Below are 44,680 nucleotides of genomic sequence, written 5' to 3' on the forward strand. Positions count from 1 at the left end.
TGGACTTGATGGCCTTAAAATGGACATGCAGTATTTTACTGATAAAAGGCCAAGCTATTACTGCTTTTCAAATCAAACACAAGAAATGACAGCAGCAGAAATTATGGCGTATTTTGCTAAAGAGTGAGCTTGGCAATGGCGACTAAAGCTTGTATTTTTGCATTATGGGCCAATATCCAGCGCGTTGTTATTTAGGGCTCGTAGACGTGTCTCAATGAATTTGTGAGCTTGGCAGTAAGATTGCGGTTATGATAGCTGGTACTGCTAATTTTAGGTTTTTTATCAGGGTAATAAGGAGAGTTATGAAAAAGTTATTGCTATCAAGTGTGTTGTTATTGACTGCCTGTGGTCCTACACCACCTCATCACCCAGCGCAGCAGCGGCAAATTACGGTAACTGGCGTGGGCAGCGCGGTGAGTGTGCCAGACCAGTTCAACTTCACTGTGGTCATTGAAGAACGAGGTGAAACAGCTAGCGACCTAAATCGCATAGTTAATGAAAAAACCAATCAAGTCATCGAGCAGTTAAAAAAGCTAGATGTAAAAGAAAAAAATATTCAAAGCTTACAGGTGCAGTTTAATCCTTGGGTAGAATATAATGGCCAAACCCAAGAGCAAAAGGGCTTTATACTCAGTCGTCGTATTGATATCACCCTAGATAAATTGTCTTTGTACGACAAAGCCATTGATAGTGTATTGAAACTTAATATTACGCGTATTGAAGGCTTTAGCTACTCAAACAGCAAAGCTTACGAACATTATCAGAGTGCGATAGAGCAGGCGTTGCAAGACGCGCAGCAACGTGCTGAACACATGGCTGAGGTGTTAGATTTAGAATTAGGAAGCGCCATAACCGTGTCTGAGCAATCACAAGGTCAGGCGATGCAAGCCAAAAACACCATGAGACTGCGCTCCATGGCAGAATCTAGCTCATTACCGGGCGAGATGAATACCACGGCGCAAGTGTCAGTGGTTTTTGAATTAGTTGATTAGTGACATTAATGAGAGAGTGAATGAGTCAAACCAAACAACAACAGTATGCTGAACTTGCCCAACAGGCAGCATCTTTAGTGGCCGATGAGCCTGATATGATTGCTAATATGGCTAATATTAGCGCTTTATTATATTGGGCCTTGGATGACGTTAATTGGGCGGGTTTTTATCTAATGAAAGACGAGCAATTAGTGCTTGGCCCTTTTCATGGTAAACCTGCTTGTATTCGCATTCCCATTGGTAAAGGCGTATGCGGCACGGCTGTGTCTGAGAAAAAAGTGCAGTTAGTGCATGATGTACATGAGTTTTCAGGGCATATTGCCTGCGATGCGGCTTCAAACTCAGAAGTTGTGTTGCCAGTTTATAGAAACGGGGCTGTGGTTGCAGTGCTTGATATTGATAGCCCCTTAATTGGTCGCTTTGATCTGGCCGACGTAGAAGGTTTACAGCGAATTGTAAACAGTTTAGAAGCGAGTATGTTGTGAAGCACTTTGTTGATATCCATGTTGCATTAGCTACCGTTGAGGACATGGATTATTGGGAAGAGCAGGCTGAAGAAGCCACTGACAAGCTTAATTCTATGTTACATTTGCTGTATGATCATGCCGATGAAGACATTGATTCAGAGTCTTTAGAGAATATGATCCAATATATTTGGGAAAATTGGCGACAAGATAGCCATTTACTTGATATAGATGAAGATGATTTGCACGACTGGGTTGACCAACTATTGGCAACTTGGGATGATGAGCTACAAGAACCTCGATAACTTACACACTAGAAGAATTAATGGATACTCCACAGAAATTTTCAAATAGCAAAGAAGTGCTCGCTTTTTTAGCTGAGACATTCCCGGCCTGTTTTAGCATTCAAGGTCAAGCAAAGCCTCTCAAAATTGGTATTTTCCAAGATTTAGCGCAAAGGCTAGATGATGAAGAAAGAGTCAGTAAAACATTGTTGCGTTCTTCATTACGCCATTACACCAATAGCTGGCGTTATTTGCAGTCAATTGTTGAAGGGCAACAACGGGTCGATTTAGACGGTAATGACGTTGCCGTTATTGAAAAAGATCACGCTGAACATGCCAAAAAGCAATTAGACGAAAGCCGCGCATTGGTTGCTGAAAAACGCAAAGAACAACAAGCCAAAAAGCCGCCTGCAAAGAAAAGTTACAAAAATAAAGAGCAAGCCAAGCCTAAATCGGTAGAAAAACCGGTGAAAAAGCCTGAACCTGCTATTAAGTTGCCCCCCGCAGAAAAACTCAGCGCAGAACATTTAGTCGTTGGCACCTTAGTAACCGTAAAAATTGGTAAAACGCCGATGCCTGCTTCTATCACTGACGTGAACAAAGATGGTGTGCAGGTGCAACTTGATACAGGAATGGTGGTCAAAGTCCAGGTTGATAATCTTAGGTTGGCACGCGCCAAGAGGTAGTAAGTATGATGAAATCGATTCGTTTGTCTGTCATTTCCGCATTAGTGTTAATGGGGACAAATGCAGTAGCTATTGAAAACAGTGAAAGTGTTAAAGGTTTGCCACATCTTGAACAAGAGTCTCAGCACTCCGTTTCTGCAAAACGCATTTCTTCTCAGTTTTTACGGGCGCATTACAAACCAATTGATTTGGACGACTCTTTATCACAGGTCATTTTTAACCGTTATCTTCGTTCGATTGATTTTAATCGTAATGTTTTTACCGAAGCTGATATTAAAAAATTTGAAAAGTATTCAACCCAGTTTGATGATGCGATTGAAGTAGGCGATTTATCCATTGCTTATGAAATGTACCAGCTCAACATGGAAAAGCGCGAAAAACGTTTTGAATACGCTTTAACGCTGTTAGATAAAGAATTCGATTATGAAGTGGCTAATGATGCATTTTTGTTTGACCGTGAAGATGCACCGTGGCCTAAAGATGAAGCAGAGCTAAACGAATTGTGGCGTCAGCGTGTCAAATACGATGCCTTAAATCTGAAGTTAGCGGGCAAAGATTGGCCTAAAATTCAAGAATTACTAAACAAACGTTATGAAAGAGCAATAAAACGTTTAACGCAAACCAGCAGTGAAGACGTTTTTCAAATTGTGATGAATTCTTTTGCTCGTGCAATTGAAGCGCACACCAGTTACTTGTCACCTCGCAATGCCGAACGTTTTCAAATGGAAATGAATTTATCCTTTGAGGGTATTGGTGCAGTTTTACTCAGTGAAGACGATTACACCGTTATTCGTAGCGTGGTGCCGGGTGGACCTGCCGACAAATCTCAAAAAATTAAACCCGAAGATAAAATTGTGGGTGTTGCCCAAGACGACGAAGAATTTGTTGATGTGATTGGCTGGCGCTTGGATGAAGTTGTCGAGTTAATTAAAGGTCCAAAGGGCAGTGTAGTGCGCTTGCAAATTGTTAAAGGCTCAGGCGAAAACACTACCCCAGACGTTGTCGCTTTGATGCGTGACAAAATCAAATTAGAAGATAAAGCGGCTAAATCAGACGTTTATGTGCCGGAAACAGGTCCACATAAAGGCGAAAAATTAGGCGTGATTACGATCCCATCTTTTTACAATAATCTGCATGCAGATGTACAAAAAGAAATAGAAAAACTTAACGCAGAGCAGGTCAATGGCATCATTGTTGATCTTCGCGGCAACGGCGGTGGTTCGTTAACTGAAGCTACCTTACTTACGGGGCTGTTTATTGACAAAGGTCCTGTAGTCCAAATTCGCGACGGTGCGGGTCGTATCCGCATTGAAGAAGATGTAGACGGTAAGGTGTTTTATGATGGACCCTTAACTGTGCTAGTTGATAGATACAGTGCCTCAGCTTCTGAAATTTTTGCTGCTGCGCTACAAGACTATAACCGTGCGCTTATCTTAGGTGAACAAACCTACGGTAAAGGGACTGTGCAGCAGCACCGTGGTTTAGGCCGAATATACGACCTGTATGAGAATCCGCTGGGTAGTGTGCAATTCACTATTGCTAAGTTCTACCGCATTGATGGCGGTAGCACACAGCACATGGGTGTGATCCCTGATGTGTTGTTTCCTTCGCCTATTGATCCTAAAGATTGGGGTGAAAGCCAAGAAGAAACAGCCTTACCTTGGGATAGTATCGCCAGAGCAAACTATACTACGTTTGGTGAAACGAAAACCGTAGCCCAACAACTTGCGCAAAAACATGATGTGCGAGTTAAGCAAGACCCGGAGTTTGCTTATATTTTTGAAGACATCGAACGCTACAAAGTAAAAAAGTCTGACAAGACCATTTCATTGGTTGAATCCGAGCGTTTGAAAGAGAAAAATGAAGCAGAGGCGCGTAACCTGACCCGCGCAAATGAGCGTTTAAAACGACAAGGGCTTGAACCAGTCAAATCCCTTGATGATTTACCTGAAGATCTACCTGAAATCGATCCATTTCTTGACGAAGCCGCAAGTATTACTTACGACCTACTGACCACAGGAAAGTACGCAATTAATCAAAAATAATGATACTGAGCAGAAAAAGGGCTATTTCCAATAGCCCTTTTTTACTTTATTTAAAACAACAAAAAAATAATAACAATAGGTGACAGATGAGTGCACGTGGTGAATTTTCATCCAGAATTGGATTTATACTGGCGGCAGCAGGCTCGGCGGTTGGATTAGGCAATATTTGGGGTTTTCCTACCCAAGTTGCCAGTAATGGTGGCGCCGCTTTTGTTTTGGTTTATATTATTCTTGCCTTTGTACTGGCGTATCCTGTGTTAATGGCAGAACTAATAATTGGTCGTGCAACGCGGTCAAATATGGTTGATGCTCTAGGACAAATTACGGGTAGCAAAGTAGGGCGACTAGCTGGTGTATGGGGCTTTATTACCGTATCACTCATTCTTGCGTTTTATGCGCTGGTTGCTGGTGTGATGATTTCTTTTTGCCTTGCCCCCTTAGCTGAGTTATTAGGCTTAAACAGTGCAACCGCTTGGTTAACGGCTGATTTGTCTTCTGAAGATGCCATCGGGCGCAATATACTTTTTTGTGGCTTATTTTTAGCCCTAACTGCCAGCATCGTATCTGGTGGCGTTAAAGATGGAATAGAGCGTTGGTCTGTTAGACTAATGCCAGCTTTGTTCATCATCATTACTTTACTGATTGTCTATGTACTTACTCTAGACGGTGCGATGGAAGGCTTGCGTCACTATGTATTACCTGATTTTTCAAAAATACTCAGTCCTGACTTATTGATCAGCGCCATGGGGCAAGCGTTCTTCTCTATGTCTTTGGGTGTAGGGACGATGTTGGTATATGGTTCTTATATTTCAAAGCAAGAAAAATTACCTAACCTTGGTGCGGCCGTGGCATTTGTTGATATTGGCGTTGCGGTACTTGCGGGATTATTAATTATTCCAGCGATGTATGTTGCATTGCATAGCGGTGTACAAATTTTTGGTGAGAATGGGGAATACATTGCCGGACCAGGACTTATTTTTGCGGTATTACCTGCTTTTTTTGAAACCATGGGTATGATCGGCAATGTAGTGGCTTTTGCCTTTTTTGCTTTGATGATCATTGCGGCCGTGACGTCGTCTATCTCTATGTTAGAAGTGCCAGTGGCCTACGTGGTTGAAAGTAAAGGCCTAGGGCGTAAACGCTCAGTATGGTTTTTAGCCCTAGGTATTTATGCTCTCAGTTGTATTATTGCCACTAACTTTAATGCGTTATTTGGCTTAGTGATTGCGATTACAACAGAGTACAGTCAGCCTTTATTAGGTTTGGTATTGTGTATATTTACGGGTTGGGTGTGGAAGAGAGACCAAATATTAGCAGAACTTAAAGAAGGTGATCCTTCTGCTGAGCAAGGATTATTTTGGAAAATTTGGCCTTGGTATGTTCGATTTGTTTGCCCGGTGGTCATTGTAGTGATGTTTTATCGTTCGGTAATTGGTTAATAAAGGGTAGTTAGTGTTAATGGAAAATAATAATAAACATATTAAAGAAGCTTCATTACTCGATGCGATTGTGCCGATAGTTATTTTAGTGGGCTTATTGGGCACTTCAGTTTACCTTTTTGGTGAAAACTCCTCTTTTGGTCCCAATCAAATTGCGCTGTTATTGGCAATGGGTATCGCTGCCATTATCGGTATTAAAAACGGTTATAAATGGGATGATATCGAGAAAGGCATCGTTAAAGGAATTTCTCGCTCTTTGGGCGCTATTTTGATTTTGTTGGCCGTTGGATCTTTAATTGGTACCTGGATGTTATCGGGCACTGTACCGACCCTTATTTACTATGGTTTAGACTTACTTAATCCTTCTATGTTTTATGCGGCAAGTTGTTTAATTTGTGGCATTGTTGCTCTGAGTATTGGAAGTTCTTGGACTACCGCGGCAACAGTGGGTGTGGCACTGATGGGCGTGTCTATTGGTATGGACATGTCAGCACCCATTACAGCCGGGGCAATCATTTCGGGGGCGTATTTTGGTGATAAAATCTCCCCCCTGTCTGAAACCACTAATCTAGCGCCCGCTATCGCTGGTACTAATCTGTTCGAACACATTCAATACATGTTATGGACGACGGTGCCTAGTTTCATACTTGCTCTTATTCTTTTCACTGTTATTGGGTTTGGTTCAGATATACCAGAGTCATCAAGCCGAATTGAAGAAATGCAATTGTTGCTAAATCAAGAATTCAATCTTGGCTTTCATATGTTGATCCCCTTATTTGTTTTGCTAGCGATGGCAATACGTAAAGTGCCCGCTTTTCCAGCCGTCGCTATGGGGGCCATTATGGGCGGTATTTGGGCGGCATTATTTCAGCCCGAAGTTATTAGTAAATTGTCTGCAGAGGGTATGGATAATATCCAAGGTACCGTTGTTGTTGTGTGGACAGCTTTATTTGATGGCGTGCAATTTGCTACCAGCAGCGAAACACTTAACAGCTTGTTGAGCCGTGGCGGTATGTCAAGTATGTTAAATACTATTTGGTTGATTATGTGTGCCATGACGTTTGGCGCAGTACTCGAAAAAGTGGGTTTGCTTAAGCGAGCAGTGAGCGCGTTTTTAAAAGGCGCTACCACGGCCGGCGATATGGTTACCCGCACAATTTTGACGTGCATTGGCACTAATATCATTACTGCTGATCAATATATGGCGATTGTAATGCCAGGCAGAATGTACAAAGAAGAGTTTGAGAAACGCGGTTTAAATCAATTAAATTTGTCTCGTAGTTTAGAGGATGGTGGCACACTTACGTCCCCCTTAATTCCTTGGAATACCTGTGGTGTGTATATGCAAGGGGTTTTGGCAGTGAGTCCATTAGATTACATTTTCTATGCGTTTTTTAATTTGATTAACCCTGTGCTTTCTATTATTTATGCTTATTTGGGTATAAAAATTCTTCGTATTCCAGTGCCAAAAAGCGTGTCTACACAAGGCTAAATTATTTTAGAGTGAGTAACGTGTAATTCGGTACTCACTTATACCCTATTTATTATCTGAGATCCTTATGACCAATAATTTATCACCGCTCACTGCGCCTACTGTAAAAAGACGATCAGATTATTTACCGCCTGAATTTTTCATCGAACACGTTAGGCTTAATTTTGATCTCGACGCCGAGTCTACCGTCGTTTCTTGCATAACTAACATTGTACGTAATGGCCAACATAAACAAGCTTTAGTGTTAGATGGTGAAGGGTTAACTCTGCAATCGTTGCTAGTTAATGGCGAACCCTGGTTAGATTATGAAGTGGAGGAAAACGCGTTAATTATAAGGATTGAACTTGCTGAGTTTGAATTATCCATAACCACGGTTGTTCACCCTAAATTGAACACCAGTCTTGAAGGGCTGTATTTTGCTGCTGACTCTTTTTGTACTCAGTGTGAAGCAGAAGGATTTCGCAAGATAACTTACTTTTTGGATAGGCCTGATGTGCTTGCAACCTACGATGTAAGGGTCTGTGCAGATAAACAACGCTATCCATTTTTGTTGTCAAACGGAAATAAAGTGGATTCGGGTGAATTAGATAATGGCCGTCATTTTGTTAGTTGGTCGGATCCTTTTAAAAAGCCTTGTTATTTATTTGCCTTAGTAGCCGGTGACTTTGATTTATTGCAAGACAGTTATACCACCGGTTCCGGCCGTAAAGTCGCCCTTGAACTGTTTGTCGATAAGGGTAAGTTAGGCAAAGGTCAACATGCTTTAGATTCGCTTAAAAAGTCGATGCTATGGGACGAACAGGTCTTCGGCTTAGAATATGACCTTGATATTTATATGATTGTGGCCGTTGATTTTTTCAATATGGGCGCAATGGAAAACAAGGGACTGAATGTTTTTAACAGTAAGTTTGTATTGGCCAATCCCGAATCTGCTACGGATGATGATTTTTTCAATATCGAATCGGTCATTGCTCACGAGTATTTCCATAATTGGACAGGCAATCGAGTGACTTGCCGTGATTGGTTTCAATTGAGTCTAAAAGAGGGCCTCACGGTTTTCCGCGACCAACAATTTAGCGCTGATATGGGCTCTCCATTAGTTAATCGTATTAAAAACGTTAAGGTGATCCGCGAAAACCAATTTGCCGAAGATGCCAGTGCGATGTCGCATCCTATTCGCCCCGATGAAGTTATCGAGATGAATAACTTTTATACCGTAACGGTCTACGATAAAGGGGCTGAAGTGATCCGGATGATGCATACCTTGTTGGGTGCAGAAGGCTTTAGGCAAGGGATGGACTTGTATTTTGCTCGTTTTGATGGCCAAGCGGTGACGTGCGACGATTTTGTGCAAGCATTGCAAGATGCGAGCAATAAAGATTTGAGTATTTTTAAACGCTGGTACAGTCAATCTGGTACACCAACGATAAATATTACTGATTTCTATGATCGTCAAACTGGCACATATCGTTTAAATATAAGCCAGACGACTAAAGCGACGGCAGACCAAAAAGATAAGATGCCTTTGCATATTCCACTGGCCTTAAGCCTATTAGATAAAGACGGTAAGACCTTAGCGTTGGATGATAAAGGCTCGACTGAATTTGTTGCAGAGCTTAAAGAAGATAATCTACAGCTTAACTTTTTTGGTTATTCAGAAAAACCCACCCCCTCTTTGTTGCATAATTTTTCTGCGCCAGTTCGTCTTAACTATGCTTATTCTCATGAACAGTTGGCTCATGTGCTGTTGCATAGTCCTGATGACTTTGCCCGCTGGGACGCTAGCCAAAAAATTTACAGTGATTGCATACACCAAATGGCAAGCGATGAAGGGGATAAAAACAACAGTTTGCTTGATGGCTTATTAACTGCACTGGAACCTATTGCTGCTCATCAAGATTTATCCCAGGCATTTAAAGCTGAGATGCTGAGTTTGCCTAGTTTTGAAACGTTATTGCAACAACGGGATAAAATTGATATCGACAAACTCTATGCTGCACGAAAATCTCTTATGCAAACTATGGCCAAAGCCTTTTTGCCTCATTGGCAGCAAATGTATAAAGCAAGTAGCCATCAGCCTTACGCTTACGAGCAAAATCAAGTTGAACAACGCAAACTCAATAATTTAAGTTTGAAGTACTTGCAGCTAAGTGGCGAGCAGGGCGTTGAAAGCATTATTCGTCAGCAGTTTCACGATGCCAATAATATGACTGATTCGTTAGGCGCTTTAGCGGCTGCGCAATTGGGTGATCTGGGTTTATTTGATGAATTGATGTCATGTTTTGAACAGCGCTGGAGCGATGATGCATTGGTGCTAGATAAGTGGTTTGCCCTGCATGCAAATACGCCCAGGACTGATATTTTGACTCGTCTGGATATTCTTGCCGGTCATGCTCAGTACAGTATCTCAAATCCAAATCGAGTTAGATCGCTTGTGGGCAGTTTTGCTTATTATAACGTACCTGGTTTTCATGCTGTTGATGGCAGTGGCTATAAGTTTCTAGCTGACTACTTAATTAAACTCAATACGCTTAACCCGCAAATTGCTGCTCGACTTATTACTCCTTTGACTCAATGGCAAAAGGTGGATGCTAAGCGTCAAGCCTTGATGCAGCATCAATTAATGCGAATCAGTGATATTCCACAATTGAGTAAAGACTTGTTCGAAAAAATCAGTAAAAGTTTACATTTTAAATAGGAAGGTTAGGGGGCATATCGTTTAACACAATGCATACCTATTACTTTTCTATAAAAGCGAGTTATGACGAGTGCTTAAAATTGTATCAGCCTGGCAATAATGCTGTGGTGATTATTGATGAACAAGGCACCAAGATTCAAATTCCAATCAAAAACCTTCGCCCCTTTGTCAGTCCAACTGGCATACGGGGGCGTTTCAGATTACAAGTAAGTGGTGCGAATAAGCTCGTCAGTTTCGAGAAAATGGCGTAAGTTTTTACGGTCCTTGGTTAAAATATAAACACAAGTTGTTGAAATATAGTTACTATTTGTTAATCAACTGGTACGATTAGTTCTTGCTATCAGCGCAAAATGATGTAATGATTTTGTTAATTTAAAGTTCATTTGTCTAGGTCGCTAGTCTGTACTGTTTAAGTCGGCTAACTGGGGAGTAAAAATATATGATTTATGGTTCATCCATATTCAAAAAAACAACAATCGCACTTGGGATCACCAGCGTTTTAGGTGCTTGTTCTATGACGGCTAATGCCGCAAATTGGGACAGTGGCGATTGGTCAGTGAGTTTTGACTCAAACTTTTCATTTGGTACCAGTGTTCGGGTTGAAGATATTGATTTTTCAACAGTCGGCAACAGTAATCAATTAAACCTAGATTGGTCAGGTTACAACCCAGCAACTAATCCTATTTACACCTCCTCTGATGTATGGGCTTTAACAGATGCAGCCTATTCTACCAATGGTGATCTGGGTAATTTAAATTACGATAAAAATAAAGCGTTCTCGACCTTGTTCAAAGGTGTGCATGAATTAGATATTCGCTATAAAGATATGGGTATCTTTATGCGTGGTATGTATTTTTACGATTTTGAAATGAAAGATGGTTCTAGAGCGTGGACTAATCCTATTACTGGGCAAAAACAAGACCCGTGTGCTACTGGTAAATCCAGCGAAGAATTGTGTTCAGATATTCGTTTATTAGACGCATTCTTTTATGCTGACTTTAGCGTTGCTGATATGCCAATGAGTTTGCGTATTGGTCAACAAGTGATCAGTTGGGGTGAAGGTACTTTTATTCAGCACGGTATTAATACCATTAATCCAGTTGACGTTACTCGTGCTCAAGCACCGGGTGCAGAACTTAAAGAAGTATTTATACCGGTTGGTACGGTCTTCGCGTCCATTGATTTAACCGAATCTTTCAGTGTGTCTGCCTACTATCAATATGAATGGGAGCGCAGTTTGTTACCTCAGGCAGGTAGCTACTTTGCGACCAATGATTTTGCTGGCGAAGGCGGTCAAGCGCAAAACGTTCAACTGGGTTTTAGTGGTAACCCAGACATTGACTTAGACTTTTTGATGGCTGGCCTCAATCAATTAGGTAATGCGCTCAAAGCAGGTGCAGATCCTGCACAAATTGGTAGCGCGTATTTAGCCTATCCTACCAAAGTAGCGGTGCGTGGTTTTAGTGATGACGCTCATAAAGATGCCAGTGATCAAGGTCAGTATGGAATCAAACTGACTTATTTTGCGTCAGAGTTGAATGACAGTGAATTGAGCTTGTACATGATCAATTATCATTCGCAGCGTCCTTTAATTACGGGCACGACCTCTAACTTTACTGCTGCGGGTATTGGGGCTGACTTAGCCTATTTGGCGCAAAAAGTGATTACTAAGGATAACATCACTGATTTGCAGGCTTTTACCAAGATTGAATTTGAATACCCCGAAGATATTAAATTGTACGGTTTTAGCTTTAATACGAACGTAGGTGAAACGGCCTTAGCGGGTGAGATTTCTTATCGTATTGACGAACCTTTGCAAATTGACGACGTAGAGTTGTTGTATGCCGCAATGCCACAACAGCTCGCTATTGCAGGTATTCGTCCCGATTTTGAAGGGATTTCACAATTAGATGGCTACCTTGGTAGAACGGTAGGACCTGGTGAAACAGCACAAGGTTACTTAAACTCAGACACCATGCAAATCCAAGCAACAGCAACTCATATTTTTGGACCGATGTTAGGAACTGACAATTTGGTTGTGTTGGGAGAAGTGGGTTATGTGAATATTATGGATTTTCCTGATCCCAATGTTATTCGTTTAAATGGTCCTGGTTCGGTCAGAACGCCGTCATTGCAGCCTACCGCTGATGGCAATCCGCGTACTGGTTTACACATTGGATTGTCTGATGGGCCTGAGCAAAATCCATTTCCAACTAAGACCGCGTGGGGTTACCGTTTGTTAGCAAACGCCTCATATAACAACGTGTTTTCTGGCGTTAACATGCAAGCAAGATTCACCTTTGCACATGATGTTAATGGTATTACGCCTGATCCATTATTTTTATTCATTGAAGAGCGTAAGTCGGCAAGTGCTACATTAACCTTTGACTATTTAAGTAAATGGTCAGCGTCTTTAGGTTACAACAGCTACTGGGGTGGAGTCGGTACAACAAATGCCTTGTCAGACCGCGACTTTATGTCTTTTAACGTTAAGTATTCAATTTAGAGAGTCAATTTATGTTTAAAAAACTTATATTAATCAGCTCTGTTATTTCATTGTCCCTCGGTTCAAGTATGGTCAATGCAAAAGTTGCAGAAGCCGAAGCAAATAAGCTGGGAAGTGAATTAACTCCTCTTGGTGGTATTCAAGCAGGTAATGCTGATGGCAGCATTCCCGCATGGACTGGCGGTATTACCACCCCTCCAGCAGGTTACAAACCGGGCGATTTTCATCCTGACCCGTTTAAAGATGATAAAGTCTTATTCGAGATCACCGCGCAAAATTACAAGCAGTATGCTGAGTTTTTGAGTGATGGTCAGCAGAAGATGTTTGAGACCTATCCTGACACCTTCAAAATGCCTGTTTACCCGACCCAACGTTCAGCTTCGTCTCCTCAGTTTGTGTATGACGAAACTAAAAAGAATGCATTAATGGCTGAGTTAATCCAAGGTGGTAATGGTGTGAAGAATGCCGCGATTGGTATTCCTTTCCCAATCCCTCAATCAGGTATTGAAGCCATATGGAATCATATATTACGTTATCGCGGTGAAACCGTGCGTCGTTTCGGTGGTCAAGCTGCTCCAACGGCTTCAGGTGATTTTAACGTAATCGGTTTTGATGATTTGTTGTTGCAAAAGTACTCAGCTAAAGATGCTACCCGTGAAAAGCTGCTGGAAGAAAATGTTATTTCTAAATTTATGCAGGAAGTGACTTCACCAGCACGTTTAGCAGGCACAGTTTTACTTGTGCATGAGACGATGGATCAGGTTAGAGAGCCACGTAAAGCATGGACCTATAATACCGGCCAAAGAAAAGTACTTGCCGCGCCCAATATTGCTTATGATGCACCAGGCACCGCAGCTGATGGCTTACGTACCACGGATGACTTTGACATGTTTAATGGTGCACCTGACCGTTATAACTGGGAGTTAAAAGGGCGCAAAGAGATGTATGTGGCCTACAATAACTACAAGTTGCACAGTGATAAAGTGAAATACGAAGACATTCTTCAGCCTGGTCATATTAACCCTGAATTGACGCGTTTTGAAAAACACCGTGTGTGGGTAGTTGAAGCAAACTTGAAACCTGAATATCGTCATGTCTATCAAAAACGTGTGTTCTACATTGATGAGGATAGCTGGCAAGTACAGGTATCTGACATGTATGATAACCGCAATGAGTTATATCGTGTTGCTGTTGCCCATGGCGTAAACTATTATGAAGTACCAACCCAATGGTCAACGCTTGATGTTTATTATGATTTAAACTCTCGCCGTTATTTAGCTCTTGGCTTAGATAACGAAGAAAGAATGTATGAGTTTGATGTTAAATTAGACGATGGCGATTTCACTCCTCAAGCTTTGAGACGAAAAGGAAAGCGCTAAATTAGTAAAAAAATGGTTGGCGCTGCCAACCATTTTTTTAACTTCGCAATGAGTACCTTATGCTGCTAAAAAAGTTAAGTTTTACCCTCCTGTTTTTATTACCTAGTTTGGCCTCTGCTGAGGCCAATAATCAGGCCTTTATCGCGCCTCTTGCGGTTGAATCGCTTTTGTTAGATATCACGCGCAATTCCGATACCTTCATTGTGGTTGGTGAAAGGGGTCATATATTGCGTTCTGCTGATGGTGATCATTGGCAACAAGTTCAGGTGCCGACTTTATCAACTTTAACAGCGGTGCAAGCTTTAGATCAGCATGTCTGGGCGGTAGGACATGATGCGACGATTTTAAAAAGTACTGACAGCGGCCAAAATTGGACTGTGCAATATCGCAATCCTGAGCTAGAAAAGCCCTTACTAGATGTACTGTTTTTTAATGAAAAACATGGCATCGCTGTAGGCGCTTATGGTTTATTTTTACGTACCTCTGATGGGGGTGAAAATTGGGTGTCTGAGTTACACGCTGAACTGCTCAATCCCGATGACAAAGAATACATGGATGAGCTGAAACAAGAAGACGAAACTTTTTATCAAGAAGAGCTGTTGTCAATTTTACCGAATATCAACCGTGTTTCTATTGATGGCACGACGTTGTACATGGCGGGAGAAGCCGGCTTGTTAGCTTTTAGCAATGATATGGGTACCTCTTGGCAACGTATGGATATTGATTATTCTGGTTCATTTTTTGACATTAAGCGTACTCAATCTGGTCGCTTATTCGCGGCGGGCTTGCGCGGCAATGTATATGAATTCAACGAGCAAGAGTGGATCCCGTTAGCATCACCAACCACTTTTACGCTTAATTCCATCGTGTCAGTCGATAAGCGACGTTCTATCATCTTGGGTAACAATGGTGCGGTACTCACTATCGATGACAATGGTCTACGCTTTAGCCAAACAGATGAAGGGAAATCTCTGATTAACGCAGAGGTGCAAAACAACAAGCTGCTTGCAGTGTCCGAAGTCGGTATCAAGAATTGGGTTATTAAGGACTAGTGAGCATGACTAACATAATTAAATCTATTGAAAGCGTTGTTTTTCGCTACCGTTTAACGGTTGTTGGCTTGTTTTTATTGGCCACTTTATTTTTAGCTTTCCAAGCATCACAACTTAAATTAGACGCCGGTTTCACTAAAAATATTCCCCTAAATCATGAATATATGCAGAATTATATGAAGCATAGCAATGATTTTGGCGGCGCTAATAGTGTGTTAGTCGCTGTGTGCGACAAAAATCAAACGATTTATAATCAAGATTTCTTTGATACTCTAAAAAATGTCCATGACCAATTATTTTTTATTAACGGGGTAAACCGCGCGCTCGTTAAATCTATTTTTTCTTCTTCGACCCGTTTTACCGAGATAGTGGAAGGGGGCTTCGCCGGTGGTCCAGTGATACCTGCTGATTTCAATTCAGCTAATCCTGATGCACTTGAAAAAGTTGCCAGTAATATCGAAAAAGCAGGTATTGTCGGCGGTTTAGTATCTGGCGATTTTAAGTGCGCCATGGTGTCTGGACAATTACTAGAACTTGATCCTAATACCGGAGAAAAGCTCAGTACTTTAGCTTTTGCTGAAGAACTCGAAAATCAAATTCGCCAACCCTTTGAAAATGAAAATATTAGTATTCATATAATTGGTTTCTCGAAAATGATTGGTGATGTAGCTGATGGTGCAAAGGATGTTGTACTGTTTTTTGCTATCGCGATAGCCATCACTGCTATCTTAGTATTCTTCTTTTGTAAATCTGTAATGCTTACCTTGCTACCCTTGCTTTGTTCAGTTGTAGCGGTAATTTGGCAGATGGGGCTTTTGACCTTGCTTGGCTTCGGCCTTGACCCTATGTCGATATTGGTGCCGTTTTTAGTTTTTGCCATTGGGATCAGCCATGGCGTACAAATGATTAACTCCTTAGGTAAAGAAGTCGTGGCGGGCTCAAGCGTCAAGCTAGCGGCACAAAAGGCATTTCGATCTTTGTTATTGCCAGGCGGTATTGCCTTGTTGTCTGACACGATTGGCTTTATGACTCTGCTGGTTATCGACATAGGTATCATTAGAGAGCTTGCTATCACTGCGAGTATGGGTGTTGCGGTTATCATCTTAACGAACCTGATTTTGTTACCTGTCTTGATGTCATTTTTGAAGCTGGATGACAAATACAAACAGAAATTTGCTGGAAAAGAGGCGCGTTCTGATAAGTTTTGGGACACTATTGCCGCTTGTTCTAGTCCCAAGGTAGCTGCAGTCATTTTAGTTGTGACGGCAGTGCTATTTGCCTTTGGCTGGGTCGAATCTCTTAAGATGAAGATAGGGGATTTACATGCTGGTGCGCCAGCCTTACATGAAGACTCTCGATATAACCAAGATACTTTTTTAATCACCGATAAATTTGCTATAAGTGTGGATTATTTGTCTATTTTGGTTGAAACCGAAGCAGACTCTTGCTCGTCTTATGAAGTGATGTCGGCCATTGATAGCTTGCAATGGAAAGTATCCAATGTGCCAGGCGTGCAATCTGCCGTGAGTCTGGCCTCAGTGGCGAAAATTGTTAACGCTGGATATAACGAAGGTAATCCAAAATGGCGAGTACTGCCTAGAAATCAGGCGACGTTGGTGCAAGATATTTCGTTGGTACCTACCTCTTCTGGTTTGTTAAACGGTAACTGTTCAGTGATGCCGATCATCTTATTTATGCAAGATCATAAAGCAGAAACGATTACGGCAGTTGTTGATGCTATCAAAGAAGTACGCCAAGAGTATGAAACCGATACCTTGAAATTCCAATTGGCTTCGGGTCCGGTGGGTGTGATGGCGGCTCAGAACGAAGCAGTTAGTGCTGCGCAGAACCCTATGATGGCTTATGTATTTGGCGCTGTTATCATCTTGTGTTTACTTAGCTTTAAATCATTGCGTGCGACTTTAGCGGTGGTGATCCCCTTATATGTCGTTTCAGTGCTTGCTCAGGCGCTAATGACTTATTTGCAAATAGGCCTGACTGTTTCAACCTTGCCTGTTATTGCCTTAGGTGTGGGTATAGGCGTTGACTATGGTATTTATATTTTGTCGATAATGAGTGCGAAGTTAAAAGCGGGGATGGCTGTTAGACAGGCCTATTTCGAGGCGTTAAAAGAGCGGGGCAGTGCAGTACTATTTACTGGTGCGACTTTGGCGGTTGGGGTGAGTACCTGGGTATTCTCATCATTGAAGTTTCAAATGGATATGGGCATCTTACTGACCTTTATGTTTATCGTAAATATGATGGGCGCGATTATTGTGCTTCCTGCCCTAGCTGCATTGTTCTGGCGCAAGCAACGATAAAATTATTTTTGCATAGTTATTATAAAAAAAGGCCGTTTGGCCTTTTTTTATGTGTCTTAATTGCATGCTTATGTTGAATGTTAATTTTTCGTAAATTTAAAGCTTTTAATACGCATTTAATTTAGCGAAAATAGTTTATAAATTCAAAAAACTGTATATTTCTCAGTCTTTTGTCTAGTCTAAAAGAGTCAAATATAACATTCATATTTGACGAATTTACCCTACAACATGAATAGCCAGCTAACGAAAAGGTAAGCACATGACGGTTACTAATAACCAGCATTCCGTTTTACTCGAAAATGTATACAAACTTATCCAAAAAAAACTCGATGAATCCCAAGTAGAACGCGTCGTTCAATTTTCTAAAATCCTGTTTAAAAATATATCAAAAGACGATCTTGAAAATCGCAGCGATAGCGATTTGTACGGCGCCACCTTGAGCTTGTGGAATGAATTTTACGACTACGCTGCTGATAAGCCTTTTATCCGCGTTTTTAACCCCGAGATAGCAAAACACGGGTGGCAATCTACCCATACGATTATTGAAATTATTGTGCCTGATAGTCCTTTTTTAGTTGATTCTGTCAGAATGGCCTTAAACCGCATGGGCATTACGGCACACTTGTTGTTGCATACGCCCATTAAAGTCATCCGAGATAATCAGCACAAATTTGTATCCTTTGATAATGCACAAGGCAGCAAAGAAGGCTTAGTCAAACAAACGGTTTTCCTGATTGAAGTTGACCGCCAAACCAGTAAAAAAGAACTGGAAAAAGTGAACGCTGAATTATTATCTGTGGTCGATGAAGTCTCTTTAGCGGTGCACGATTGGCAGGCCATGCGTGATCGTTTAGCGGCGATAATTAGTGAGTTTCCCAGTCGTCCTTTTCCGCAAGATGACAAAGCAAAAACACAAACCATCAAGTTTTTAAACTGGTTGTACGATCATAATTTTACCTTAATGGGCTATCGTCATTACAATGCAAAACCCATTAAAGGCGACCACCGCTGGGTGGCAGATAACGATTCTAGCCTTGGGTTGATGAAAAACTCTAAGAGCGAACGTGAACGCGTATTGTCAAATATTCCAGACTCGGCTCGAACCGAAGCCTTGAGTAAAAATCCATTAATGCTAACTAAAACCAATTCACGTTCAAGGGTACACAGACCTGCATACATGGATTACATCGGTATTAAACAGTTTGATGAGCAAGGTAATGTCGTCGGTGAAGACCGTTTTATCGGTTTGTATTCGGCGGCGTTTTATAACAGTAGTGCGACTCAATTACCTGTTTTACAGGAAAAAATTAATGCTATATGCACCTTATCGGGCTTCGAGCCTGGTTCTCATGGGCAAAAAGCTTTTTTAAATATCATTGAAACCTACCCAAGAGATGAATTGATTCAGGGTACGGTTGAAGAGCTGGCACAAATTGCTTTGGGTATTTTTCAAATGCAAGAGCGAGGTATTTCTCGCTTGTTTATCCGCAAAGATCAGTTTGGTCGTTTTGTCTCGTGTATGGTGTATGTACCGCGCGAGCGATACAACACACAGCTGCGTAAAGATACCCAAGAGTTATTGAAAAAGTCATTTGGAAGCCACGAAGAGGTTGAATTTACCACGTATTTCTCTGAATCGGTTTATGCTCGTACCCACTATATTGCGCGTGTTAAAAACAATAACTCGGAGTTTAATGTGAAAGAGATTGAAAAAAATATCATTGAGCTGACGAAGAGTTGGGAAGATCGCTTACTCACCACCATTCGCAATAAACATGGTGAAGCACAAGGCAAAGCGCTAGAGAAAAAATACGTTAATGCGTTTTCAAGAAGCTATAAAGAATACAATTTACCGAGCGCAGCTTTGGTTGATATGGATAAGTTAGAGCAGTTAAACGCTGAACAAACTTTAGACATGCTATTTTATCGGCCACAAGAAGAAGGCCCCGATAGCAAAATCGTTAAGTTAAAACTCTTTCATAAAAACGAACCCATTCATCTTTCAGCAGTACTGCCGATGTTAGAAAATTTCGGTTTGCGCGTTATTGATGAAAGTCCCTTTAAAGTGGATTGCGGTAACGGTGAAATTAACTGGATCATGGATTTTTCCATGTTGCACAATACCAGTAACGACATGGATCTCGAGCAAGCACAGAGTTTGTTTCAAGATGCGTTTTCGCAAGTGTGGTATGCAAAGTTAGAAGATGATCCATTTAACCGTTTAGTGCTTGGTGCTGGCCTCACTGGCAGAAATGTGACCATTTTGCGCGCCTATGCTAAATACATGCGTCAAATCGGTAGTTCGTTTAGTCGTGATTATATTGCCAATACCTTAGCCAATTATCCTGAAATCGCTAAGCAATTGGTCAAGTTATTTGACTTGCGCTACAACCCTAAAACCAAACAATCGGCAAAAAAAGTTGATGCGTTGTTAGTGGTTTTAAAAGAACAAATTGATACGGTATCAAACCTGGATGATGACAGAATCATTCGTCGCTATTTAGATTTAATTTTGGCAACTTTGCGTACCAACTTTTACCAATATGATGAGCACGGTCAAGAAAAGTCCTATGTATCAATCAAGATGCTACCAGACCTCATTCCTGAAATGCCCTTACCGCGTCCTAAGTTTGAAATATTTGTTTATTCGCCTCGGATAGAAGGGGTGCATTTACGCGGTGGTAAAGTTGCGCGGGGTGGTTTGCGCTGGTCTGACAGACAAGAAGATTTTCGTACAGAAATACTGGGCTTAGTTAAAGCTCAGCAAGTAAAAAACACCGTTATTGTGCCTGTTGGCGCTAAAGGGGGTTTTGTATGTAAAAACCTACCTGTTAATCAAGGCCGCGCTGCATTTATTGCTGAAGGACAAGCTTGTTATAAAATTTTTATCCGCAGTTTATTAGACATCACTGACAATATCGTTGATGGAAAAGTAGTGCATCCAAAAGATGTCGTGCGTCTGGATGAAGATGACCCCTACTTAGTTGTGGCCGCCGATAAAGGCACCGCTACATTTTCAGATATCGCCAACGGCATATCGCAAGAATTTGGTTTTTGGTTAGGTGATGCGTTTGCCTCTGGTGGCAGTATTGGCTATGACCACAAAAAAATGGGTATAACTGCCAAAGGTGCATGGGAATCTGTTAAACGTCACTTCCGTGAAACTGGGGTAGATTGCCAAACTACTGAATTTAGTGCAGTTGGAATAGGTGATATGGCCGGTGACGTATTCGGTAATGGTATGTTGTTATCCAAACACACCAGACTGATATGTGCGTTTAACCATCTCCATATCTTTTTTGATCCTGAGCCTAATGTTGCGGCCAGCTATCAAGAACGCCAACGATTATTTGAAAACCCGTCTTTGAGTTGGGATGACTACGACCGTTCAATTATCTCAAAGGGCGGCGATGTGTTTTCTCGCTCAAGTAAATCAATCAAACTTAGTGTTGAAATGCGTAAATGGTTGGGCACCAAACAACTCACCATGACACCAAATGAGCTCATTCACAATGTTCTCAAAATGCCGGTGGATTTAATTTGGAATGGTGGAATTGGCACTTACGTTAAGAGCACAAAAGAAACCAGCTCGGATGTGGGAGATAGAGCAAACGACGACTTACGTGTTAACGGTAAAGATGTAAAAGCGAAGATTATCGGTGAAGGGGGTAATTTAGGTATGACCCAGTTAGGTCGTATCGAGTACGCCATGCACGGTGGGCGCGTGAATACTGACTTTATAGATAACGTGGGTGGTGTGGATTGCTCTGATAATGAAGTTAATATCAAAATTTTATTAAACGCCCTAGTTAATGCTGGCGATTTAACTCACAAGCAACGCAATAATTTACTTTACTCAATGACGGACGATGTGGGCGAATTAGTCATTCAAGACTGTTACCGCCAAACGCAATCTATTTCAATTTCACATTTGGGTGGAGTCAGTCAATTAAAAGAACAATTGCGCTTTATTCATGGCTTAGAGAGAGAAGGTTATTTAAACAGAGAGCTTGAATTTATTCCTTCTGACGATGAGATCTCTGACCGTTTAGCGAAGTCAATGGGATTAACCCGACCTGAGTTATCAGTTATGTTAGCTTATGGAAAAATGGTGTTGAAAGAGAAATTCAACATCCCGTCGATTACCGACAATCCGTATCACGGTAAGCTACTTATCGAAGCCTTCCCAAAAGTGCTACAAGAAAAATTTGCATCGCAGATGGAACAGCATCCGCTGCGTGCAGAAATCATTGCCACCAAGTTAACCAACAACATCATTAATGACATGGGGATGAATTTTGTTTTCAGAATTCAAGAAGAAACCGGTGCCAGTGTTGATGAAATAGCTAATGCTTATGTGATCGTTAAAGGCATATTTGGTTTAGATAATTTATGGAGAGACATCGAAACTCTTGATGCCAGTATTGATGCGCAAATACAGCTCACTATGCTGGAGGGAATGCGCCGGACTTTACGCCGAGCGGCTCGCTGGTATTTACGCCACGGTAATAAGTCACTCAGTATCGAAGAGGCAATTAAATGCTATGAAGCGACTTACCAAGACTTGTTTGCCAATATTCAAAATTATTTGGTGGTAGATGAATATAAACAACTGGAAAATACGCTATTAGTCTATGGCAAAGCAGGGGTTCCTGAAAAAATCGCGTATCGGGTCGCTAGCTTAAGTAATATGTTCCCTTGTTTAGATATTGCGCAGGTAGCTGAAGCAGAAAAACGCGATATTCAACTAGTGGCTAATCTGTATTTTAAATTGGGTTCAAAATTAGAAGTACATTGGTTCTTAGAGCAAATTAACAATCAGCCAGTGAACAACCATTGGCAAGCTTTAGCACGTGCTTCTTATCGTGAAGAACTAGACTGGCAACAACGGGCTTTAACCACTGTTTTGCTTAATTCTTCACCGACTAGCAGTAATGCAGAAGAAATTTTGGAAAAATGGATGGAAAATAATCAAACATTATTGGATCGTTGGTATCATATGATGTCTGAATTCAAAACCAGTAGCACCCATGAATTTGCGAAGTTTTCCGTCGCCTTACGCGAGCTAATGTTGCTCAGTATTAACGCTAACGGTTAAACTACACATAGCAAGTAAAGCCCTGGTCATGCCGGGGCTTTTTTTTACGTAAAGAGAAAGTAATGTATTCATTTATTCAAAAGGTTTTATTTACCCAAGACGCAGAATGGAGTCACGATTTCACCATTCAGTGGCTCAAGCGCAGTCAAAATACCGTATTATCAAAAGTCTATAGCCAGCAGATTCAAGATAAACCAGTTGAGCTTTTGGGTTTACATTTTAAGAATCCAGTAGGTCTTGCAGCTGGTTTAGATAAGAATGGTGAATGTATTGACGCCTTTGCCGCTATGGGTTTTGGTTATATAGAAATTGGAACGGTTACACCAAGAGCCCAAGCGGGCAACGAAAAACCTCGTATGTTTCGTTTACCAAAAGGGCAGGCCATCATTAATCGTATGGGCTTTAATAATAAAGGGGTTGATAACCTCGTGGCGAATGTGCAGGCCTCTCGTTACACCGGTGTACTGGGTATCAATATAGGTAAAAATAAAGATACGCCTGAAGAAGATGCATTAAGCGATTATGTGCATTGTTTACAAAAGGTTTATGACATCGCCAGTTATGTCACGATAAATATTTCTTCACCTAACACTCCAGGTCTGCGTAACTTGCAACATGGCAGTGCGCTAAATGATTTATTAAGCGGCTTAAAAACCGAGCAAAATAACTTAAAAGAAAAGCATAATAAGTACACCCCGATTCTGGTTAAGATCGCACCCGATCTCAGTGATGCTGAAATTGAGAATATGGCTAAGGCGCTGATCAGCGCAGGGATCGATGGCGTCATTGCCACCAATACTACTTTAGATAGAGATGAGGTTGCAGGACAAGAGCATGCTGAACAAGCAGGTGGTCTCAGTGGTGCAGTACTATGCAGTAAAAGCCAAGACGTAGCGGCTAAATTAGCCCGCGCATTAGCTGGTGCTATTCCAATGATAGGTGTGGGGGGGATTCATGATGCGAGCTCTGCGCAGGCCAGATTAGCCTGTGGATCGACTTTGATCCAACTTTATTCATCACTGATCTATCAAGGGCCCAAGGTGATCAAAGAGATCGTAGATAGCTTATAATGATCGACAAAAGATCAAATTAAAATAGACGAAATTATTATTAACAGGGATGTTATTTTAAGATGCTAGCTATGATAGCTTGAGCCATTCCTTTTCTTAAACTAAGCGAGCTTATCTCTGATGTTACAGCCCACAACTCGATGGTATTGGTACTGTGACAATCAACACTTGATGCTGTCTTTGCATAAAAACTTGCAATTTAAAACTGCGTTTAACCTGCGCTGTTTGTTGAATACACCCAATTGCAAGCAAGGCTTTAGCTTGATTGATACAGAGCGATATGTATGTCTAGCTGAGCAGTTACAAAGTAGTCATCTTAAAGTCAACGGCGCACAACTTACTCAGATATTAATAAATGCCACTGCTGCCTTGGCGTTTCATAAACCCATTACCTTACGCAGTTGGTATTTTGCACATCAGAATAACGCTGGCTCTATTCGTCAGTTAGCTAGCTTAGAAAATGACGCAGGCAAGGGAACCGTATTAATACTCGAACAAACTCTTGAGGTAGCCACTTGCATGGTGGTATCACCACATTTGATGTTGCATGCAAATAAACAACTTAGGCAATTTGAGTTAATTAAAGTCATGAAAAATAGGTTAATTCCTTATATCGAGCAAACTAAACACTTTTCCCAATCTGCGTAAGCAGTAAACCACTGTGTTTTCAAAAATAAACGATTTTTATCTACTATTAAATATGCGTTAAGCCGTCAATTACCGTATAATCTCGCCCGATTTATTTCTTAGGTAGCATTAATGTTTGAGTTTTTAATAACCGCAGCGAAAGGGCTTGATGAGCTTTTATTGGAAGAGTTGTCAGCGATTTGTCCAGACAGCCAGTTAAAATCTAAGCCAGGGCAGGTGCTTATGTTTGCGGGTATCGAAGACGCTTACAAAGTCTGTTTATGGTCGCGTTTAGCTAATCGTGTATTGCTTAAGTTGAGTGAAGGTGACGTGAAACAAGCGGACGATCTTTACCAGATAGCCGATCAAGTTAACTGGCCAACTCAATTTTCGACTAACAATACCTTTGTGGTTGACTTTAATGGTACCAATCAGCAAATCAATAATACCCAATTTGGTGCTTTAAAAATTAAAGACGCTATCGTTGATCAGTTTGCTACCTTTTTCGATGAACGTCCTTCGGTCAGTAAGATTGCACCTGATATTCGTATCCATGCACGCTTATGGCGAGATAAATTAACCGTTTATTTAGATTTATCAGGTCGCAGTTTGCACCAACGACATTACCGCAGCAAAACAGGCCTTGCCCCTGTGAAAGAGCACATTGCTTGTGCCATGCTTATCCGCAGTGGATGGACTAAAAATCAACAACTTCCGCTGATTGATCCTATGTGCGGTGCAGGCACAATCGTCATTGAAGCAGCACTAATGGCGGCTAACATCGCCCCAGGATTGAAACGAGAAGTGTGGGGTTTCACTCATTGGAAACAACACCAAGCGTCGATTTGGCAAGCATTGTTAATATCTGCAGAGCAAGCGGTAATTGCACCTGCTCATATGATTTATGCAAACGATATAGATATGGGTGTGCTGGCCTTAGCAAAAGAAAATGCTCACAATGCGCAGGTATATGATTTTATTCAATTTAGCCATCAAGACGTGAGACATTTTAAAATAACAGATGCAGCGCCAGGCTATATTGTAAGTAATCCACCTTACGGCGAGCGTTTAGGTGATACGGCACAATTGTTTCCCTTATTTCAGCAGTGGGGCGCATGGTTAAAAGCACATTTCCTGAATTGGCAAATGTCATTGCTCACTTCGAATCGTGATTTATTGCGTCAAATGAAGCTCAACGCTAAAAAAGAATACCAGTTGATGAATGGCAAATTAGAATGCCAATTAGTTAACTATGTATTAGACGAGCAGAATTGCCAAGAGCGCGAAGTTAAGTTGATTCAAAATGATTTTGTTAATCGACTAGGCAAAAACTTAGCACGGTCTAAAAAGTGGCTTAAGTCACAAAATACCAATTGTTATCGTTTATATGATGCCGACTTACCAGAATATAATGTGGCGATTGATTGCTACGCAGATTGGCTTGTGGTGCAAGAGTATGCTGCACCTAAAAATGTACCAGAACATGTGGCTAAACGCCGTTTACATGAGATCGTCGCAGCTCTACCACAGGTTACTCAAATAAAGCCTGACCATATTATGTTGAAGGTAAGAGAACAGCAAAAAGGCAAAAATCAATATCAAAAAGTCGCGCAAACTCGTCAAACCATCGATGTATATGAAAATGGCGCGCAATTTAAGGTCAACTTAAAAGATTACTTAGATACCGGATTGTTTTTAGATCACCGTATTACCCGCCAGTTGGTGCAACAAAAGTCGAAAGGCAAGGATGTACTTAATTTATTTGCTTATACGGGTAGCGTATCTGTACACGCTGCGCTGGGTGGAGCAAAGTCGGTAACTACCGTTGATATGTCTAACACTTACATTGAGTGGGCCAAAGAAAACTTTCAACTAAATAAATTAAAAGGAGCCTACCAATTTGAGCAGGCCGATTGCCTAACATGGTTGAGCCAACATAAACAAAAGTATGACCTTATTTTTATTGACCCACCTTCGTTTTCTAATTCTAAACGCATGGAAAGCACTTGGGATGTGCAACGGGATTACTTGAATTTGATTAAAGATGCGGTGACTTGTTTGAATACAAACGGTAACATTTTCTTTTCGAATAATCTGCGACAATTTAAATTGGACGAAGAGGCTGTTAGTGCGCTGGGCTTAAAAGTGAGTGATATCACTAAGCAAACGATCCCTGAAGATTTTCAACGTAATCCTAAAATCCACCATTGCTGGTTGTTTACCAAGGAAAGTTAAGCAAAGATTTATGGCAAAATTTATATTGTATTCTGGGCAGCAATGTTGCTTGTGTGACGACGCGCAGGCTTTATTAGCTCAAACGAACGTCGAAAGCAGCCAAATTAAGAAAATTGACGTTAAATCAGATCCACACATTTATCATTTGTATGGCGCAAGAATTCCGGTTTTAGTCGATACAACGACACAGCAAGAATTAGCATGGCCTTTTGAATTATCACAATTAACAGAGTTTGTATCTTGAGTTTATTACAGTTAAAAAATGCCAGTATTATTCTTGGCCATCCCCCTTTATTAAATGGTATTGAATTAGTTATTCAACCTGGTGAGCGCTTATGTTTAGTGGGCCGCAACGGCAGCGGTAAATCAACCTTACTAAAAGTCATCGCCGGTGAAGTTACATTGGATGACGGCCAGCGTATGGTTAATTCAGATGTAAAAATCTCTCGTTTGCCACAAGATCCCCCGCAAAGTGTAGAATGCAGTTTGTTTGATTATGTGGCAGAGGGCTTAGCTGAAGCAGGGGAATATTTAAAAGCGTATTTTCATCAAATTGAAGTCGTTACCGACGATCCAAGTGAAGCAAATTTAAACAAGTTAGAGCGTTTGCAACACGAGTTAGATCACCACAATGCCTGGCAACTTGAGCAGCGTATTCAACAAGTGCTAACCAGCCTTAAACTAGACCCTACAATGCAGCTAAGCAGTTTATCGGGTGGTTGGCGACGTAAGGCAGCCCTTGCTAAAGCGATGGCCTGTGATCCAGATATTTTGTTATTAGACGAACCCACTAACCATTTGGATATTACTATGATCCAATGGTTAGAAGAAGCCGTCAAAAGTTATAATGGCGCTGTGGTTTTTGTCAGTCACGATAGGGCATTTATCCGTAAAGTAGCCACTCGTATTATTGATTTAGATCGTGGCAGTTTAGTGAGTTATCCTGGTGATTATGATGCTTATCTGGTGCAAAAAGCCAATGATCTTGAAGTTGAAGAAAGCCAAAATGCGCTGTTTGATAAAAAGCTGAGTATTGAAGAAACCTGGATACGGCAAGGCGTTAAGGCCAGACGTACCCGCAACGAGGGTAGAGTAAGGGCGCTAAAGGCTCTACGTGAAGAACGTTCCCAGCGCGCTAACCGCCAGGGTAAAGCGGTTGTGAGTGTGAGCGAATCAAAAAGCTCTGGCAAAATTGTATTTGAGACTGACGAATTGTTTTATCAAATCGAAGATAAGCTTATTGTTAAGTCATTAACCACCACTGTATTACGCGGTGAAAAGTTAGCGCTTGTTGGCCCTAATGGGTGTGGTAAAAGTACCTTAATTAAGTTACTACTTGGCAGCTTGCACGCCGGTAGTGGCGAGGTGAAACGAGGGGCTAATATTGAGGTTGCTTATTTTGATCAGCACCGTGAGCAACTTGATGGCGAACAGCGTGTTATCGATGCGATTGCTGATGGTAAACGAGAAGTGACTGTAAATGGCCGCACTAAACACGTGATGAGCTATTTACAAGATTATTTATTTATTCCTGAACGGGTTAACTCACCGGTAAAGTCTTTGTCAGGTGGTGAAAAAAACCGCTTGTTATTGGCTAAATTAATGCTCAAACCCAGTAACCTGTTAATACTGGATGAGCCAACCAATGATTTAGATGTTGAGACATTGGAGTTATTGGAAGATACACTATCAAGCTATCCTGGCACGGTTATTTTAGTTAGCCACGATAGGGAATTTGTTGATAATGTTGCAACCAGTAGCCTGTTTTTCGAAGGTAATGGCGAGATAAGAGATTTTGTAGGCGGTTGCACTGACATTTATCAATGGTATGCACAGCAAGCAAGCCAAACCCAAAAGTCAGTAAAAAAAGTGGCGCAAAGTGCAACTAATAACAACAGTGATAGTCCTAAAACGACTAAAGCAAATTCTAACGGCAAAAAGCTGTCGTACAAGTTGCAACTTGAATTAGAATCTTTACCCGCAAAAATTGATTCACTTGAAAAGCAACTTGCGACCTTGCAACTAACGGTCAATGACCCCGAATTTTTTAAACAAGAAGCAGCAAGTTCAGCTCAGACCCTAGCCCAACTGACGCAAGTTGAAGATGACTTGAACCAGTGTTTTGAAAGGTGGGATGAGTTAGAGAGTATGCTCAAATAATAAAACTAGCAGTAAGCAGGATTTTAAATGAAAAAAACTAGACTGGCAGTCTTATTGTCATGCACATTGATGACTCTAGCCGCGCAAAGTGCTCAATATAAAGTGGTTGAGTTACCCACAAGTAGCTTAGGGCAAAGTACATTCCCTACTGATATTAACAACAGTGGTAATGCCACCGTTAACGTACAGAATAACTTCAATCCGGTTATTGATGTTTCTTTGATCAATTTTGAACTGCAGTCTTTGATTGATAATTTAACGGATATTGAAGCGGCAAAAGCCGGACAATTAAATGACGAAGATTATCTGCTGTTATATACCTTTGTTACAGCAAATCGTGAGAATCAAACCTTTCAACAAATAGCGCAACGTAAAAGCTATGTGAGCTCCGATAGCGAAGCAACTTTGCTACCTGCATTTGATTTAAAAACCATTTCAGATGATGAATATGATGGGGCGACAACGACTATTGTGCGTGCCATTAATGACTTTGGTTATACTGTTGGAGCAGGGCAAGGTGGTTTTTATCAATTACCCTTTACCTTTGAAGATGAGAGTGAAAGAACCTACGTACTAAATGACTTTTACAGAAGAGCATTTGCACAAGTTAACGATAATGTCGTGGCGTTGTTACCACCCGATGTCACTGCTGGAGGCTTAAGTGAAGCCTTTGACATTAACAATAACAATCAAGTTGTCGGAACAGGCACTACAGCAATCAGTTCAACAACCTTTCAAACAAGTGTCGATAATTGTTTAGACGATGATGAGCGAGGTGATATACCAGCAGAATCATGTTTGCGTGCCTTGAGTATTTCATTGTCCGCCAATCCTGGCTCTTTTGCTCAGCGTAGAGGTTTAATTTGGCAATTGGATGCACAAGGCAATGTTGTTAGTACTAAAACATTAGGTTTGTTGGATACGCCAGCAGATGATGACGTTCGCACCTTTAGTGGGAGTGCCGTAGCAATCAACGACAATGGTATTGCCGTTGGTGAAGTATCTACCGACACGGTTTTTAAGGGTAGAACCTATTTAAACCCCAAAGCTGCTTTTTATATTGATGATCAGATACTTACAATTAATAGCGACAGTGATAATTATAGTAGTACAGCCACTGGTATTAATAATGACGATATCGCTGTTGGTTTTGTGCAAAAGCAAATTAACGGCGTATTTCGTAGAAAAATGTTTGTACATGATATCAATACTGATGTGACTTCTTATCCTACTGGTTTCTTTTTAGGCTCATCAACTGTCCCTATGAGCATTAATAATAACGGGCTTGTAGTCGGTTATGGTGAGATTGAATCGTCAATTAGTTCTAGACGTAATGAAGCATTTTTATATGACACTAACAACGATACCTTCATGGATATCGGTAGTTTACTCGCCTGTGATTCAGCGTATCTAATTCAGGCTGCTAACGGTATCAACGACGATAATGAGATTGTGGCTACAGCACTTAAAAAAGGCAAGCGCACCAATATTAAAGGTGAAGTTGTGCTTGATAGCGATGGTGCTGAAATAGAAACCGATGTTGTGGTAGCCGTGAAGCTAATCCCCATTGATGGAGGCAGCGTGGAACAATGTGAAGTAGTAGACGATTTTAATAAACCAAGGCAAGGCGCAGGCTCAGCTTGGTTATTGCTATTAGGTATATTCGGTTTTGGTTTGCGTAGATTCAAATTTAAATCGTAGATTACACCACACTAGACCAAGCTTGTGTGATTAACCCTAGGCTCTCAAGACCCTAGGGTTTTTTATTGCAGTTTTATTCCAAAATAGCTCAATTAAGCTATTTTTATAAGAAATTAGTTTATGTAAAAATCCAGACTTTTTTCAAGCAGTTAATATTTGTCAATCGCTTTGAGTCTCTTTGTCCATTGAACCTGACCTCTTCTTACTCTATCAGTATACCGTGGTCTTTTCGATCACACCCTATCTAACATGAAGAGAGGAAACTCAATGAAGAGACAAAAACGCGATAAACTTTCTAGAGCGCACGCCAAAGGGTATCAAGCAGGTATTGCAGGTCGGTCTAAAGAAATATGCCCTTTTCAGGCGTCGGTAGCGCGCTCTGAGTGGTTAGGAGGATGGCGAGAGGCCATTGGTGACCGAAGTTTTGGAATGATTATTCGTTGAGTTAAGCCCCGTAAAGGGGCTTTATTTTGTGCGGTTTTACCTTAAAAATTACTGGTATCTTGGAATAAACCGACTTTTAAGTCTTTAGCTTGATATATTACGCGGCCATCAACCGCAACAGTACCATCTGCCATACCCATAAATAACTTGCGTTTAATAACACGTTTCATGTCTATACGGTACGTTACTTTTTTCGCTGTCGGTAATATTTGGCCTGTGAATTTCACTTCACCCACGCCTAGGGCACGACCTTTACCGGGGCCACCGCACCAACCTAGAAAAAATCCTACCAATTGCCACATGGCATCAAGACCTAAGCATCCAGGCATGACAGGGTCACCAGGAAAATGACAATCAAAAAACCACAAGTCTTCACTGATATCCAGTTCAGCAACGATGTAGCCTTTGTCATGCTCACCACCGGTTTCATATATCTCGGTGATACGATCCATCATTAACATATTGGGGGCGGGGAGTTGACTATTGCCAGGGCCGAATAACTCTCCACGACTACAGCTTAAAAGATCGTCACGAGTAAAACTGTTTTGTTGTATTGTCATTGTATAAACTGCCTTAATAAATTCAGCGCGTAATTTAGCGAACACTTGTAAGCTAAACAACTCTGAACAGTGATATATTTTGGATTTTTACGATAAATTAACAAGATTTTGAAAATTAAGTATTTTTAGGTTAAAAAATGAATAAAAAATTAACTGCCAATGCAGAAAAACAAAAGCGATTTCGTTTAAAACAAAAAGAATTAGGTAAAAAACAAGTACGCGGCTATGTCACCCCTTTAGCCATGGAATGTTATCAAGAAATCAGTGCAAAAACGGGCTGGACCGACAGTGAAGTGCTATCTAATGCGTTACGCATAACTTACGCAGCCTATAAGTGTGGGCAAATCAAACTGCTCAATGAATGGTTAAAAGACAATAGCAAGTAGTATGCAGAAGTTAAGCAACATCCATATTAGTGCCCCATCACAACGCAGTGTTTTTGTTGATGTATTGCGCGGAATAGCCATTATCTTGATGATAATCTTTCACTTTGCGTACGACCTGACAGTATTTGCTTATGCTAACTACAACACTAATACCGATCTCGAATGGCGCATTTTTAGAGCCCTTATTGTCAGTTGTTTTTTGTTAGCTGTGGGGATGAGCAGTTATTTAGCGTACGCAGGTGGGGTCAATGTCCGCAAGCTGTTATTGGGGTTTAGTAAATTATTGATAGTTGCATTGCTTATTTCTTTGAGCAGCTATTTTATGTATCCCAAACATTGGGTGTATTTTGGCATTATTCACTTTATTGCCTTGGCACTACCGTTTTCCATTTTGTTTCTGGGTCGTCCGGTATTGTCTGTGTTTATTGCCGTAATGATGCTAGTTGGCTATTTTTGCGATTGGCTAAGCATGCAAGTTATTTGGCAATGGAGTGTAGTACACCTTGGAATTCCAAAACATACAGTGGATTTAGTCAGTTTTACCCCGTGGTTTGCCCTAGTACTACTAGGAACAGTTGTCATGCACTTCAAGTTAGTCCCTGAGCTTAGCTTGAATGATGTCACCCGAAAAATCGCATTTTTAGGTCGCCATTCCTTGCTTATTTATGTGATTCACCAACCCCTCTTATTCGCTGGGTTTTACTTGGTGGAAATACTCAAATAGTCTCGGGCTTGGGATTACTCATCTTTTGAAGCCTTTATTTCTTGCCGAATTAGGCCGTACATTGTGTTGGCGTTGACTATTAAGAACAATGCTTCGATAACGGTACCGCCTATAGATCCTACTAAATAGTTGTGACTGACCCAACACAGTGTGCCAACAAACATAAGTGCTCTCATGCGCAAACCTTGTTCTTTAAACATCGCCCATGTACCAAGAATGTTGCCTATGATAGGCAGAACCTCTGTCACACTTCTTACAGTAGGAAGGGCAAATATTAATACCATAGCGATAAGACTCCACATCACCGCAGTGTTGCGTGAGCGCATCGATACATAGGTTCTAAACGTCCCAAGCCAAGCGGCTAGGGCACTGGCCCATAAATCCAGCATTACAAATTGAATGCCCATTAATAGGGTATAAATCGTGAGATTGCGTTTTAATAAAAAATCGCTTTTTTGCAAAAAGGCACTCAAACCAACAAACAAGGCCACCAACCCAATGGTTTGTGCCAAAGGATGACTTAAAAATAATAAATAGAGGTTTTCAAAAATAACTGTGGGGCTGTGCAATGTTTTCTCAGTATTTGTTGTACCAATGGTATTTACGTTTAATAGAAATAATCTGATGCTAAATACTACAAAAAAAGTGCCAGACGTTCTGCATCTGGCACTTTTTGTTTAGGTAATATACTAACCTAGTTTTTTACAGGGTGTAACGTGCACCTAAGAAATATTGCGTTCCTGTATGATTGTATTCACGCATTAAGTTTAAAGTACCATCTCCAGTTGTATATAAACGCTCATACTCATCGGTTAAATTAACAACTTCGAAGGTGAACGTTAAGTTGTCATTAAAGTTATAGAACGCTGATAAATCAACATGAGTTGGCCCAGTAGTGCCTTCCTCTGCATTGCCATTTCCGCCACTGTAGCTGGTGATATAGTCATCACGTTTGTTTGCAGAAATCCGTGCGCCATAGTTGTCTTTTTCATAATAAAAGGTCAAGTTGTACGAGTTTTTAGACAAGCCCGTGATTTCACCAGATGACACTCTTGTATAGTTAGCAACGGTACCAAAACCATCAAAGGGTTCAGGTAAGAAACTAAAAGGCTGTTGATATATCAATTCAAATCCGTGAACCGACGTGCCTTCACCATTGATGGGCGTATTGTGGGTATATTCAACCGTGCGAGGATCTAAGGCGATGAGAGGGTCGTATTGTGGATCAGCATCAATAAATGGCAAATAGGCAGTATCAACTAACTTTTCTTCACTGGAGGAAATAATAAAGGTTTCAATATCTTTGTAGAAAACCGTTGCTGCTACTAGAGATTCTTCATTGAAATACCATTCTAAACTGAAGTCAACGTTGTTGGCAGTAAACGGGTCAAGGAAAGGGTTACCGCTACTAACCGTACCATTTATATAAGAGAAGCTTGGATTGCCGGGGTTAAGTGAGCCTAAACTTGGACGAGTCATCGATTTTGTCACACTCAAGCGAGTGGTCAGTTCTCTAGTAACCTCTAATGCTAAATTCATTGCAGGTAAAAAGTTTTTGTATTCATTTTCAATGGTGATAGCGTCATTTTGAATAAAGCCACTGGAGGTGGTTTGCGTCTCTACGTAACGGAAACCAAAGTTCGTGCGCAGCGTCATATCGGCAAGATCATACACTGAGTTTAGCTCTAAGTAGAAAGCATCCGTTTGTTCTTCAACTTCCCAGCTTTGAGCGCCGCGCGGGGTCCATGTTTTATTCAGTAATTGAGCATCGATGGCATCAAAATCTGCAACAATAAAGCTCGAAAGAGGACCGTCAAATCCACTGCCAAAATCGTCAAAAGGCATAGGTTCACTAAAACCTACCGCAGAGCTTTGATCAGGGAAGCCATTTATTTGTTCTTCACTGTATGTCACGGTCCGATCGTTATAGGCATAACCGGTTTTTAAGGTGACTTCGTCACCCTCGTAAATAACATCGATTTTAGCGGTGTCATTTTGTCTTAGCACGTCTGTTGCTCTGAGTCGGCCATCGCTTAAATCGTAGAAACTAGCATCATTTACGTCGTAGCCATAATTGACTACCGGAGCATTTTCATTCTCTGTAAAATCGAAACTAAAAGTATGTGCGGTAGAATTCGTCATGTTATAACGATATTGTTCAGACCGCGCATCTGACTCAGCAGTACCCAGCATTGCGTTGATAGTTAAACTATCATTTAATTGATATTCACCGGTCAATACATATTGGCTAAAGTCAGTTTCGGATGCTTGCAAACGACTCTCTATACGTGATTTTACGCCACTGTATGCGCCTGCTAATACCTGTTGGCCATTGGGGTGAACGGTTATCGCTGTAGGCGTAATTTCATCAAATGTACTTCTAAACATCTCGAAGAAGTTGTACATCGTGCGTGTGTTTTCAAGAGTTGAATGCAGAGTATCAAACGATATTAAAAGATCATCATTTGGCGCGTATTGAAATGAACCTGTGAAACCAAGACGTTCTTGTTTGTTACCAAAAAAATCCGGACGGGGCAGGCGAGGTGTCCACAAACAATTGACGGGATCGACTGATTCTCCACCAGACTGACAATCACCCACATCAGGTGTGCCGGTAACCACAGTATTAGATGTATCTGCGAATATGCCACCACCATCAAGTGCTGGCGTTGTCCAACGCACGGTACCAAAACCTTCTTGACGGACCGTTCTATCGGAACGTGCTACTGAAAATAATACACCCACTGTATCGTCGGCAAATGTATTGCTTACCATAAAAGCTAAACGAGGGTCGGTTTTAGTGGTGACATCATTGTAACCACCTTGTGCGGTAGCAGTTAAATGTAGTCCAGGGCTATCGAATGGTCTTGCGGTATATAAGTCAACCGTACCAGCGATTCCGCCTTCTTCCATTGACGCTGTTGGGTTTTTTTGAATATCAACTCTATTAAACAATTCTGAAGCAAATACGTTAAAGTCAAAAGCACGGCTTCCGTTTACCCCGCCACCGGAATCGGTGCCGTCAGTACTTGATGGGACTTCCATGCCATTTAATGTTGTACGTGTAAAAGACGGGCCCAGTCCTCGTAACGTAATTTGGCGACCTTCACCACCTTCTCTCGAAATAGCAACACCAGGTACACGTTGAATAGATTCTGCAATATTGAGATCTGGAAATTTGCCAATATCCTCAGCAGCAATTGATTCAACACTATTAACAGCTGCTCTTTTTGTTAACAGTGATTTGTTTAATGAACCTCTGAAGCCCTTAACTTCAATGACTTCTGTTTCATCAATTGGCGCTGGTGTTTCTTGAGCGTGTAAACTTAAGGTTGTTAGCCCCATTAATAGACTGCTCATGGCGATAGCGAGGGGCCTTTTAGCAAAATATTTGTTCGTGGTCATATTCGTGTCCTGTTGTGTGTAGTCAATGTGTCTTCATCTGAATCTGAGATCCATTATTCACTGCAAATATATGCTTGCCCTACCTGCAAAGGTATCAAGTCGGTAAACCAACATGAGAAATAAAAAATTAGTCTATTTTCTTGGTTTGTTGGCAACTTGTTAACAAAGCACACATATTGCGTTAATGATGCTACTACCACCTGCTACCGGTGGCAATTATTTTTTAAATTCACGATATACATCGCTTTCTCAAAGTAACTAAGTGATATAAAACAGCAGGTTATAGCAGGTTTTTCGATGATTTAAGGATGGTAATTGTTCCAGTATGAAGATCTTAAGATTTATATTTGCTGATTTTTATTAACAAAATGTTCATATTTGAATCGCTGTGACAAGTAAACTCAGTGTTTGACTTAGTGGAAAACTCAATTTAGGGAAAATGGTCCGCTATATTCGTGAAAGTTACCACCGTGACAAGCTTGCTAATTCTTATGTTAATAAATTTAACAAAAAAACGAGTATTGATTGACAGTGGAAATAGCACAGTGATAATTTCATGTGCTACCGGTGGCAGGCACATTTTATACACAAGAAAGAGTAGTCTTCCGAAAATGTGTCTTGGCGGTGTAAAAAATTAACGTTAATACCTATGGTATTCAAATTGAGTTACCCCTTAGGAGACACATTTGTGATGAGTCAAAGGCAAATAAAATTGTCAGCTGTAACCTTAGCATGTCTTGCGCTGACGGCATGCGGCAAACACACTACTCAGGGTCAATCTACCCAAACTGAGGCGAATGATAAGGCGGTTGTGGTCGCCAAGATTGAACTACAGAATCCCTCGGAATTTAACCGTGCACAACACGCCAATTATGTGAGTTATTACGATCTTGGGCTTAGCGATAAGCAAGCTGAAACGGGCTTATTTGTTAGTGACGCTGGCAAAGCTGTGAGCACTCAGCAAGTGGATTGGGATTTAGATGGTACGACAGATGGCATATTGTTTTTGACAGATTTAGAAGCAACAGCCGTTAAAAGCTATGACGTATCTTCGGGTAGCCCAAGCATGTCTGTTGGCCAAACCAAATTAACGCAAGCCGAAATATCGATTAAAACAGGCGGGGAATGGGTTGCTCACTCAAAACAACCTGATAGCGACTTTCAGGAATATGTTGGCGGGACGTTTCAAAATGTTCAGTCGGTGACCCCACCATCTCAATACACGGACCATTCAAATTGGATCCGTTATGAGGGGCCTGGGATTGAGTCAAATAAAGTGGGTTATCGCATTTATTTAGATTGGCGCAATGGCTTTGATATATTCGGCAAGTTGGTACCTGAGCCGGTATTGCAACAAGTTGGAACCGAAGACTATGAGGCTTATCATCACAAGCAAAGCTGGGGAATGGATATCCTGAAGGTTGGGAACTCGCTTGGTGCAGGTGGATTTGGACTATGGCACAACGAGCAGATTTCATTGATTCAAAAAACGGATAGCTTAAGCGCTGAAATTCTTGAAAATGGTGACTTGCGCTCCGCCTTTAAAATTCATTATAAAGGTTGGCAAAGCGATATCGGTAAACAAGACTTTAACGCTGCTTTTTCAATGGTTGCTGGCAGCCGGTTGGCCGATGTTCAGCTGGATTTTACCAAACCGGTTAAAACCTTTGCTGTAGGCCTTGTAAAGCATCCCAATACCACTTTGATTACAGGAGATATGGATATAACCGGTAAGGCTTATACCTATATTGCAAGCTGGGGAAAACAAAGCCTTGATGATTCGAATCTCGGTATGGCGGTATTTTTCAGAAAAGAAGATTTAGACAAGACGACCGAAGATGATAAAAACTACATTGCGGTGTTACATCCAAAAGGCAAGCCCGTCGCAGCAAACAACCAAGCACATGAGTTAAATTATTATTTTGCTGCAGTATGGGCACCAGAAAGTGGAATCGATGATATTCAAAGTTTTGAACAATATCTAATCCAGGAGGCAGAAAAGCTTACCTTACCTCAACGGCAGCGCCTAAAGACTGAGTTGAGCGCTGTGGAACAAAAAGTAGAATTGACCGCGCAGCAAGCATTAGTGTGGAGTCAGCGTTTAGCTGATTCAGAATTAGAGCGTAAAACCTTGAGTTACCATTACGATGGCTGGGATGTTAATCGCCAGCGAAAGCCTAAATTTGAATATGATATTGTTGGCCTAACCCCCCTTGCTTACGACGAATTGTCGCTTGCATTAAACGCGCCTCGTTATGGTGATGTTCTGCACCAGGTTACCGCTTCTTATATTCAAGAAGATGGAAACATTCATCAATACAAATTAGACAATTTTAATATTGATTCTGTTGCACCAGGCAGAGCCGTTTTGCGCCTTTATAAAACAACGGGTGAAGAAAAATACAAAAAAGCGGCTGACATATTGCGCCATCAACTCGAACTACAGCCCAAAACATCTGAGGGCGCGTTTTGGCATAAAAAAATCTATGAGAATCAGCTATGGCTTGATGGCGTTTATATGGGTATGCCTTTTTTAGCAGAATATTCTGCCTTATTTGAAAACGGTAGCAGCTTTGATGAAGTAGTGAATGAATTCAAACTTACTCGTAAATATTTGCGTGATCCTAATACTGGCCTGTATTACCACGGTTGGGATGAATCAAAACAACAGTCGTGGGCGAATCCTGAAAATGGCTTGTCCCCCAATTTTTGGGGGAGAGGGGTAGGTTGGTTAGCTCTGGCTCTTGTCGACGTATTGGACTATATCCCCGCAGAAAATCTCGAACAAAGACAAGTACTATTGGATATGATCAGCGAATTGGCCGAGACACTGCTTGAATACCAAGATAAGGAAACGTATACCTGGTGGCAGGTTATGGATAAGCCCCATGCACCAGGCAATTACCGAGAATCGTCGGCTTCAGCGATGTTTACCTATTTTTTTGCAAAAGCTACCTCAAACGGATATTTACCCAAACGCTACAAAGACGTTGCCAAACACGCCTATCAAGGCCTACTCAATGAATTTATACTGGTACATGCTGACGGCAGCGTGAGTATGACTAACCAATGTTATGTTGCAGGCCTGGGTTTTGGTCGAGACGGTAGCTATGACTATTACATGAGTGAGCCAATGGTCAATAATGACTTAAAAGGTAATTTTGTGTTTATTTTAACAGGCATTGAGATAGCAAAAATGCTTAATCAATAAGTGGTGTACGGCGGATAAATAACCCCCATATTGAATGGTTATTTGCTGTTATTTTAGTATTGGTTTGCTGAGGTTTTCCGAAGCCTCAGCAGGCAAGCCCCACTTATCTGATATATCTGTTTTCGTAATCTAGTCAGATATGACCTCATCAGCAACACCCAAATCAGCAATTTATTCGTCACGTTTCATACACAAAATTTGTTAATGATGTGTATGAAACTTTTTCACTCTTGCGTTTATCCGCCTAAATTCTAACGGAGCTTTTTACCTGACGTTTTTATTGTCTGCGTCACTATTGGGCAGACAGACTTTCTAAACAAAAATAAAAAAGTGGTTGACAAATTGCCACCGGTGGCAAAAAATAGCGCTCATTGTAATTGAGTTGTTAAATTAATGTGGTGCAATCGATAGCTTAGCGGTTTGTGGTCAATTAGAGAATTAATGTTCACATTTGAACATTAATATTTGTATATGAACTAAATTGTCGCCAAAGGAATTGAGTTGAGGACATACTATGGGCTCAATTTTAGTTACAGGAATCTATAAATGAATTTGTCAGCTTTTTCTTTAGAACATAAATGGGCTTTAGTCACCGGTGCTAGTCGAGGTTTAGGCCAAGCCATAGCAGTCGGACTTGCAGAAGCAGGGGCCAAAGTGATCTGTGCCAGCTCGCAGGCGAATGGCTGTGATGAAACGATTTCGATGATAAAAAGCGCAGGCGGCACCGCGATGGGACTTGCGGCAGATTTAAGTAATGAAACCGCGGTGCGTCAATTAGCCGATGATGCAAAAGCCTTGTCCGGCGGTATTGATATCTTAATTAATAACGGCGGTACGATATTTCGCCAAGCCGCTGTTGATTATCCCATGGCAGAATGGCGCCGTGTGATGCAAGTAAACCTTGATTCTGCCTTTATTTTAAGCCAGTTAGTCGGCAAAGATATGATTGAGAAAAAGCACGGCAAAATCATTAATATCGCCTCAATGTTGTCTTACAGCGGAGGCATGACAGTACCTGCTTACACGGCAAGTAAACACGCTATTGCTGGTTTAACAAAAGCCTTAGCCAACGAATGGGGGCAGTTCAATATTCAGGTTAATGCTATTGCGCCTGGATACTTTAAAACTGACAACACCACGGCCTTACAAAATAATGAAGTGCGTAATAAAGAAATTACACAGCGAATTCCTGCTGGTCGTTGGGGTGAGCCAACAGATTTGAATGGCGCAGCCGTATTTTTAGCCAGTCGCGCAAGTGATTACCTCAATGGCCATATTATGGCGGTTGATGGTGGTTGGTTGGCCAGATAAGGAGATAGTGAAAATGACAACACAATATCAAGTGCGTTATGCAGTGGGTCAAAGAGAAGTTAAAGCGTATGACACCGAACAGCTAAGACAAGAGTTCTTAGTCGATAACTGTATGCAGTCAGATCATATTAATTGGGTATACAGTCATTATGAGCGCTTTATGGTGGGCGGCGCCGTTCCTGTTACGCAAGTGCTAGTATTAGAAACAATCGACCCACTTAAATCCGCTCACTTTCTTGCCCGGCGCGAGTTGGGCATTATCAATATCGGCGGTGCCGGTGTGATTAAAGTGGGCGATGAATCGTTTGAGTTGGCCAAAGAAGAAGCCTTGTACGTTGGGCAAACCACAGAGTCAGTCAGTTTTAGCTCGGTCGATGCAAAAAATCCAGCCCGTTTTTACCTTAATTCAACCCCGGCTCATCACGCCTTTCCTCATAAAAAAGTGGGTAAATCGGATGCCAATGTGTTGCATCTGGGTAGCCAAGCAACCTGTAACGAAAGAGATATCAATCAGCTTCTGATTAATACCGTAGTTGAAACCTGTCAATTGCAAATGGGCTTAACCCGACTGGCACAGGGCAGTGTGTGGAATACCATGCCAGCTCATCAACATGATAGACGCAACGAAGTGTATTTTTATTTTGATTTAGCCGAGCACCAAGCGGTGTGCCATTTTATGGGGGAGCCCAAAGAAACTCGTCATATTTGGGTGGCCAATGAAAACGCGGTGATATCACCTCCATGGTCAATTCATTGCGGGGTAGGAACAGGAAACTATGCCTTTATTTGGGGGATGGCGGGTGAAAACCTCGATTACGATGACATGGATAAATACCAAGCCGATCAATTACGTTAATATTTACTGGAGAGAATAAAATGAGGTACTTCAGGCTGGGTGCATGTACTGCGCTAGTGGTCTTAATTTCTATGTTAAGTGCATGCAGTAAAACCGACGATACCGTCATTTTACGTCTAGGGCACTCGCTAGATACGCAGCACACAGTGCACAAAGCCATGGTGTATTTAGGTCAAAGACTGGATTTTTACTCAGAAGGTAAAATGAAAGTGATTATCTATCCCAGCAGTCAACTGGGCTCAGAGCGAGAAATGGTTGAACTACTGCAAATCGGTAGTTTAGCCATGACCAAAGTGTCAGCTAGCCCGCTAGAAGGTTTTGTGCCCGAAATGCAGTTGTTTAGCATTCCTTATGTTTTTCGGGATCGGGAACATTTTTGGACGGTCTTAAACAGTGAGTTAGGTAAGTCTCTGTTAAAAGGCACCGAGAAAGTTAGATTAAAAGGTTTAGGGTATTACGATGCTGGCAGTCGAAGCTTTTATACCACCGACACACCAGTGCATACCCCAGCTGATTTAAAAGGTAAAAAAATTCGGGTGCTAAATAGCCCCACCGCGGTAAAAACGGTGCAAGCCTTAGGTGGGGCCGCGACGCCGGTATCATGGGGTGAGCTTTATACCGCACTGCAACAAGGTGTGGTAGATGGCGCTGAGAACAATCCTCCCAGTTACTTTTTATCCCGTCATTATGAAATTTCGCGTTACTACACCTTAGACGAACACACCTCGGTGCCGGATGTCATGCTGGCCAGTTTAGCCGTATGGAATAGCTTAACGCCTGAGCAACAACAATGGTTAACCCTAGCGATGGCCGACTCAGTCGAGTATCAAAAACAGTTGTGGCAAGAGGCGTCTGATGAAGCACTGGCGGCAGTAAAAGCGGCAGGGGTTGAAGTCATCTACCCAAACAAACAGCTGTTTAGAGATGCGGTGGTTGATTTTCATCAATCATTTGCTGGCACCTCTGTGGGCGACATTATGCAACAAATTGAAAAAATGTAGGCTAAGTGATGAATTCCATACTCAAATATTTAGATAAAACACTCGCAGGGGCACTGATTGTGGTCATGCTGTGTATTTTGTTGGCAGTAAGTTGGCAAGTTGTGTCCCGTTACCTGCTAAAAGATCCCAGTTCAGTGACCGAAGAATTGGCGCGCTTTTTATTGATATGGGTGGGTCTATTAGGCGCGGTCTACGCTTATCGCACCAACAGCCACCTTGGCCTTAACATTGTATTAGACAAAATGGCTGACAAGCCCAAAAAACTCACTCTTATTCTCATACAACTTTTGGTCATTGTATTTTCGGCCTTAGTATTGGTATTTGGTGGTAGCGAGCTGGTTGAACTGACAATGGAGCTTAACCAAATTTCCGCAGCATTAAGCGTCAATATGGGGGTGGTGTACGCTATTGTCCCTATCTCAGGCTGTCTGTTAATTATCTATTCACTGGCTAATTTAGTGGATTTGTACAAGGGTAAAATTATCGAAATTAATACTAAGGATACTGTGTAATGGGCATGACAGCGTTTGTTCTACTTTTGGTGTTTTTTGTATTATTGATTTTATCGGTGCCGATTTCTTTCAGTATTGGGATTGCTACATTGGTGACCATGCTAATGAGCATGGACCTTACGCCTGCGGTCACAACAATGGCCCAGAGGATGGCAGGGGGCTTGAACAGTTTTGCCTTACTTGCCATTCCCTTTTTTGTGCTCTCGGGCATGATAATGGGCCGCGGCGGTATTGCTAAAAGACTCATCGAATGCGCGATGGCCCTCATCGGCGCTCTACCTGGCGGCTTAGCCCTAGTGAATGTGGTGTCGTGTATGTTATTTGGCGCCATTTCTGGCTCTGCGGTTGCTGCAACATCCGCCATTGGCAGTTTTATGTTGCCTGAAATGAAGAAAAAAGGCTACGACCCCAATTTCAGTGCAGCTGTCACTGCTGCCGCTGCAACCACTGGTATGCTAATTCCACCCAGCAATATCCTTATTATTTACGCCATTGCCAGTGGAGGTGTTTCCATTGCGGCTCTATTTATGGCGGGGTATTTACCCGGCATATTAGTGGGCTTAGCGCTGATGATAGTGTGCGTAATATATGCAAAACGTAAAGGTTACCCCACGGGCGATCGTCTACCAATGGCAATCGTGGTAAAGAAAACCTTAGCCGCAGTACCCAGTTTATTTTTAATCTTTATCGTTATTGGTGGCATTATCGGTGGAGTGTTTACGGCTACTGAGGCAGGTGCCATTGCGGTGTTGTATTCAATGTTGCTATCAATGGGCGTTTACCGTGAAGTAAAAATGAGTGAGTTTCCGGCCTTGTTATTAAAGTCAGCGGAAACCACTGCCATTGTATTATTGCTCATCGGTGCTTCGACAGCGATGTCGTGGTTATTGTCTTTTGAAAATATTCCGCAAACCTTTAGCCAGTTTTTACTCGAACTTAGCGACAACCCCATCATCATTTTACTCATTATTAATTTAGTGTTGATTGTGGTGGGTGCGTTTTTGGATATGACGCCGGCCGTGCTTATTTTTACCCCCATCTTTTTACCGGTGGCAATGGAATTAGGCATGTCACCTCTGCAGTTTGGTATCATGATGGTCCTCAATTTATCGATTGGGCTTTGCTCGCCGCCAGTAGGTGCGGTGCTATTTGTTACCTGTGCTATCGCTAAAACTAAATTAGAAAATATTATAAAACCGCTTATTCCCCTGTACTTTGCCATGTTTGTTGTTTTGATGTTGGTAACTTATGTACCATGGGTAAGTGAAGCTTTTCCTCGTTGGTTAGGATTGTAATTTATGGAACGTTATTTAATACCTGGTGTTGTACATGCGTGTGAAGTTATGCGGTTATTAGCAAAACACGACAAAGGCATGACATCACAACAAATTGAAACGGCTTTAGGCTTGCCTCGTACCACGGTGTTTCGTTTGTTACGTACATTGTGTGCCCAACAAATGCTAGAGAAAAAAGAAAAGAAATATTTCTGTGGTGCTGATTTGATGAACATTGGTTTGCAGGTAATAAGTGCCGATCGTTTACATCAAATAGCGATCCCTCATGTACAGCGGCTCGCGTTAAAAACGGGCCATACTGCTCACTTAGCCGTTCCTCATCATGGTAGTGCTTTGATCGTTGAAGTATTTGACAGCCCACATCCTTTAAAAGTGGCGAGTCGACCCGGTATGCGCGCACTCATGCATTGCTCTTCAACCGGTAAAATATTTTTAGCCTTTTTGTATTATGACAATCTGGACTTAATATTTGCCGACAAGCCCATGGAGAAATGTACTGCGAATACCATTACAGAAGTAGAAGGATTACGCAAAGAGTTGCAGAAAGTCATGGCTCTGGGCTACGCAGTAGATGATCAAGAGTACCACCCCGACGTGCGATGTGTTGCTGCTCCTGTGCGCGACAACCGTGGAGTAGTTGTCGCCGCAATCGGTATTACTGCACCCGCTAGCTCGTTTACCAAAGCGCAGATCCCCCATTTTGCTGCGCAGGTTAAGGAAGCTGCC

At 41.6% G+C, this 44,680-nt stretch carries 33 protein-coding genes and 1 pseudogene; 31 read left to right on the top strand and 3 right to left on the bottom strand.

Annotated features, from left to right (window positions below; genetic code table 11):
• The 22 genes and pseudogenes from NWQ57_RS11390 to rmf form a co-directional block, all read left to right on the top strand.
• Positions 1-127 (top strand): annotated as a pseudogene (locus tag NWQ57_RS11390) (GFA family protein); the annotation flags it as partial.
• A gap of 175 nt (positions 128-302) precedes the next feature.
• Complete coding sequence (locus NWQ57_RS11395; protein ID WP_306022270.1) at positions 303-992, top strand: SIMPL domain-containing protein; 690 nt, start codon at positions 303-305, stop codon at positions 990-992.
• A 20-nt stretch (positions 993-1,012) separates the two neighbouring features.
• Entirely contained in the window at positions 1,013-1,477 is a 465-nt protein-coding gene (locus tag NWQ57_RS11400; protein WP_306022271.1) for a GAF domain-containing protein, read from the top strand.
• Positions 1,474-1,761 carry a hypothetical protein gene (locus NWQ57_RS11405; RefSeq protein ID WP_306022272.1) on the top strand — a complete coding sequence of 96 codons (288 nt, stop codon included), beginning with the start codon at positions 1,474-1,476 and terminating at the stop codon, positions 1,759-1,761. The genes NWQ57_RS11400 and NWQ57_RS11405 overlap by 4 nt, the downstream gene beginning before the upstream one ends.
• Positions 1,762-1,781: 20 nt before the next feature.
• Positions 1,782-2,426: an RNA chaperone ProQ gene (proQ, locus tag NWQ57_RS11410; protein ID WP_306022273.1), complete on the top strand. Its 645-nt coding sequence runs from the start codon at positions 1,782-1,784 to the stop codon at positions 2,424-2,426.
• Positions 2,427-2,431: 5 nt separating this feature from the next.
• The gene (prc, locus tag NWQ57_RS11415) at positions 2,432-4,471 is read left to right on the top strand and encodes a carboxy terminal-processing peptidase (protein ID WP_306022274.1); all 2,040 of its coding nucleotides are present in this window, start codon (positions 2,432-2,434) and stop codon (positions 4,469-4,471) included.
• An 86-nt stretch (positions 4,472-4,557) separates the two neighbouring features.
• Positions 4,558-5,910: a sodium-dependent transporter gene (locus tag NWQ57_RS11420; RefSeq protein ID WP_306022275.1), complete on the top strand. Its 1,353-nt coding sequence runs from the start codon at positions 4,558-4,560 to the stop codon at positions 5,908-5,910.
• 19 nt (positions 5,911-5,929) lie between these two features.
• A complete protein-coding gene (nhaC, locus tag NWQ57_RS11425; RefSeq protein ID WP_306022276.1) occupies positions 5,930-7,402 on the top strand; it encodes a Na+/H+ antiporter NhaC in 1,473 nt (490 codons plus the stop codon).
• A gap of 67 nt (positions 7,403-7,469) precedes the next feature.
• Positions 7,470-10,100 (top strand): aminopeptidase N, encoded by a 2,631-nt coding sequence (gene pepN, locus NWQ57_RS11430; RefSeq protein WP_306022277.1) that lies wholly within the window; start codon positions 7,470-7,472, stop codon positions 10,098-10,100.
• A gap of 29 nt (positions 10,101-10,129) precedes the next feature.
• Positions 10,130-10,351, top strand: a complete 222-nt coding sequence (locus NWQ57_RS11435; RefSeq protein WP_306022278.1) for a DUF2835 domain-containing protein — start codon at positions 10,130-10,132, stop codon at positions 10,349-10,351.
• Positions 10,352-10,539: 188 nt separating this feature from the next.
• Positions 10,540-12,606, top strand: coding sequence for a DUF1302 domain-containing protein (locus tag NWQ57_RS11440; RefSeq protein WP_306022279.1), 2,067 nt, complete (start codon positions 10,540-10,542; stop codon positions 12,604-12,606).
• Positions 12,607-12,617: 11 nt separating this feature from the next.
• The gene (locus NWQ57_RS11445) at positions 12,618-13,985 is read left to right on the top strand and encodes a DUF1329 domain-containing protein (protein WP_306022280.1); all 1,368 of its coding nucleotides are present in this window, start codon (positions 12,618-12,620) and stop codon (positions 13,983-13,985) included.
• A gap of 59 nt (positions 13,986-14,044) precedes the next feature.
• Positions 14,045-15,037 (top strand): YCF48-related protein, encoded by a 993-nt coding sequence (locus tag NWQ57_RS11450; protein WP_306022281.1) that lies wholly within the window; start codon positions 14,045-14,047, stop codon positions 15,035-15,037.
• Between the two features lie 5 nt (positions 15,038-15,042).
• Entirely contained in the window at positions 15,043-17,358 is a 2,316-nt protein-coding gene (locus NWQ57_RS11455; RefSeq protein WP_306022282.1) for an RND family transporter, read from the top strand.
• Between the two features lie 259 nt (positions 17,359-17,617).
• Positions 17,618-22,456, top strand: coding sequence for an NAD-glutamate dehydrogenase (locus NWQ57_RS11460; protein ID WP_306022283.1), 4,839 nt, complete (start codon positions 17,618-17,620; stop codon positions 22,454-22,456).
• 62 nt (positions 22,457-22,518) lie between these two features.
• Entirely contained in the window at positions 22,519-23,526 is a 1,008-nt protein-coding gene (gene pyrD / locus NWQ57_RS11465; protein ID WP_306022284.1) for a quinone-dependent dihydroorotate dehydrogenase, read from the top strand.
• 120 nt (positions 23,527-23,646) lie between these two features.
• Positions 23,647-24,174, top strand: a complete 528-nt coding sequence (locus tag NWQ57_RS11470; protein WP_306022285.1) for a cell division protein ZapC domain-containing protein — start codon at positions 23,647-23,649, stop codon at positions 24,172-24,174.
• Positions 24,175-24,285: 111 nt separating this feature from the next.
• Positions 24,286-26,388, top strand: coding sequence for a bifunctional 23S rRNA (guanine(2069)-N(7))-methyltransferase RlmK/23S rRNA (guanine(2445)-N(2))-methyltransferase RlmL (gene rlmKL, locus NWQ57_RS11475; protein ID WP_306022286.1), 2,103 nt, complete (start codon positions 24,286-24,288; stop codon positions 26,386-26,388).
• 10 nt (positions 26,389-26,398) lie between these two features.
• Positions 26,399-26,632 carry a glutaredoxin family protein gene (locus NWQ57_RS11480; protein ID WP_306022287.1) on the top strand — a complete coding sequence of 78 codons (234 nt, stop codon included), beginning with the start codon at positions 26,399-26,401 and terminating at the stop codon, positions 26,630-26,632.
• Positions 26,629-28,548: an ABC transporter ATP-binding protein gene (locus tag NWQ57_RS11485; protein ID WP_306022288.1), complete on the top strand. Its 1,920-nt coding sequence runs from the start codon at positions 26,629-26,631 to the stop codon at positions 28,546-28,548. The genes NWQ57_RS11480 and NWQ57_RS11485 overlap by 4 nt, the downstream gene beginning before the upstream one ends.
• 27 nt (positions 28,549-28,575) lie before the next feature.
• Positions 28,576-30,249 carry a DUF3466 family protein gene (locus NWQ57_RS11490; RefSeq protein WP_306022289.1) on the top strand — a complete coding sequence of 558 codons (1,674 nt, stop codon included), beginning with the start codon at positions 28,576-28,578 and terminating at the stop codon, positions 30,247-30,249.
• A gap of 267 nt (positions 30,250-30,516) precedes the next feature.
• On the top strand, positions 30,517-30,693 hold the full coding sequence (gene rmf, locus NWQ57_RS11495) for a ribosome modulation factor (protein WP_306022290.1): 177 nt from the start codon (positions 30,517-30,519) through the stop codon (positions 30,691-30,693).
• Between the two features lie 41 nt (positions 30,694-30,734).
• Here rmf and fabA read toward each other — a convergent pair whose 3' ends face one another.
• Positions 30,735-31,253: a 3-hydroxyacyl-[acyl-carrier-protein] dehydratase FabA gene (gene fabA / locus NWQ57_RS11500; protein ID WP_306022291.1), complete on the bottom strand. Its 519-nt coding sequence runs from the start codon at positions 31,251-31,253 to the stop codon at positions 30,735-30,737.
• Between the two features lie 137 nt (positions 31,254-31,390).
• Between fabA and NWQ57_RS11505 the strand changes: the two genes are divergently transcribed.
• On the top strand, positions 31,391-31,639 hold the full coding sequence (locus tag NWQ57_RS11505; protein WP_306022292.1) for a hypothetical protein: 249 nt from the start codon (positions 31,391-31,393) through the stop codon (positions 31,637-31,639).
• Between the two features lies 1 nt (position 31,640).
• Positions 31,641-32,363, top strand: a complete 723-nt coding sequence (locus NWQ57_RS11510; RefSeq protein ID WP_306022293.1) for a DUF1624 domain-containing protein — start codon at positions 31,641-31,643, stop codon at positions 32,361-32,363.
• Positions 32,364-32,377: 14 nt separating this feature from the next.
• Here NWQ57_RS11510 and NWQ57_RS11515 read toward each other — a convergent pair whose 3' ends face one another.
• Complete coding sequence (locus NWQ57_RS11515; RefSeq protein WP_306022294.1) at positions 32,378-32,932, bottom strand: YgjV family protein; 555 nt, start codon at positions 32,930-32,932, stop codon at positions 32,378-32,380.
• Between the two features lie 133 nt (positions 32,933-33,065).
• Positions 33,066-35,768, bottom strand: coding sequence for a TonB-dependent receptor (locus NWQ57_RS11520; protein WP_306022295.1), 2,703 nt, complete (start codon positions 35,766-35,768; stop codon positions 33,066-33,068).
• A 691-nt stretch (positions 35,769-36,459) separates the two neighbouring features.
• On the opposite strand from NWQ57_RS11520, the gene NWQ57_RS11525 reads away from it, so the two are divergent.
• From NWQ57_RS11525 to NWQ57_RS11555, 7 genes are all read left to right on the top strand, one after another.
• Positions 36,460-38,979 (top strand): glycoside hydrolase family 88 protein, encoded by a 2,520-nt coding sequence (locus NWQ57_RS11525; protein WP_306022296.1) that lies wholly within the window; start codon positions 36,460-36,462, stop codon positions 38,977-38,979.
• A 546-nt stretch (positions 38,980-39,525) separates the two neighbouring features.
• Positions 39,526-40,290, top strand: coding sequence for a 2-dehydro-3-deoxy-D-gluconate 5-dehydrogenase KduD (gene kduD / locus NWQ57_RS11530; protein ID WP_306022297.1), 765 nt, complete (start codon positions 39,526-39,528; stop codon positions 40,288-40,290).
• A 13-nt stretch (positions 40,291-40,303) separates the two neighbouring features.
• A complete protein-coding gene (gene kduI / locus NWQ57_RS11535; RefSeq protein ID WP_306022298.1) occupies positions 40,304-41,146 on the top strand; it encodes a 5-dehydro-4-deoxy-D-glucuronate isomerase in 843 nt (280 codons plus the stop codon).
• 20 nt (positions 41,147-41,166) lie between these two features.
• The gene (locus tag NWQ57_RS11540) at positions 41,167-42,147 is read left to right on the top strand and encodes a TRAP transporter substrate-binding protein (RefSeq protein WP_306022299.1); all 981 of its coding nucleotides are present in this window, start codon (positions 41,167-41,169) and stop codon (positions 42,145-42,147) included.
• Positions 42,148-42,155: 8 nt separating this feature from the next.
• The gene (locus NWQ57_RS11545; RefSeq protein ID WP_306022300.1) at positions 42,156-42,659 is read left to right on the top strand and encodes a TRAP transporter small permease; all 504 of its coding nucleotides are present in this window, start codon (positions 42,156-42,158) and stop codon (positions 42,657-42,659) included.
• Complete coding sequence (locus NWQ57_RS11550; protein ID WP_306022301.1) at positions 42,659-43,954, top strand: TRAP transporter large permease; 1,296 nt, start codon at positions 42,659-42,661, stop codon at positions 43,952-43,954. Before NWQ57_RS11545 ends, NWQ57_RS11550 begins: the two co-directional genes overlap by 1 nt.
• 3 nt (positions 43,955-43,957) lie before the next feature.
• Positions 43,958-44,680, top strand: a 723-nt coding sequence (locus NWQ57_RS11555) for an IclR family transcriptional regulator (RefSeq protein WP_306022302.1), incomplete at its 3' end; no start/stop codon positions are given.

The organism is Paraglaciecola sp., assembly GCF_030730205.1.
In the GTDB taxonomy this organism is placed as follows: Bacteria; Pseudomonadota; Gammaproteobacteria; order Enterobacterales; family Alteromonadaceae; genus Paraglaciecola.

Excerpts from the sequence above, each read along its gene's own strand:
- NWQ57_RS11470 (WP_306022285.1), top strand. The coding sequence starts at position 23,647 with ATGTTACAGCCCACAACTCGATGGTATTGGTACTGTGACAATCAACAC.
- fabA (WP_306022291.1), bottom strand. The coding sequence starts at position 31,253 with ATGACAATACAACAAAACAGTTTTACTCGTGACGATCTTTTAAGCTGT.
- rlmKL (WP_306022286.1), top strand. The coding sequence starts at position 24,286 with ATGTTTGAGTTTTTAATAACCGCAGCGAAAGGGCTTGATGAGCTTTTA.
- NWQ57_RS11525 (WP_306022296.1), top strand. The coding sequence starts at position 36,460 with ATGAGTCAAAGGCAAATAAAATTGTCAGCTGTAACCTTAGCATGTCTT.
- NWQ57_RS11420 (WP_306022275.1), top strand. The coding sequence starts at position 4,558 with ATGAGTGCACGTGGTGAATTTTCATCCAGAATTGGATTTATACTGGCG.
- NWQ57_RS11550 (WP_306022301.1), top strand. The coding sequence starts at position 42,659 with ATGGGCATGACAGCGTTTGTTCTACTTTTGGTGTTTTTTGTATTATTG.
- NWQ57_RS11445 (WP_306022280.1), top strand. The coding sequence starts at position 12,618 with ATGTTTAAAAAACTTATATTAATCAGCTCTGTTATTTCATTGTCCCTC.
- proQ (WP_306022273.1), top strand. The coding sequence starts at position 1,782 with ATGGATACTCCACAGAAATTTTCAAATAGCAAAGAAGTGCTCGCTTTT.
- NWQ57_RS11450 (WP_306022281.1), top strand. The coding sequence starts at position 14,045 with ATGCTGCTAAAAAAGTTAAGTTTTACCCTCCTGTTTTTATTACCTAGT.
- NWQ57_RS11480 (WP_306022287.1), top strand. The coding sequence starts at position 26,399 with ATGGCAAAATTTATATTGTATTCTGGGCAGCAATGTTGCTTGTGTGAC.
- NWQ57_RS11510 (WP_306022293.1), top strand. The coding sequence starts at position 31,641 with ATGCAGAAGTTAAGCAACATCCATATTAGTGCCCCATCACAACGCAGT.
- pepN (WP_306022277.1), top strand. The coding sequence starts at position 7,470 with ATGACCAATAATTTATCACCGCTCACTGCGCCTACTGTAAAAAGACGA.
- NWQ57_RS11395 (WP_306022270.1), top strand. The coding sequence starts at position 303 with ATGAAAAAGTTATTGCTATCAAGTGTGTTGTTATTGACTGCCTGTGGT.
- NWQ57_RS11545 (WP_306022300.1), top strand. The coding sequence starts at position 42,156 with ATGAATTCCATACTCAAATATTTAGATAAAACACTCGCAGGGGCACTG.
- rmf (WP_306022290.1), top strand. The coding sequence starts at position 30,517 with ATGAAGAGACAAAAACGCGATAAACTTTCTAGAGCGCACGCCAAAGGG.
- NWQ57_RS11505 (WP_306022292.1), top strand. The coding sequence starts at position 31,391 with ATGAATAAAAAATTAACTGCCAATGCAGAAAAACAAAAGCGATTTCGT.
- kduI (WP_306022298.1), top strand. The coding sequence starts at position 40,304 with ATGACAACACAATATCAAGTGCGTTATGCAGTGGGTCAAAGAGAAGTT.
- NWQ57_RS11455 (WP_306022282.1), top strand. The coding sequence starts at position 15,043 with ATGACTAACATAATTAAATCTATTGAAAGCGTTGTTTTTCGCTACCGT.
- pyrD (WP_306022284.1), top strand. The coding sequence starts at position 22,519 with ATGTATTCATTTATTCAAAAGGTTTTATTTACCCAAGACGCAGAATGG.
- NWQ57_RS11400 (WP_306022271.1), top strand. The coding sequence starts at position 1,013 with ATGAGTCAAACCAAACAACAACAGTATGCTGAACTTGCCCAACAGGCA.
- prc (WP_306022274.1), top strand. The coding sequence starts at position 2,432 with ATGATGAAATCGATTCGTTTGTCTGTCATTTCCGCATTAGTGTTAATG.
- nhaC (WP_306022276.1), top strand. The coding sequence starts at position 5,930 with ATGGAAAATAATAATAAACATATTAAAGAAGCTTCATTACTCGATGCG.
- NWQ57_RS11520 (WP_306022295.1), bottom strand. The coding sequence starts at position 35,768 with ATGACCACGAACAAATATTTTGCTAAAAGGCCCCTCGCTATCGCCATG.
- NWQ57_RS11460 (WP_306022283.1), top strand. The coding sequence starts at position 17,618 with ATGACGGTTACTAATAACCAGCATTCCGTTTTACTCGAAAATGTATAC.
- NWQ57_RS11490 (WP_306022289.1), top strand. The coding sequence starts at position 28,576 with ATGAAAAAAACTAGACTGGCAGTCTTATTGTCATGCACATTGATGACT.
- NWQ57_RS11540 (WP_306022299.1), top strand. The coding sequence starts at position 41,167 with ATGAGGTACTTCAGGCTGGGTGCATGTACTGCGCTAGTGGTCTTAATT.
- NWQ57_RS11440 (WP_306022279.1), top strand. The coding sequence starts at position 10,540 with ATGATTTATGGTTCATCCATATTCAAAAAAACAACAATCGCACTTGGG.
- kduD (WP_306022297.1), top strand. The coding sequence starts at position 39,526 with ATGAATTTGTCAGCTTTTTCTTTAGAACATAAATGGGCTTTAGTCACC.
- NWQ57_RS11435 (WP_306022278.1), top strand. The coding sequence starts at position 10,130 with ATGCATACCTATTACTTTTCTATAAAAGCGAGTTATGACGAGTGCTTA.